Origin of the sequence: Colwellia sp. PAMC 21821 (assembly GCF_002077175.1) — a bacterium.
Lineage (GTDB): Bacteria > Pseudomonadota > Gammaproteobacteria > Enterobacterales > Alteromonadaceae > Cognaticolwellia.
The window spans coordinates 922,741-980,411 of sequence record NZ_CP014943.1; the positions used below are offsets into that span (position 1 = coordinate 922,741).

Annotated in this window: 44 protein-coding genes and 1 CRISPR repeat array (2 of these 45 only partly in view); of the genes, 14 read left to right on the forward strand and 30 right to left on the reverse strand. The window is 37.2% G+C overall.

Annotated elements, in window-relative coordinates; translation table 11 throughout:
* Positions 1-1,763: direct repeats of the CRISPR family, unit length 28 nt; unit sequence TTTCTAAGCTGCCTGTGCGGCAGTGAAC; it begins 3,246 nt to the left of the window's first position.
* Positions 1,764-1,891: 128 nt separating this feature from the next.
* The 18 genes from cas6f to A3Q33_RS20565 form a co-directional block, all read right to left on the reverse strand.
* Complete coding sequence (gene cas6f, locus A3Q33_RS03870; RefSeq protein WP_081178794.1) at positions 1,892-2,545, reverse strand: type I-F CRISPR-associated endoribonuclease Cas6/Csy4; 654 nt, start codon at positions 2,543-2,545, stop codon at positions 1,892-1,894.
* 27 nt (positions 2,546-2,572) lie between these two features.
* Complete coding sequence (gene csy3, locus A3Q33_RS03875; RefSeq protein ID WP_081178795.1) at positions 2,573-3,607, reverse strand: type I-F CRISPR-associated protein Csy3; 1,035 nt, start codon at positions 3,605-3,607, stop codon at positions 2,573-2,575.
* A 25-nt stretch (positions 3,608-3,632) separates the two neighbouring features.
* The gene (csy2, locus tag A3Q33_RS03880; protein WP_081178796.1) at positions 3,633-4,574 is read right to left on the reverse strand and encodes a type I-F CRISPR-associated protein Csy2; all 942 of its coding nucleotides are present in this window, start codon (positions 4,572-4,574) and stop codon (positions 3,633-3,635) included.
* Positions 4,571-5,827, reverse strand: a complete 1,257-nt coding sequence (gene csy1, locus A3Q33_RS03885; protein WP_081178797.1) for a type I-F CRISPR-associated protein Csy1 — start codon at positions 5,825-5,827, stop codon at positions 4,571-4,573. The genes csy2 and csy1 overlap by 4 nt, the downstream gene beginning before the upstream one ends.
* A 228-nt stretch (positions 5,828-6,055) precedes the next feature.
* Entirely contained in the window at positions 6,056-9,448 is a 3,393-nt protein-coding gene (gene cas3f / locus A3Q33_RS03890; protein WP_081178798.1) for a type I-F CRISPR-associated helicase Cas3f, read from the reverse strand.
* 60 nt (positions 9,449-9,508) lie between these two features.
* Entirely contained in the window at positions 9,509-10,495 is a 987-nt protein-coding gene (gene cas1f / locus A3Q33_RS03895) for a type I-F CRISPR-associated endonuclease Cas1f (RefSeq protein ID WP_081178799.1), read from the reverse strand.
* Positions 10,496-10,906: 411 nt separating this feature from the next.
* Complete coding sequence (locus A3Q33_RS03900) at positions 10,907-11,635, reverse strand: hypothetical protein (RefSeq protein ID WP_081178800.1); 729 nt, start codon at positions 11,633-11,635, stop codon at positions 10,907-10,909.
* Between the two features lie 3 nt (positions 11,636-11,638).
* Positions 11,639-12,619 carry a replication initiation factor domain-containing protein gene (locus A3Q33_RS03905; RefSeq protein ID WP_081178801.1) on the reverse strand — a complete coding sequence of 327 codons (981 nt, stop codon included), beginning with the start codon at positions 12,617-12,619 and terminating at the stop codon, positions 11,639-11,641.
* A 104-nt stretch (positions 12,620-12,723) separates the two neighbouring features.
* Entirely contained in the window at positions 12,724-12,903 is a 180-nt protein-coding gene (locus A3Q33_RS03910; RefSeq protein WP_081178802.1) for an AlpA family transcriptional regulator, read from the reverse strand.
* Between the two features lie 897 nt (positions 12,904-13,800).
* Entirely contained in the window at positions 13,801-14,130 is a 330-nt protein-coding gene (locus A3Q33_RS03920) for a hypothetical protein (RefSeq protein WP_081178804.1), read from the reverse strand.
* 245 nt (positions 14,131-14,375) lie between these two features.
* On the reverse strand, positions 14,376-15,005 hold the full coding sequence (locus A3Q33_RS03925) for a hypothetical protein (protein WP_081178805.1): 630 nt from the start codon (positions 15,003-15,005) through the stop codon (positions 14,376-14,378).
* 82 nt (positions 15,006-15,087) lie between these two features.
* Positions 15,088-15,561: a hypothetical protein gene (locus tag A3Q33_RS03930; protein ID WP_081178806.1), complete on the reverse strand. Its 474-nt coding sequence runs from the start codon at positions 15,559-15,561 to the stop codon at positions 15,088-15,090.
* Between the two features lie 667 nt (positions 15,562-16,228).
* Positions 16,229-16,738, reverse strand: a complete 510-nt coding sequence (locus tag A3Q33_RS03935) for a hypothetical protein (RefSeq protein WP_155866692.1) — start codon at positions 16,736-16,738, stop codon at positions 16,229-16,231.
* Between the two features lie 33 nt (positions 16,739-16,771).
* Positions 16,772-17,266 carry a hypothetical protein gene (locus A3Q33_RS03940; RefSeq protein ID WP_081178808.1) on the reverse strand — a complete coding sequence of 165 codons (495 nt, stop codon included), beginning with the start codon at positions 17,264-17,266 and terminating at the stop codon, positions 16,772-16,774.
* A 307-nt stretch (positions 17,267-17,573) separates the two neighbouring features.
* Positions 17,574-18,197: a tyrosine-type recombinase/integrase gene (locus A3Q33_RS03945; protein ID WP_081178809.1), complete on the reverse strand. Its 624-nt coding sequence runs from the start codon at positions 18,195-18,197 to the stop codon at positions 17,574-17,576.
* 227 nt (positions 18,198-18,424) lie between these two features.
* Positions 18,425-18,754: a hypothetical protein gene (locus A3Q33_RS03950; protein WP_081178810.1), complete on the reverse strand. Its 330-nt coding sequence runs from the start codon at positions 18,752-18,754 to the stop codon at positions 18,425-18,427.
* A 66-nt stretch (positions 18,755-18,820) separates the two neighbouring features.
* Positions 18,821-19,747 (reverse strand): abortive infection family protein, encoded by a 927-nt coding sequence (locus A3Q33_RS03955; RefSeq protein ID WP_081178811.1) that lies wholly within the window; start codon positions 19,745-19,747, stop codon positions 18,821-18,823.
* Between the two features lie 1,085 nt (positions 19,748-20,832).
* Positions 20,833-20,979: a hypothetical protein gene (locus A3Q33_RS20565; RefSeq protein ID WP_155866693.1), complete on the reverse strand. Its 147-nt coding sequence runs from the start codon at positions 20,977-20,979 to the stop codon at positions 20,833-20,835.
* Between the two features lie 595 nt (positions 20,980-21,574).
* On the opposite strand from A3Q33_RS20565, the gene A3Q33_RS03960 reads away from it, so the two are divergent.
* The 4 genes from A3Q33_RS03960 to A3Q33_RS03975 all read left to right on the forward strand — a co-directional run bounded on the left by A3Q33_RS03960 (position 21,575) and on the right by A3Q33_RS03975 (position 26,147).
* Complete coding sequence (locus A3Q33_RS03960; protein ID WP_081178812.1) at positions 21,575-22,753, forward strand: acyl-CoA dehydrogenase family protein; 1,179 nt, start codon at positions 21,575-21,577, stop codon at positions 22,751-22,753.
* A complete protein-coding gene (locus A3Q33_RS03965; protein WP_081178813.1) occupies positions 22,750-24,024 on the forward strand; it encodes a CaiB/BaiF CoA transferase family protein in 1,275 nt (424 codons plus the stop codon). Before A3Q33_RS03960 ends, A3Q33_RS03965 begins: the two co-directional genes overlap by 4 nt.
* Positions 24,021-25,106, forward strand: coding sequence for an acyl-CoA dehydrogenase family protein (locus A3Q33_RS03970; RefSeq protein ID WP_081178814.1), 1,086 nt, complete (start codon positions 24,021-24,023; stop codon positions 25,104-25,106). Before A3Q33_RS03965 ends, A3Q33_RS03970 begins: the two co-directional genes overlap by 4 nt.
* Before the next feature lie 69 nt (positions 25,107-25,175).
* Entirely contained in the window at positions 25,176-26,147 is a 972-nt protein-coding gene (locus A3Q33_RS03975) for an NAD(P)H-dependent flavin oxidoreductase (protein WP_081178815.1), read from the forward strand.
* A 10-nt stretch (positions 26,148-26,157) separates the two neighbouring features.
* On the opposite strand, the gene A3Q33_RS03980 is transcribed toward A3Q33_RS03975, so the two are convergent.
* The gene (locus A3Q33_RS03980) at positions 26,158-27,075 is read right to left on the reverse strand and encodes a LysR substrate-binding domain-containing protein (protein WP_081178816.1); all 918 of its coding nucleotides are present in this window, start codon (positions 27,073-27,075) and stop codon (positions 26,158-26,160) included.
* Between the two features lie 293 nt (positions 27,076-27,368).
* On the reverse strand, positions 27,369-28,160 hold the full coding sequence (gene paaG / locus A3Q33_RS03985) for a 2-(1,2-epoxy-1,2-dihydrophenyl)acetyl-CoA isomerase PaaG (RefSeq protein ID WP_081178817.1): 792 nt from the start codon (positions 28,158-28,160) through the stop codon (positions 27,369-27,371).
* A gap of 371 nt (positions 28,161-28,531) precedes the next feature.
* On the opposite strand from paaG, the gene A3Q33_RS03990 reads away from it, so the two are divergent.
* The 5 genes from A3Q33_RS03990 to nhaC all read left to right on the forward strand — a co-directional run bounded on the left by A3Q33_RS03990 (position 28,532) and on the right by nhaC (position 35,942).
* The gene (locus tag A3Q33_RS03990) at positions 28,532-30,190 is read left to right on the forward strand and encodes a thiamine pyrophosphate-binding protein (RefSeq protein WP_081182275.1); all 1,659 of its coding nucleotides are present in this window, start codon (positions 28,532-28,534) and stop codon (positions 30,188-30,190) included.
* Between the two features lie 27 nt (positions 30,191-30,217).
* The gene (locus A3Q33_RS03995; protein ID WP_081178818.1) at positions 30,218-31,420 is read left to right on the forward strand and encodes a pyridoxal phosphate-dependent aminotransferase; all 1,203 of its coding nucleotides are present in this window, start codon (positions 30,218-30,220) and stop codon (positions 31,418-31,420) included.
* Positions 31,421-31,429: 9 nt separating this feature from the next.
* The gene (locus A3Q33_RS04000) at positions 31,430-32,938 is read left to right on the forward strand and encodes an aldehyde dehydrogenase (protein ID WP_081178819.1); all 1,509 of its coding nucleotides are present in this window, start codon (positions 31,430-31,432) and stop codon (positions 32,936-32,938) included.
* 34 nt (positions 32,939-32,972) lie between these two features.
* Positions 32,973-34,313, forward strand: coding sequence for an MmgE/PrpD family protein (locus A3Q33_RS04005; RefSeq protein ID WP_081178820.1), 1,341 nt, complete (start codon positions 32,973-32,975; stop codon positions 34,311-34,313).
* A gap of 117 nt (positions 34,314-34,430) precedes the next feature.
* Positions 34,431-35,942 (forward strand): Na+/H+ antiporter NhaC, encoded by a 1,512-nt coding sequence (gene nhaC, locus A3Q33_RS04010; protein ID WP_081178821.1) that lies wholly within the window; start codon positions 34,431-34,433, stop codon positions 35,940-35,942.
* A gap of 422 nt (positions 35,943-36,364) precedes the next feature.
* Here nhaC and A3Q33_RS04015 read toward each other — a convergent pair whose 3' ends face one another.
* The 7 genes from A3Q33_RS04015 to A3Q33_RS04045 form a co-directional block, all read right to left on the reverse strand.
* On the reverse strand, positions 36,365-37,252 hold the full coding sequence (locus A3Q33_RS04015) for a LysR substrate-binding domain-containing protein (RefSeq protein ID WP_081178822.1): 888 nt from the start codon (positions 37,250-37,252) through the stop codon (positions 36,365-36,367).
* A gap of 39 nt (positions 37,253-37,291) precedes the next feature.
* On the reverse strand, positions 37,292-38,521 hold the full coding sequence (gene pcaF / locus A3Q33_RS04020; RefSeq protein WP_081178823.1) for a 3-oxoadipyl-CoA thiolase: 1,230 nt from the start codon (positions 38,519-38,521) through the stop codon (positions 37,292-37,294).
* Positions 38,521-40,089: a 3-hydroxyacyl-CoA dehydrogenase gene (locus A3Q33_RS04025; RefSeq protein ID WP_081178824.1), complete on the reverse strand. Its 1,569-nt coding sequence runs from the start codon at positions 40,087-40,089 to the stop codon at positions 38,521-38,523. Before A3Q33_RS04025 ends, pcaF begins: the two co-directional genes overlap by 1 nt.
* 13 nt (positions 40,090-40,102) lie before the next feature.
* The gene (gene paaF, locus A3Q33_RS04030) at positions 40,103-40,891 is read right to left on the reverse strand and encodes a 2,3-dehydroadipyl-CoA hydratase PaaF (protein WP_081178825.1); all 789 of its coding nucleotides are present in this window, start codon (positions 40,889-40,891) and stop codon (positions 40,103-40,105) included.
* Positions 40,892-40,902: 11 nt separating this feature from the next.
* The gene (locus tag A3Q33_RS04035; RefSeq protein WP_081178826.1) at positions 40,903-42,597 is read right to left on the reverse strand and encodes an electron transfer flavoprotein-ubiquinone oxidoreductase; all 1,695 of its coding nucleotides are present in this window, start codon (positions 42,595-42,597) and stop codon (positions 40,903-40,905) included.
* A 261-nt stretch (positions 42,598-42,858) separates the two neighbouring features.
* Positions 42,859-43,791, reverse strand: coding sequence for an electron transfer flavoprotein subunit alpha/FixB family protein (locus tag A3Q33_RS04040; protein WP_081178827.1), 933 nt, complete (start codon positions 43,789-43,791; stop codon positions 42,859-42,861).
* Positions 43,788-44,540 (reverse strand): electron transfer flavoprotein subunit beta/FixA family protein, encoded by a 753-nt coding sequence (locus A3Q33_RS04045; protein WP_081178828.1) that lies wholly within the window; start codon positions 44,538-44,540, stop codon positions 43,788-43,790. The genes A3Q33_RS04040 and A3Q33_RS04045 overlap by 4 nt, the downstream gene beginning before the upstream one ends.
* A 454-nt stretch (positions 44,541-44,994) precedes the next feature.
* Between A3Q33_RS04045 and A3Q33_RS04050 the strand changes: the two genes are divergently transcribed.
* Together A3Q33_RS04050 and A3Q33_RS04055 are read left to right on the forward strand one after the other, a co-directional pair.
* Positions 44,995-47,565: a TonB-dependent receptor plug domain-containing protein gene (locus tag A3Q33_RS04050; protein ID WP_196798095.1), complete on the forward strand. Its 2,571-nt coding sequence runs from the start codon at positions 44,995-44,997 to the stop codon at positions 47,563-47,565.
* 89 nt (positions 47,566-47,654) lie between these two features.
* On the forward strand, positions 47,655-48,044 hold the full coding sequence (locus A3Q33_RS04055) for an acyl-CoA thioesterase (RefSeq protein ID WP_081178830.1): 390 nt from the start codon (positions 47,655-47,657) through the stop codon (positions 48,042-48,044).
* 1,220 nt (positions 48,045-49,264) lie between these two features.
* Here the strand turns inward: A3Q33_RS04055 and aroC are convergent.
* Both aroC and prmB read right to left on the reverse strand, forming a co-directional pair.
* Positions 49,265-50,356 carry a chorismate synthase gene (gene aroC, locus A3Q33_RS04060; RefSeq protein ID WP_081178831.1) on the reverse strand — a complete coding sequence of 364 codons (1,092 nt, stop codon included), beginning with the start codon at positions 50,354-50,356 and terminating at the stop codon, positions 49,265-49,267.
* A 102-nt stretch (positions 50,357-50,458) separates the two neighbouring features.
* On the reverse strand, positions 50,459-51,382 hold the full coding sequence (prmB, locus tag A3Q33_RS04065) for a 50S ribosomal protein L3 N(5)-glutamine methyltransferase (protein WP_502687216.1): 924 nt from the start codon (positions 51,380-51,382) through the stop codon (positions 50,459-50,461).
* A gap of 86 nt (positions 51,383-51,468) precedes the next feature.
* On the opposite strand from prmB, the gene smrB reads away from it, so the two are divergent.
* On the forward strand, positions 51,469-52,011 hold the full coding sequence (gene smrB / locus A3Q33_RS04070; RefSeq protein ID WP_081178833.1) for an endonuclease SmrB: 543 nt from the start codon (positions 51,469-51,471) through the stop codon (positions 52,009-52,011).
* A gap of 67 nt (positions 52,012-52,078) precedes the next feature.
* On the opposite strand, the gene sixA is transcribed toward smrB, so the two are convergent.
* The gene (gene sixA, locus A3Q33_RS04075) at positions 52,079-52,558 is read right to left on the reverse strand and encodes a phosphohistidine phosphatase SixA (protein WP_081178834.1); all 480 of its coding nucleotides are present in this window, start codon (positions 52,556-52,558) and stop codon (positions 52,079-52,081) included.
* Between the two features lie 292 nt (positions 52,559-52,850).
* On the opposite strand from sixA, the gene A3Q33_RS04080 reads away from it, so the two are divergent.
* Together A3Q33_RS04080 and A3Q33_RS04085 are read left to right on the forward strand one after the other, a co-directional pair.
* Positions 52,851-55,646: an insulinase family protein gene (locus A3Q33_RS04080; RefSeq protein ID WP_081178835.1), complete on the forward strand. Its 2,796-nt coding sequence runs from the start codon at positions 52,851-52,853 to the stop codon at positions 55,644-55,646.
* Between the two features lie 195 nt (positions 55,647-55,841).
* Positions 55,842-57,671, forward strand: partial view of an EAL domain-containing protein gene (locus tag A3Q33_RS04085; RefSeq protein ID WP_081178836.1) — the 5' portion only. Its footprint extends 2,760 nt past the window's final position; the window shows 1,830 of its 4,590 coding nt (coding positions 1-1,830); the start codon lies at positions 55,842-55,844; its stop codon lies beyond the right edge, outside the window.

Genomic DNA, 57,671 nt, shown 5'->3' on the forward strand with positions numbered 1-57,671 from the left:
AGCTGCCTGTGCGGCAGTGAACGATGATATGCGCTTTCTTAGCACTCTTAAAGTTTTCTAAGCTGCCTGTGCGGCAGTGAACGTTTTTCGCTTTTTGTCTAGCAGGGTATTTATTTTCTAAGCTGCCTGTGCGGCAGTGAACGCTGCAACAATGTTTGGTCGGTCTGTTTTAATTTTCTAAGCTGCCTGTGCGGCAGTGAACGGTGGTTAATGATGATATTTATATATCTAATCTTTCTAAGCTGCCTGTGCGGCAGTGAACAGATCGCGAGGGCTTGCGATCGGTGTTTGGGGTTTCTAAGCTGCCTGTGCGGCAGTGAACATGTTAAGCATCACACTCGTTTTTTTGCTACTTTTCTAAGCTGCCTGTGCGGCAGTGAACTCAAGAAAGAAAGTAGAAAGGTTTATCTAATCTTTCTAAGCTGCCTGTGCGGCAGTGAACCTATGTCTTCGTAAGTTGCTTGATCCTATTATTTTCTAAGCTGCCTGTGCGGCAGTGAACTTGTTTTAATAACGTTGGCGATTTAATTAAGTTTTCTAAGCTGCCTGTGCGGCAGTGAACCACTATGCTTGTCGGCCAAGTGAGTTGCGCATTTTCTAAGCTGCCTGTGCGGCAGTGAACTTACTTGAAGTTGTTGTTGATGCTTGTAATCATTTCTAAGCTGCCTGTGCGGCAGTGAACTATCTCTTGAGTTGGGCGTTGAGCCACCTCACTTTCTAAGCTGCCTGTGCGGCAGTGAACTTTTCTATATAACTATCCCCTGCAATTATTGCTTTCTAAGCTGCCTGTGCGGCAGTGAACATCTTAATAACAAATTGTTTGGTTCGGCCAGTTTTCTAAGCTGCCTGTGCGGCAGTGAACGCGATGCTGCGTTTAATAATGTACTTTCTGGCTTTCTAAGCTGCCTGTGCGGCAGTGAACCTGTGCTCATGAGTGAAAAAGTATATGTGCTATTTCTAAGCTGCCTGTGCGGCAGTGAACGTTTCATATGGAACTAAGTGGTGATGCTGTTTTTTCTAAGCTGCCTGTGCGGCAGTGAACATTACCGGTAATCGTTGCACTGATTACCGGTGTTTCTAAGCTGCCTGTGCGGCAGTGAACTAGTTAAAAAAAACATGAAGAATAAGTTTTTATTTCTAAGCTGCCTGTGCGGCAGTGAACTAAATACATCAAGGTACTTGAGTTGCTTTAATTTTTCTAAGCTGCCTGTGCGGCAGTGAACGATATTAGAAAGACCGAGTTTAATTATTTTAATTTCTAAGCTGCCTGTGCGGCAGTGAACTTTTTCAGTTCGGTCCTATGAATACAGTTAATTTTCTAAGCTGCCTGTGCGGCAGTGAACCATTAAAAAACTTGTTTGACTTTATTGTTCGCTTTCTAAGCTGCCTGTGCGGCAGTGAACTGGTGGCAATTTGCCCTGATGTTTATTGTTCATTTCTAAGCTGCCTGTGCGGCAGTGAACCTACATTGTTAATTGTGCTTAATTTTTTTAGTTTTCTAAGCTGCCTGTGCGGCAGTGAACATTTTACCCTGAAATAAAAGCCTTTTTAATGCTTTCTAAGCTGCCTGTGCGGCAGTGAACCAAGCAACAGAACGATGATAAAAGTGTTGTTTTTTCTAAGCTGCCTGTGCGGCAGTGAACAGTCACCGCTCGCCGTACAAACCCACCCTTGATTTCTAAGCTGCCTGTGCGGCAGTGAACATATTCCTTTTGATGTACTTAAATCAGGTATATTTCTAAGCTGCCTGTGCGGCAGTGAACAATAGAATATCACGCAAAAAACAAGTTACAACAGTGGATTAAGGTAAAATATGAATTTTTACCTTATTTTTATCGCTTGTTGTAACTTGTTGTTTTAGTTTCTTATTTTTAAAGAGCAAAAATAAAGGTTAAAACTGGGGAATACTTACCAGTTTTTCTTTATGGTTATGATTTACACTCAAACCATAACAATTAAACTTTCCAAATTGTTGCTCGGCAACGTCTACCTTTTTGATAAACAGTGGGAATTTTCTACTGCTAGCTAAATCACGTTGTTTCGTTTCTTGGCTTTCTAACCAAATAAAAGGTGAGTTGTTATTCGCTTTAGGTTTGCTTTTTTCAAGCTCGGCTAAACAAATATCAAGCGGTTGTCCAGATTTTTCAGACCAACGCTGCGCTTTGCTAAGCATATCTTTTTCTATACGCGCTTCACCTTTGACTTGCACCCTAACAAAACTCGCGTGTGCCACCTTTTCTGGTACGGGTTTTATTGATTTTATATGCACGTAATCTTCAAAGCGATTAAGCCATTTAGCTATGTTTAATTCAGTTAGTTGCGACTCTGCATTTGCTAGTAACCTTAATTGATTGCCTAACGGAAATGCGTGTCCACCACTTTTTTCAGCACTATAACGAGGAAAACTAACGGCAATAGCCGACTCATTATCTGCTACTTTGTTATCAACTAAGGCAATATGCACTTGTTGGTATACCTTTTGCCAAATGAAACCAAGGGTGATGTCGGCTTCAGGCAGTAAGGTTATATCGAGATAATATTTCATTTTCTTTCTTCCTATAAGAAATAAAGACTACTTGTCGCTTTCCCCAAACACACCGCCACGCACTAAAATAGCCATAACATAATGCTCATCTTCCACTCGTTCTAACTCTGTGCCGCGTGCCCATTTATCAAAAAAGGTGTAGAAATCTTGTTTATCTTTAGGGGTTCTGTACGCTTTCCCTAAATTGGTGACTGCACCATAAGGCTCTATTGCGATAGGGCCTGCTGTTTTTTCTGCATCATCAAATTCTGGATACCAAGTATCGATACTGCGTAATGCATTACCTAGTTTTTGCGAGTGCATGGCGGCAATGTCGTGCACTGAATAAAGGATTTTACTTTTTTTACCTTTACCTTTATCAAGCACTAACTCTTCACTTGGGTAGACTTCTTGCGCCTTGCCTACCTGCACAAAGCAATTAATTTCCAACATTAAAAAATCATCCGCACTTGATAACGCTGCTGCGATACGTTCGCCCAATTCAGCAACTTGTTTGTCATCATGATTAAAATGACGCGTACTAAATTGCGTTGCGTCAAACACCCATGATTGTTTGCTATTTTTATTTAATGCGTTTACTTGTACTTCTATATTTTCAGCACCAACTCGATTACGCCATAAAAAACGTGCATTCGCTAAGTTAAGAGCATAGCGTTTACCTAATTCTTTAAAAGCTTCTTTTTCAACGTAAGCTGATACCGCTTTACTGTAGCTTTCTTTAAATAATGCGTTGTTACAGGCTGAAGGAGTTTGTACGCCGCCTAACACTTTTAAGGTAAAGTGCAGCTTTAAGGTATCTTGCTCTGGTGCAAGTGCACAGCTATCAACTGTTTGTAAGTTAGCTTTTTCTACTTCGGCGTTCAATTTTACAGGATCGCTTTTAATTGCTGCTTTTAAGCGGTTTGAAATAGTACCGCGCACTGACTTTTCAATGAGTTTTAACGAAATTTGGTTACTGTTTTTATTCCGTTCTTCCCATTGTGTGCCATACATATAACCGTCGGATGGTACTAATTTTTTTTCAAATGCCAATACTGATGCGGTGTCTTGATTCTTAGCCATGATAATTTCCTTTTAATAAATTAAGTTATGCGTAATAAGCGTTTTCAATTTCTTCTTCGGTTTGAACAATTTTTTGATTTTGAGTACAAAGATATAAGTTATTGGTTTGATCTGTTTGATAACGCCACAATATTTCGTCGATTGATTTAATTTTATGAGGCATTTTAAACTCCCCTAGCGTTACAACACTTTCAGCAAAACGGTGCGGGGTATTTGAGTCTCGTTGATTTTTGGCTTCACCTAATTCTGTTAAACCGTGAAAACCTGTTGCTATGGGTACAATCCAACCTTTATTTTTTCGCTTGCTCGTCCATTTAAAAGTTTCATCACTTTCAAGTAACGGTTCATCACATTTATGATGAATAACGAGATTATCTAACAGCGCATCCATTGCGTCTTGCCCTGCTTTCATTGCGTCAATCATTAAGTCTCGTCGCTCAATTAAGGCATAACCGGGCATGAGTTTTCGTGTTAACTTACTAAGGTCTGTGGTATTGCCATTTTCAACCTTGAAAAACTGCGGCGCTTTAAAAGTTAAAATATCACCGCCAGCCATTTTCATGTTGCTGTTCAGAAAATGCGTAATTTTTTCTTGTACGACGGCTTCATCATCTTTTTCAATACCGATATATTCAATCACTAATGACACAGTTAAATGACAACGTGCTTCTTCAATGAATGCACTTCTTGCCCCTGTTTTATCTAACGGGTTACCCGTACCAATGATTGAATGTACAAAGTCATCAACACCTTTATGGGTTTGTAAGTCACATTGATGGTTAACTACAGCAACGCTATTAAATTTAATATCATTATAACCTTGCGCATTCAACTTTCGTTGTAACGCATGTACCGCGCCAAGCCATGCGGTCATGGCAGGAAAGCCAATAGAAAACGGGCTAGAAAGCGCATTAGCGTTATGTACTTTTATATGGGGTAATAGCAATAATCGTTTTAACTCGTTCATTTTAAAAACTCCTTATTACGTTCAATCACTTCGGCAAAGTGTAAACGTTCGGCTTCCCCTAATTTGATTGCTTTTTTATCTAATACCTTTTCATAACTACGCGTTAACCATGCAGATATTTCAGTGATGAGTGAATTTAGCCATTGTGCTGATTTTTCTCTTTCATCAGCAAAGTCATCATGTAACCAAGTACGTTGAATACTTGATAGTGAAGACGTTTCAGCGTGGTATTGCGTTTGTGAAACTGCACGAACCGCCCACATTTTCTCAATGAGTAAATCTATGATTTGTTGAAGGTTACGATCTCTCGCATCACGAAGTTTGATATTGTTATAGTCAGTCTGAAATAATTTATGCAGTGCTTTAAAATTATTGGCATATTCATATTTTTTAAATGACTCGGTAAAAAAATCACTTTTAGGAAAGTGAACATTTCGCTTTTCAATACTCGGTGGTGATGACGATAAAAGGTGCGCTTTACCACCATTTTGATTATTTAAAACACTTATATTTTGTGGCTTTGTGCCACCATAACCTATGGTAGTTAAGCCATATATTTCACTATAACCTTGCTCGCTAAATTCGTTTTTACGCTTTTTATCACGAAGTTCTTTAACTTCTTCTGAAAAACGTAATTTATCTAAGCGAGAACGCAATTGATAAACCATGCCCGAATTAGTTAGCAGTGATAGTTGGTGATAATCATCGTCAACGGGAAAATATACTTGTTTTATTTTAGAGCTAGTAATGTTTTCCGTTGCGCTTTCAACCATTGCTAAAAAACCACTTCTCAGCTCTTGATAATTAGCAGATTTAATTGCTAATAATGTTTGTGCTAAGTCCGTTTCTTGTTGAATGTGTGTTAATAAATTATCACCGTTTTGCATGGTTAAGGTTAAGAATTTATAGACATCTAGCGCAGCAGCATTACCTAATGCATCGGTAGCTACTGCAACGTTACCTGTTTTTAAGTAACCATCATCAACGCTGTCTATTTCAGCTAAAACAGAAGAGACATAACCATTTTTGTTTTTTCTGGCACTAGGATGGCTAAAGGTGCAAGGATGAGTAGACATAGATATTTGCCCTGCCCTTTTCGCTGCATTAGGCAACCATTCATTTAATGAAAATTGTTGCTCGCATAATTGCTCTAGTTCTTGTAACTCATGCTCTTGCATAGCTGCTTTAGCATTCTTTTTTAACCATGCTTCTTTTCGTTCAGAAAAGTAATTCTGTATTGCAGGATCTAACATTGTTAACCTCCTTATCTTTTAAACTTGAAAATACAATAAAATAAAAACAAAAAGTTATCAACCTCATAATGATTAAATTAATTAAAGATTAATTTTATTTAATAACGTGATTTTAGCTCTGTATTTTTTTATACTTTGACTACTGCCATAAAGGCAGCTTAGAAATCATATTGATTGATTTATTTGTTCACTGCCACATAGGCAGCCTAAAAGCCTGATTAGTAATAATCAGGTTTTTTTTATTTTAACTAACCCAAACTGGTCGTTATATTCGTACTGTGCATTTTCACGCTCTACCATATTTATTTCCCCGTAACGCAATGAGACTCGCTTTCGTGTTGTTAACCATGGTTCACTGAGGTAATTCGCTAATAACTGTTGGTAATTGCGCTCAAACCATAAGTTTTTTTGCTGTTTTTCTGTTAATTCTATTTGCTTAATATTGTGAATATTTCCTCGATTTATGGCCTGATAATACATATCTAACAAAGGCTTACCCGCATCATCTTTTTCGGTAAAATAACAGTTATCTTCATTCTCGTTATAAAACAAAAATAAATTAATACTCGCTTCACTTTTTCTAAAAGGGGTTAATACTTGTGGTAAAGCTGTTAAGTACCAGGTTTCGGTTAAATACCCTTGTAAAGTGTTTGCGCCAAATGCAGAAAAGTTTGTAAGTTGTTGCGCAGTTACTTGATGTTCCATAAACGCTAATAACTGCTTATCTGCTTGGATAGGTACTTTTATCCTAGGAATGGCATTTAAACTTTTGTTAATACGTACTTCATTCACTAATTTATTAAGATCATGGCTGTGTAGTGTTTGAGCCCAACCATCTTCATAGCCTGGTTTAATGAAATACTTACCATCTTGCTTATCATTAGCTTTAAATGTCTTGAGGTTATATTGCATTACACTAATGTTGGCTGATGCTACTTCTTCCGATCTATGTCGTCGAACGCGCCCGGCAAGTTGTACAATTGAGCGATAAGATGATGGTTCAATAATTGCCCAGTCAAAATCATGATCTCGCCCGACTTCTTCAACAGGCGTTGCCACTAAAATGAACAGTACATTGTTAATATGGCTATTATTTTTAGCGCATGATTTTTTTGCACATAAGTCAAGATGATTGCGGATCACGGGGTTGGAAAATGCTTGCTGAGTCTCTCCTGCTTTTTCTTTTCGTTTTAACACCTCATCAAGGTGTTTTTCTTGTTCATGACGCAGTAACAAAACTTGTTGGCTGTGATATGCCATTACTTTTACTTGGGTATCTTGTGGGTAGTCGGCTTGTAGTAAGTATTTGGTTAATTCTACACAGGGCGAAATATTAGCTACACGAACAACGCCGAATGAAACCTTTATTGCTGTTTTGCTATCAATGCTATGGTGTTGTTGATGTTTGGCTAAAGTAGCTTGTTTTACTGCTGAAAAATAATGAGATTGTTTACTTTCTTCACATCCATTTTCTGTTGTTGTTGCTTCTATCGGTATTAGTGGGCAAGGCAGAATGTCAGCTTTACGTTTAGCTACTTGCTTATTTAGACTGTTAACACGTTTGTCGATAAAGTTATTGTGATTAACCTGATATTGTTCAAGAGCACTATTACCATGTGTTGCGTTGCTTTGTATCACATTGACGCTATGCACGTGTGTGGTAAATTCGTCTATCCATGCGCAGCCTATTTCAGCTTTTGCTTCGTCTCGACTTTTGGTGAAAATTTGCCAGCCTTTTTTGTAGGCATTGAAGTAACCTAGCGCTAAATCTGGCGGAATAGTTGCCGATGAGATCATGACTTTTCTACCTAACATGCCTGCTAAGTGAATAAGTCTGCCAATGGCGATTAAATCATCGCCAGTAAAATCATCTATTTCATCAATAACAAGATCAGAAGACATTAACCGTAAACTCGGCAAAATATAGCGACCACCTCGCTTGGTTTCTGTTGCCGCCATTAAGTGGTCAATGGTGCACGCCAGCACTGGCGCATATAAAAACTGTTTATCTTTAGTACACGTTAATACGGTACTTAGCCCTTCTTCGGGTATTTCGCAGTCATAATCAATAAACTCCTCTAATAAGGTCTCTTGTGATTCTGAGCCTAAAACCTCATCAGTTATTTCATCTTGTTTAATTTCTCGTTGGTTGTGCAGTTCAGCAACCGCCCTTGAGCCAATTAATACCGCAAGGTCTGCATTGGTTAAACCTATTCGGTCACGATATTCATCACCTGTTTGCAAAGTTAATGTACGTAACCCCAGAGCAAGAATATAACGCAGGCTTTTGCCGTCAGCCGATAACGCACGCATAACCTTAGCGTTGGCAAATGTTTTACCACAACCGGTACTTGCCATGTTAACCGCGAAAAAACCTGTTACTTTTTTGTCTTGCTGTGTTTTCCATTCATTAATTTTGGTTACGGCTTTATCTTGCCATTTATATTTAGGGTCTGAACTTACCCGCCTTAACTCTTGAATATCAGTTGCCACTGGTGGCTCTTTTTCAAATGCGGGTAATAAATGTGCGGTGTCTAAGGCGTTTTTTGCCACGCCTACCAAGTGCTCATCAAGCTTTTGCTTTAGCTCGCTAGTATTTCGATCAGTATTAGCGAATAGTCCTGTACTATTTTTCCAGTTTTTCGCGGCATTTTGTGATGAATAAAAGTGATCACCTAACATTAAACACAAACGCGCATGGTGTAATACCAAACGATAACTTCCGTCTTTCATCGCTGATTCAAGCAAAGGCAAATTATTGAGTAGGCTAGTTGACCAACGTTTTATTTTTTGAGTCCACTGTATTGACTCTGATAACAAACCATTGGGAAATTCAAAACAATGCTTTACGCGTTTGTTGTATTCTGCTTCATCTATCTTGTTTTCATAGCCCCATTTTTGGGTTATACGTTTAAGCGTAGTGGCTATATCAGGTGCTTTGTCACAGCGCCAATCTTCTTTCGAATAGGGTAGGCGATGATGCGAAACAATTAACCAAGCTAATAGTTTTGCCGCGTTAGGCAACTTATCTAATGGTGTTGAGTTTTGTGTTTTAATAGTTGCTTTTAACTGTGTTTCAGTAAAACCGTTTTGCGCTAATTCGGTTAACCATGTTTCATCACTTTTACTATTCACTAAGGCATTAAGTAATAAAACAGAAATCCATTCATGCCTTAGCGGATCACCTTTGAATTTATTTTTACTATTAGGGCTTAACTTCTCTTGAAATAAACGAGATGCTTTTCCCCAGTCATGAAGTAACGCTGAAAGCGCTGTAAGTGATTTAATTAACGGTAAGTATTTCCAGTCACTTTCTATTTCACTATTTAACAAATTTTTCTTAGTACTATTCACCGCGACTACACCTGCTGCATTAAACTTGTTTTTATTCCCTACCACCCAAATAAACTGACTTCTTGAACGCGAACGTATCCAATGGCAACTTACCGCGGTGCTTTTGCTGGCGGTTTGACGGAGCATACTTTTTACGGTGACTAAGCCATCTTCGGTGATGATGGTTTGCCAGGTATTATCACCAATACGATTGGCAAAGGCGTCAAGCACGCGGCGTGTTTTTTTCAGCGCATTTTTTTCACACTGGCTAACAAAAGTGACCATCATAATGCGAACAACGCTTTGGTGAGTTTATGTGGTGAATATAGTTGACTCACTAAAAATAAACTAATCATCACGTGGGGCGTTCTCATCTTCGTTAATAAATTCAGCGAGAGCTATTTCTTTAACTTTGTTAAAAATGAAATCGAGAGATTTGTGGTCTGTAAATGCTTGTAATATTTGTTGTCTGAACTCTTGCTCTGTGGCGTTTTCTTTCGCGCAAATAAATGCCCACGGTAACACTAAGGTGTCTTTTATTAAGTCTGCAACGTCAAATACTAATGCCCCTCGCCTGGTTTTTCCATGCATGACTGCAAAACCGTGAGGAATACCTAACACCCATAAGGTGCAAGCGGCTAATCCATAAGCTAAATAATTACCGTGATTTAAAAAGTCATTAGCAAGGTCTGTGGACTGGTGCTGGCGTGTAAAGTTAGCTGTTTTTGTCGCATTAGCGGCAAATTTATAAAGCGTTTTAGTGAGTTGTGCTTCGGTTAACAATAATTCACTTTGTTTAGTCGCTTTTTCAGTGCGTTGCTCAAAGGTTTTAAGCGCACTTTCTATACCTGATATATTAAAGCCGTTTTGCTTTAGGTCTTTATCTCTTTGCCATATACGCATTAAGTATTCAATACGTGCAGCTTGGATCATTTTTGCAGCAGCTAGGCGTTTTTTATCATCGAACCAAAAGCTCACCCAACCTTGCAGATATTCTGTTGGTCTATACTCGCTTTGCGGTGTCATCCATTCGATAGCATGTTCAACATTGTTTGCCATATAGAGTGGAGTACCTCCACCACCACTAAAACCTACTAACACGCCAGCTTGACTTAACATACGCATAGCAGCTTGAGTAATTGAAGTACCATTACCCAATAATAAAACAGTGGTATTGGCGATAGGGATATTGAAGTATTGGTTTTCTTTATTCGCTTCTGTGAGATACAAAACGCGACCATCTTTTTGCATGACCCGACAATATTCTAAGTAATAAATATTGGCACGTTTTGAGTGGAGAATACTTTTGAGATCTGAGGGGCTAAAATCATCCATGACACGCAAGCGCTTTTTAAATCCTTGTTTGCATACACATTGAAGCGATTCTAAATAATTGTCAATACTTTCATATAACTAATCAATAACTGAAGCTTTAATTAAATCACTTCAGTTGATTTACAGCCAATATGTAGTGCTTCCTCGTTTTACAGAGTATTCGCATGTCAATAAGCTTGATATTAAGATAAGTATTGGAATTTGGAACATCTGAAATAAATACAGTAAAAGCTGCTATTGCTAGCAATATAATAATTACTGTATATACCAATACCTCAAACTATTAGTGTTTCTGGTTTATATATAACTCATTAATTTAGCTAGCATTGAAAATGAGCCCTACAGAAATAGCACTGCAGAGCCCATAAATATTAGTATGCGCGTAAGTATTAAACAATTGTGAATCTATAGCTAATTTAGAATGTATTGCTCTAGCTTGAGTGCTTTTACAATAGATTTATAGCTGCGATCATTTTTATGGCTTCGATTGATTTCATAAATAACCTTAGAGTCAGTATGATTTATAACTCCCTCACATTCAGAGTGTAAACTTAAAATAGGGGAACGATTTTTTAGTTTTTTTCTGACATCATATTCAAGTGATGCACACCTTTCGAGCCATGAAGTGAAATGCCGCCCTTCATCAGCTTGCTTATCCATAATTGCCTCCTTAAGACAGCTAAATTCTTCACTTTTTGTTATTGTATTCTCTAAAAAACAAATTAAATCTATATCACCATAGGTATCTTGAATATCTAAATAACTGCCAAACAAAACTACTTTTTTAACTCTGTACAATAAAGTTTTATCATTATTAATAAGATTAACTCTCTGTAAAAACTCTCGAAAACTTTTATCTACTGTAGATTTTTTATACCTTCCTCGCGCGCTTGCTAAAGCTAGCCTAGACCCCTCCTTGGTGACTAACCATTGTTTATATTTGGGAGGACTATTAGGGCTTAATTCAATAAAGCCCTCATCGCTCAGAGCTTCAATAATACTAAGAGCTTTTTTGTAAGATATATCCAACGTTCTAACTATCAGAGACAGATTAATAATTTCATTTTTAATCTTTCGTAATAACGCTCTAGCATCTATAGCGGGCAATGTAGCTATAATTTGATTAGGACTGATATTCATTTGTTAAGCTCCACTATTTGCATAGGTTAACAATTCATCGAATTGCTCTTTCAAAATATCGCGGTTTAATTTATCAGGTATTGTAAAAGTACTTAATTGCCCATCACGACAAATTGTATCTAACGTTTTAGTATCATCATCAATAACCGATCTAATAAGATCGATTGTTCTTCCTCTCACTTTTTTCAAAGTAAGGGTTTTCTGTAGTAAAGTTGTGGAAACCTCCTTAGCAACGATCTTTTCAACATTAAGAGGCTCACAGTTTTTCAGCATTTTACGATGTGCCTTAGGAAATGATGATACAAATATACCATCAGGGTTTATCAAGGCTTCAAGCGGAATTAAAACCTTTCCTTGGTTTTTTAAAACAACTTCATGCCTGGTCCAATTCTTATATTCGGGGTCATTTTTAGCTAACTTAAGTTCCTTACCTTTTTCATAAATTCGGACAAACTTATAAGACAACTTTGAACCTAAATACTTTGTTCTTCCTGAGCTAGAACAATGTGTTTCTGAAGTTAGTTTAGGGCCACTTTTAGAGTTATATTTACTACTAGAGTAGTCTTGCTGTGCTCTCCTTAAGTTATATTTTCCACTTTTATCATCTAGACAAATATCTAGCCTCCTAATGATTCCACAGTATGCTTTTGAAAATTCATAGATAGCTGAGAACCCCTCATCCTCCAGCTGAATATAGGAGCATAAAGAACCATTAAGCTCTAGCTTTACCAAACTATCGTGATAATTTATTTTAATTGATCCAACTGACTTATTATTTTTAGCCATATAATCACAATAAAGAATATTTCCAGCGGTAAATTTATGTGTTAACTGTGGTTTATTAATTCCTACTCTTATTTTAAAGCGTCTCATTAAATACTTAATTTTTAATATAATATGATTCATTTCTAGATTATTTTTTGTTTGAAAACTAATTGCGCAATGATCGATTAATGTCTTATTTTTGGTACACACTGTACTCATTTAAATTGTCCTAAAATGGTGCTGATTCTCTTTATCTCTCTAGCTTTAACAAAGATAAACATCTAACTGAATAGCCGCTTTATTATCAAGGCGGCTATTTAAATTTATAACGATGACTGAATTCGTTCAGCCATCCACTCGTCGATTAATTGGCTAGACCATGCAACAGCTCGTGGTCCAAGCTTTATATTTTTTGGGAATCGATTCTCTGCCATCATTGCGTAAATAGAGCTCTTTCCTAACCCTGTTTTTGCCATAACTGCTGGTAGTTTTATAAAGTACATTTGTGATTCCTTTGGGCGTAAAAACCCCGTCGTTACTGATTTCAGTAATTAAAGTTTGCTATAAAAATATGGAGCTAAATAAAACCTTAAGGCTTTATTTTTTAGGTATTACCTTTAATGGTTAAACCTAAAAAAGTATTTTTTTTGAAAGTGGCCGGACAGGAGATGCATAATCGGTAACGAAGTTTTTATGAGGTGCCGTAATTTGCAGAACATGCTTACTAAAGGTTTTATGGGGGGAGTGTCAAAAATTACTGGTGAAAAACTAAATTTTTGAATTTTATTTACATTCATATACTTTGATATATTACAAATATGCAATCGTGTTACTTGGTTTCCAGCTAAATCGCATTCTTGATCATCTATTAAGGTCATGCTTATACCATTTATCTTGATCACTATGAGTTGAAATATTTTTTCAACTCGATTAGAAGCAAAACAACTTTCAAATATACTTTTATTCATAATTCAATCTACTTAAGGTTATATTTAGTATGCTAAGAGCCAGTAACAACTAGAAACGGTTACTCAAAGCCAACACTGTCCAGAGCCAAGAATGACGCATTAAAACCTGCATGTCATTCAACACCTCTTTTTTAATCCAGCTAGTTCCAATAGGATCTAGCAAGATCCAGCGCGACTAATTTGCCACAACTTTTAGCTAAAATCATTCAGCACCTCTTTTTAATAAAAGAATAAAATACAACATATAAAGCTAATACAATCGATGTGATCAAGTCTGCGAATACATCAATTGATCACATAACCTGATCACAATTACTGATCACAATTACTGATCACAATTACTGATTTAACTTATTGAAAAATTTATAATAAATATTCTTTGATTGTTTGGTTAGATATTTGGTAAATGAATTTTAATATGAATTAGATAAGTTACAGGTATGGGGTAACCGTTTTAAGAGAGGCAGCTAAAGTTTTATAGTATTGTAAACTGCTTGTCATAGATATTTTCTCGTTAATGAAAATAGCGCCATGATATCTCTGTTTGAGTTGGTAGTAGGTAGGCCCTAATGTTATATCCAAAATAACATCTTGAGATTTAACATGTTCTAATTGCTCTAAACAAAGAGCTCTATATTCAAAGCGTGTTAATTTTTTATCTAAAGGTATACCGTACAAAACTTTGGCACGCCCTCCATGCTTTATAGCATTAAAATTACCTTTAGGCGCGCCAGCACCATTTCTTTTACCACCTCTTGGCATATAACCTCCGTCCATATAAAGAAAACAAAAAGGTTATCAAAGGTGCGCAATTATAAAAATGTTACTTTTTTATAATTTTCAAGTTGTAGCAAGGTAGCTAAGTATTTTTTGATGAGCTTTATAAGCTATAAGAGGTCAAAAACGTGTTGTTCTATACTTATCAAGTATTAGCTTCAGTCTAATTTTAAACTGAAATAACGAAACCTGAAAATATACTATATTCGTTATCTGTTATTAAAAATAACCTAGTTATCAATTATATATTGTTTTACTTTTTTCTCTCTATACTTTACATAGCCCCATATTAAAGAATCTAGAATTTTTTCATCTGAAAAGTTATGAGGCGAAAATCTATTCTTAAATTTATTCATGGCGCTTTTAATCTCTTTACAAGCAATCGCTTTCTTTTGTTCTTGAATAAGGTAATAGATTAAGCCATTTGCATTCTTTCGTTTTTTTTCAAAATTATTATCACTACTAATTGGGATGAAATAAAAATCTCGTACTTTAGAATCATATATAGGGAAAGTACCGTTGATCATGTGCATGAGTTTCGATATAAACGAAAATTGAAATGATGAGTATTTACCTGCTTTATCTGTTGTAACTCCATTAAAGTGAGTACAGACTTCATCCAGTGTTACTGACTTTTTGTTCTTATTATTTTCCAAAAATTCGAAATACTTTGTATTAAAATCAGAATCAGGCGATATATATCTCATCACCCAAAAAGTACGATATTTGGTTTGATAATTAATATCTTTTGCAACGTTTATTGAGCTTAGTTCGTTCAAAAGGAACTCGTAGTCTTTGACATGCTCATGACCAATTTCGTCAAGCAGATTGTCAATATTTTTGTTAATACATTGATACACTATAATAAACCTTTAACGATGACGAAAATTATGACGGCGTTCACACTTATTGAGTGTCCCTTGAAAACATGTATACCTGAGTTTAAAACTTGACCTCTATAGGCGGTATTTGTTCCATATCATAAACCACTATACCTGCAGCTTTATACCTATCCCAACCATCTAATTCAGGGTTAGACTTTTCAGCGATTGATAATAGGTTATGTTCATTCACAGTGACAACACACCCCACTACATCTTTTAAGTATTTTTCAATATTTATTGGATCATTTAAGATACGAAGTGATAGTTTTTTTCTTGGAAATACATGTTCATGTTGAACGGACTCGTCACTATCACTCAAAACACCTGCTGTTCGATACTTTGTTGTATATTTACCGTGAGCTTCAGATATTAACCATTGAACTTCAGTTAGTATTTTCTTTTTGTGCTGCTCCATTATATCAATACCAATTACAGCTTTTGCGATTTCGATAGCACTTAACACTTTGTCGTTTGCTTTAGGTGAGCTAATAAAAGCCTGTTTTACTTTTTTTATTTGATTCTTTGTTGGCATAATTTACCTAAACGTAATCAGTTACTATATAAATAATCCAAGAGTATAACGTAATGATAATTTAATAGTTTTGGATAGCTTAGTAAATATTAACACAAGTATATGAGGGGCTCGTTCTGCAAACTCAATGCAAATAAAGTAAGAAGATAAACTAAGACAAAAACGGTCGGCTTTTACTCTTTCGTTAGCCAACTTTTTTGACTTTTAATAATTAGGTCGATAGATATCAGGAGAAAATTTGGCAAGTTTAATTAAAATATTGGGTAATTACATCGGTTATGCCACCCAATTGCATTAGAACTTCCGGTTATTATCATTCACTACTGCCACTAAATAGTATTAACTTTGACCATCTAATATCATTTAGGTTAACCATTAATTTTAATAAATAAATCATTCTAATTTTAGGAAAGCAGTCTTTAAGACTAATTTTATAATGGCAACTGTTCCGACAATATATTCAATTGCTGTTGGTTGTGGCTTAAGGCAGCAGCTAGCCAATAGCGGTCATTAGGTTTTTGTGAATCCATGAACATATTTAGGACAATTTTAGCCAAGACTTTACACTCGACTGTTAGTCGGGCTTAAGTTCATAGTCGTCTGTGGCTTTTCAGCTCAGAACGCTAAAATTTACTAGTTGTCCACCTCAGGGCGTGTTGTTAGCAAGTTACTTCTCAGGTAAGTATTTTTTTAAGCAATAATCACGAAATGGTAAAGCATACTCTTCCGTTTTTTCTGATAACTCTGCGAAAAAAGGCTCTAGTTTCAACACTTCTTTTGTATTCCAAATCATATTTATAGCTTCAACTTCCTTTGGCGTAAGGGAACTACTAACAATAATGCCTCCAATATAATCTAAATAAACTTTACCCTCTTTTGATTGCAAAGAACGAGTTAAATTTTGGAGTTCCGAAATCGAATAGTATTTTTTAAATGTAGGAATTGATTTTTCATAAAACCTATCTAGATCGTTTAGAACACATTTATTCATTGCTGCTCTAAATTCAATCTCATTTTCAGTAGATTTATCGAAACTTAGTGAGCTAAGTTCCTTAGTTATATCAACAACAGGTTTGAAGGCAGCAATAAAGCTTTTTAACTCTGTTAAGTAGGTTTCTTCTGCTACAGCGCTTTGATTAAAGAATAAACATATAATAATTGAAAATATCCGTATCAAGGTAAACTCCATAGTATGCAATGCTTGCTAACGCTAAGCTAAAGGGCCGCTTTGTGGCGAAGCCACGATTTTGGCGGTCCCGTTTGAGCGCCTTGTTAGCCATATGCCTAGTACGTAGTACGAAAAAATTAATAACGGAACTAAAGCTGATACAAAATTATGGAAAATAAGCTTTTCCTCGCTCCATTTTTTTTCAGAGGAATATTTACTTATAAGGGCGCTATTTGATCTCCTGTCGCTCTTAAACTCCTTCCAGCTGCTTTCGCTCTGAAAGTCTGATTGCTTTATTTTATTGATGGTGGCTACCACTTCTTGCCGCAGCTCAAAGTTTTTCTTTAAACCAGTGTAATTAGTATAAGAGAAAACAGCGAACAAAACTGAAAGAAGAACAATCCCCCTAATATCCAAAGACTTTACTGACCCAACAAAAGCAACAATGGCTAATGATACCGTCAAGAAATTTGCCCAAATGCCTAATCCAGAATCTCTCAACGAATTAAGTAACGTTAAATAATCCGATATTTCCATGATTCCCTCGTATAACGCTTAATAGGAGGCAACTTGCCTCTTTTACAGAAAAAAAGTTTCCACCTTATTTATTTTATATATTAATAACAAATCTTTGCAGCCAACACCACTTATTACCTACAGATAAAAACAAAAATTTCGCTTATAGTCGAAATGAGGCAACATGCCTCATTTCTTGACTTGGGTGGAAACAAGTTACAACTGCATTTAAATACTCAGTTATTAAACTAAATTACGAATAGGAAGATGCAGCATCAATGTCCGCTTTAGGCTCAAAAGCGTCCATGCTTTTTTTTAAATACATTGCTTATATATCGGTATGCTCTGATAATTCGAGCGCATCATCAACTTCAACACCAAGGTATTTCACTGTACTTTCTAGCTTGGTATGACCCAATAAAATTTGCACTGCGCGTAGGTTCTTCGTTCGTTTATAAATGAGTGATGCCTTAGTTCTTCTCATGGAATGTGTTCCATATGCAGTAGGATCTAGACCAATACTTGTGATCCAACGTTTTACTATTCTAGAGTATTGTCTTGTAGATAAATGTTCACTGGTTTTTACCCTACTTGGGAAAAGGTAATCACTTGTTTTTAAGTAATTGAATTTGATCCATGACGTAATGGCAACTCTAGTTTTTGGGGTGATTTCAAACTGTACTGGCTTGCCTGTTTTTTGTTGAACAAGTATTGCTCTAGATTGAACTGTTGCCCCATGAGCTATATCTCTAACTTTCAATTTAACAAAGTCGCACGCTCTGAGCTTACAATCTAGAGCTAGATTAAACATAGTCAACTCTCTAAGGTTGTTACTTATGTCCAACCTTGTTCGAATTGACCATATTTCTTCAAGCTTAAGAGGTAGTTTCTGCCCTATGAGCTTACCTTTGTTCCAAGTGGGTTTAGGAGTGTAAGGGATGATTTGATACATAATAGTAATCCTTTTATAAAGGGACTATAAGTATGGTTGGTAATGGTCACTTTCTCCGACATAGCGGACATTAGGTGTTTGTGATGTTATGAACATATTAGGGGTTAATTTTAACTACAAATAACTATATGCTTCAGTGACTGATGTAAGGTCATAGGGCCAGTTTTTTTCATCTCAGAATGCTAATTTCACTTTTTGTCCACCTCAGGGCGTGTTGTTATACGTATTTAATACCTAGAGACAACACTTATGCGCTGCAATAAGTCATAGCCTTTATCATTTATACAGTTTCGCAGTAAATTCTCTACCTTAGAAACTGTTAAATATTCATTATCATTCATAATTTCGTTGTTGCAGGAATCTAAAATCTCCTTAGATTGTTCGGAGTTAAGAGCATTAGAATAGTCAGTTTCACCTTTAGGAACCCAAGCTACTTCCAATATATCGTCACCGACTCTGAATAAATTGGAATATCCAACATCCAAAGCTGTTCTTGAAGAAACACAACCAGTCAGCATAATTAAAAATATTGCGGCTATCGCCAATTTTCGATTCATACCAACGCCCAAATAACAGGCTAAAAATAGTGGGCTAAAATGGAGCGAAGCGAACAGCTCGCTGTTTTAGTCCTTGTTGATTTGCTTGTTAAGTTTTTGTCTCAACCTTCTTAATAAATAGGTACTTGCAGTAGCAGATGCATCATTGATTAACCTTGCATAATGTTCCTGAGGAACATAATCGCCAGGTGAAAAACCATGTGCAGTCCCAAAGTGAGTTCGCATTGTGCCAATTGCTTGAAAAACACCTTTAAGCCCACCAAACAATTTCTTGAGATCTCTATTCGCTTCTGAATTATCAGACAAATCTAATGCATTTACCGCAGAAACTATTAAGTTGGTCATGTCATTTTTATTAGGTAGTGGTACATCCATTTCTTTTAAAACTAAACGACAAACTGACTCTAAGTAGCTAGAAGATCTAGTTATTGAATCTGAGGGGTCTGATTGAATAGAAGATCTTGCTTTGAGCCAAACTCGCAGTAGTTCGTCAGAGTCTGTCTCTTTAAGCGCGTTAGTGGTTTCTTTTGAGATTTCTTCAGATTGTGAATCAAGGGCTTTATTCAGTGAGTCAATTGAACCTATAGTGTTACTTTCAATTGAAACTAAACATTTATCAATACTAGATAATAGGTGATTTATTTGTTTTTCAGAAGAAAGCTTTTCAAGCCATTCAATTGGGCAAGATTTTATACTTTTCGTTTGAAGAGTTTGACGCTCTTCAGGCACACCAGTTATGTTGTCATGATAATCATCCTCTGTTGACCTATATACAACTTTCAAAGCACCTTCACCAAAAGATAAATGTCCATAAATCCAATCATCAGGACCAACCATCTCAAGATTTTCTGTTTTAGAGTAAGCCCATGCATCAATTCCTGATAATGCTTTAGATAGAACATTATCTAGTTCTTCTAATTTTGACACAAAAGTAGTTCTTTGACTTTTAATATTGTCACTACGATTTTTAATCTGTTCAATCAGCGAGGACACTGAACTCTCCTAAAACTTAACGAGACTGTAGAATTTCTCTTTTAGAAAAAACAGCCTTAAAATTTATTAAAAATTAAACCTCAAATTGCGTTACTGCGTGAAATCTGAGGCAATATCTCACTAAAAAATGACTTTTATAGGCTGTATGAACCTAAATATCATCCACGACTTTCTACTTTGGAGAAATTCTACAGCCTCAACGCCCCATTAAGAGGCAAAAAACAGCTTGCTATAATGCCTGAGGAACGAAGGACAGCAAGCTGTTTTTTGTCCTTGTTTAATTTCTTGTTGGGCAGTATTAGGGTGGTGGGGCAATTAAGCCCCACCTATTAGCATTTAGTCCCAAAGAAGCAGGAAAATTCTTAATAATCTAATAACAACTTCTGATGCGTCGATTACTAGCTTTAATACTTCTCGAACTTCTTTCTTTTTTGATCGTAACATAGCAACACTCCATTTTATTTTAGGATAGACGTTAATGGGTGTTTATCTTTTCTAGAGCTAATCATAGATTATCAACACCGTCCTTCCCGTAGGGAGTGACATTCGACTTTAGACCATTACAAATTGTTGAGTTTTACTATTAACGATGAAACTAAATGTTAAATCTCTCCATCAGTTTATGAATTACTGCCTAACAATTTAATAGGAGGCAACTTGCCTCTTTTACAGAAAAAAAGTTTCCACCTTATTTATTTTATATATTAATAACAGTTCTTTGCAGCCAACACCACTACTTACCTACAGATAAAAACAAAAATTTCGTTTATAGACGAAATGAAGCAACATGCCTCATTTCCTGACTTGGGTGGAAACAAGTTATAACTGCATTTAAATACTCAGTTATTAAACTAAATTACGAATAGGAAGATGTAGCATCAATGTCCGCTTTAGGCTCTTTTAAGCCTTTAGCATATGACTAACTAAAGGCAAGAGTTCAGACATTAGTTATTTGTTGTGGTTTACGGCAGCAGCTAGCCAAATAGGACATTAGCTTTTGTAAACGCAGGAACATACTTCTAGCAATATTAGCCAAGATTTTCTGCTCGTCTGTTTGTCGGGTGTAAGCTCATTGATTTGATTTTTTACGTACCTGACCCCGCAGTTACAAAACCTGTTAATTTTTTATCTAAAGGTATACTGTACAAAACTTTGGCACGCCTTCCATGCTTTATAGCATTAAAATTGCCTTTAGGCGCGCCAGCACCATTTCTTTTACCTCCTCTTGGCATATAACCTCCATCCATATAAAGAAAACAAAAAAAGAGTCTCTATGATTTACCGGAATAACAGCTGTAAGAAGTAAACTAATTCAAAGTTACATGCTTAATTAGTTATATTGGTGGCTTATAACCTTATTAACAATGGGTAATAAGTTCGGCTAATCATATTTTTAATTTAAAATTTTTGATAACGTAAAAATATAGCTTTCCGCTTGCAATAGGTGCAAGTTGACATTTAAATTTTAATATTCGATAAAGTTTAACCCTTTTATTTTGCTTAATCTTTTTTAGAAAGCTATCTGTAGCTCGCTAAATAAACCTCTTATTAATTTATTTAGGTTTATCCCTCAACAACAGTATTTTATAAAATAAATTTTAGACAATCAATTTAAACAAATAATACAGAAAATAAATAAGAATATAAAAACAGCAACTTAAACATCAATTGATTACATTTAACACCAAATCAAAATCTATTCACACTCGGCTGAATCCAATTCTCTTGTGCCATTTGTTAAAGCAATTCAACATAGTTTCATGTTTCGATGTAAACAAATTCGAACTTAAACTATTGCTGAATTTTATAACAGCCTCGGAGATTGATATGCGGCTAATACCAACAAATGATGAACTAAATACACTTAGACAAGAGGTGTTAGACTTTTGTGAAAAAGTTATACCTGAAACTACAAAAGGACTTGAAAGACAAGGAACAATGAGTGATGGAGATTCGATTGAATTTTATCGTCAGCTTGGCCAAGCAGGTTGGATTGGCCGACATTGGCCAGAGCAATATGGTGGTAAAAGTTGCAGCCATCTTGAAACTTTCATTATAGATGAAGCACTCGGTTATGCTCGAGCACCTTTAAGTGGCTATTTATTATCGGTAAAAGTATTTGGTAATAGTTTGATGATATTTGGTACCGAAAAACAAAAAGCTAAGTATTTACCAATGATCACGAGTGGACAAGCGATACTCTGTCAAGGGTTCTCAGAGCCTAGTGCTGGTTCTGACTTTGGCTCCTTGCGCACATCGGCTCGTTTAGATGGCGACGAATATGTAATCAATGGTCATAAAATATGGACGTCAAGTGCCGAAGTTGCAACCCACATGTACCTTGCTGCTCGAACAGATCCAGATGCAATAAAGCACCGAGGTATAAGTACTTTTGTACTTGATATGAAAACTGTTGGTGTGACTGTAAATACATTTGAAACATTGGGGGGTGGAGTTATTAATGAAGTTTTCTTCGATAATGCCCGCATACCTGCAGAAAATTTAATTGGTGAATTAAATCGCGGTTTTCATCAATCAATGAAGAGTTTAGATTTAGAACGCTCTGCTATGGATAGAATTGGTGCAGCTAGGCGCGCACTAGATGATTTATCAAAGTATATTCATAAGTTAGGTACCGCGCCAGACGGTGGCTGCTTATCTGATGTCCATGCAGTTCAAGAAAAAATGGCTGAATTATATAGTCAAGCTCAAGTTTCGCGTACTTTCGGATACTTGATTGCACGTCATTTAGACGCCGGCACCGGGGCTAGTAACGAGTTTTCTTACGGTAAGTTATACATTGGCTTATTATCGCAAGCGATAGCTAATGCTGCTGTTGATATGATTGGCACTCGAGCTCTCTTTGAATATGGTTCCGAATTAGCCGTAAATGATGGTTTATTAACCGCACTTTATCGCGCAAGTCCTGCGTTAACACTTGCTGGCGGTAGTAGTGAAATACAAAAGAGCATAATCGCTACACGCGGTTTGGAGTTACCTCGATGAGTGATTCAAGCAATAACCTCCCCTTAAACGGCATTAGAATTATTGATTTTTCTGGCTATGTGGCCGGTCCTTTTTGTTGCATGTTGCTAGGTGATATGGGGGCTGATGTAATTAAAGTCGAATCTCCGACAGGTGAACAATGGCGTCATCAAGACCCTTTTGCACCGGGTGTTAGCCAAAGTTTTATGGCACTAAACCGTAATAAGCGTTCTGTTGTTTTAGATTTAAAAACATCTGAAGGACGTGATAATGCAATAAAATTATTGGAAACTGCCGATGTTATGGTTTCTAACTTTAGACCAGGTGTTGCTGAGCGTTACGGTCTAGATTACAAAAAATTAAAGGATTTATTTCCACGCTTAGTCTACACCACTAATACGGCTTATGGTCCCACTGGAGATCGAAGTATTCAACCAGGATACGATCTAGTTGTTCAAGCTTTTAGTGGATTATTAAGTTCTAACCCTGCACCGGATGGTGGTGTACCTAAACGTTACGCTGGCGTTGCATTAGTAGACTTTACAGCCGGTCATTATATGCTTTACGGTATTATGTGTGCGTTGTTCCAACGTTATCAAACAGGTAAAGGGCAAAAAGTGGAAGCGTCTCTGCTTGAGGCAGCCTTAGGCTTGCAGCGTCAAAAAATGCTCACCGTTGAAGGTGCTATAGATTTACCTGTCAAAGAGGGTAATACCATTGAGCAAATGGCGGCGGTATCAAAACGCTCTAATGCCTTTGGTGCGCGTGAATTGTACTATCGTACTTACCAAACTTTAGATGGCTTTATTACTGTTGGTTGCTTGAATGTGCCTCAACGTCTTATTTTTCTTAAGTTGCTGGAAATGGAAGACCCTTGGCACACGAACCCAGACGGTATTCCTGAAACAGAAGAGATAGATCAAGCACGTAGACAACTATCCTTGAACGCTGAAGAACGTTTTCTTAAACGAAATACGCAAGAGTGGGTAGGACTTTTCGAAGCACAAGGCGTGCCTAATGCTCCCTTGCAAATGCTTGAACAAGTGATGAAAGATCCACAAGTAGTTGATAGTAATTTCCTATATGAGTATGACTATCCCGGCTATGGCAAAGTACAGAGTGTTGGCACAGGTGTTCGCGTTGGGGAGGGAGGAAAAGTACGTAGACCACCACCTCGCTTAGGAGAACATACTGAAGAGATCTTGCAGGAAATAAATAACTCAAACACTAACAAAGCAGCCAAATCTTATGTAGATGCTGAAAAAATTAATTTAGTTGGAGGAAGACGATGAATATATCTAACCATTTACAAAACTATGATGAAAATGCATCGATGACGGACCTTGAAGCTGAAATGGTTCGAAGTGCTGCGCAAAGCTTTGCTGTCACTGAAAGTCCGTTAACTGTAGTTCGTTCTGCAGAAGCTGGTGATTGGACATTAGCTAACAAAAGCTGGGCGAAACTTGCCCAGTTAGGTTGGTTAGAAATGCTTCAATATGTTGAAACAGAAAGTGAAGGGTTGATCTCAGCTTGTATTATCGCAGAAGAGCTTGGGCGCGCTGCTTACCCACTACCTTTTGCTGAAGTCGCTGTTTTGGCTCTGCCTTTATTAGCCCAATATGCAGAAGATAAAGTGGATGTAGAAAGCTTTAGTACTGGCACTAAAAGAGTCTCCTTTGCTATTCCTTCAAATGGATTACCAACTAAGCTTGAGCGACTACCTGAATTTAATTCAACGAGTGTATGGATCGCTAACCAATTAGAAAGTGCAGAGTTATTAGTTGTTCCTGCGCTCCAAAACGGACAGCCTGTACTTGCACTTATCAATAAGCCGACTTCTGGTTGGAGCTCTACCTCAATGCCTGACTTAGCGAATAATGCGTATAGCAAAGTTTCACCTAACGATTTAGTTAACGCTGAATATATACCCGTGCAATGGGAATCACTAGCTAAAGCATTTGATCATTTCCGTCTAGTTACCTGTGCTTACATTGTAGGCCTCTCATCTCAGGCCACTGATATTGCGGTTGAGTATGCTAAGGAACGCATTGCGTTCGACAAACCAATTGGAAGTTTTCAAGCAGTTCAACATCGTTTAGCAGAGTCTGCGTTAGAACTATCAGCTGCACACTTATTAGTAAGAGAAGCTTCGGTAACAGGGGATAGAAACCAAGTCGCGATTGCCTGTATTCAAACATGTGAAGCAGGTAAAAAATCAACATTTACTGCTCAGCAAATATGGGCAGGTATGGGGTATACCATGGAAGTGGATGTTCAATTATTTTTCCGTCGAGCTCGAGCATATCAACTATTACTGGGTGCTCCATGGGAGTTACGTGAAAGAGTTTGGGCCGAAGTTGTTCCACATCACTAGCAATGAAGTTAATAAATAATAAGTAACAAAAACAATTTCCTTGCTTAACCATATTTTGGAGAAAAAATAATGTTTAAAACACGTTTAACAGAGTTATTAAATATCAAACACCCTATTATTTGTGGTGGGATGTTCCGCCTAGGGCGAGCTGAACTAGCAGCAGCTGTGTCAAATGCTGGTGGTTTAGGTATTATTACCGCTGCCACTTTTCCTGATGAAGAAAGTTTCCGTAATGAACTGCACTTATTGAAATCACTAACAAATAAACCTTTTGGTGTGAATATCAACTTATTCCCTACTGCACGAAATTTTCAAGCACAAGATTATATTGCTATGTGTATAGAAGAAGAAGTACAGGTCATAGAAACGTCAGGGCGAAACCCAGAAGAGTATATGAATCAACTCAAAGCAGCTAATATGAAAGTTATTCATAAAGTACCGGGAGCTCAATATGCCCTAACTTGTGAGCGAATTGGTTGTGATGCTGTAAGTGTTGTTGGTAACGAAACTGGGGGTCATCCAGGGATGTCTGAAGTTGGTACTATGGTTATGATTCGAAAAGCTGTAGAAAATGTTAGCATCCCTATTGTCGCGGGCGGCGGAATAGTTGATGGTTCAGGTTTAATGGCTGCATTAAGTATGGGGGCAGAAGGGATTATTATGGGTACACGCTTTGTTGCGACTCAAGAATGTCCTGCTCATAGTGCAGTAAAAGACTGGATGAAAGGTGCAAGTGAAGACGATACAGTTATAGTACAAAAAACTATTAAGTCTCCTACCAGGGTTGCAAAAAATGGTATGGCCCTACGAGTACTAGAGCTCGAAAAAAGTGGCGCGAGTTTAGATGAGCTGATGCCTTTGATTACTGGAACAAGAAATCCATCAGTATATTCTGAAGGTAATCTCGATGATGCAATATGGTCTTGCGGACAGGCTGTAGGTTTAGTGGAAGATATTCCAACCTGTCAGGAACTAATAGATCGAATTATGTATGAGGCAAGCACATCTTTAGCAAGAGTAAATTCGTTATATTACAAATAATTTATACTTATTAATTAGTCTTAATTGAATGTTCAGCTTGATCTTTTGGCTGACATTCTTCTAAGAGCCATTCACGTAAATGTACTACATTTTCAAACTTAGCATGATGCTCTGGATAGACTAAATAATAACCTTTCCCTGTTTTAGCACGAACAGAGTAAGGCTCGATTAATCGTCCATTTTTTAAATATTCAACCACGTAGGGCATTCTTCCAATAGCAATACCCAAGCCTGAGGATGCGGCTTCTAAAACTAAGCCTCTACTGTCTAAATCTAACCAGTTTTCACTACTAAAGTGTTCATTGCCTGTTTCTTTTATCCAATCTTTCCATTCTTCTGGTGCTAAACTACATTGTATTAATGTCTGTTGCTCTAGTTGTTTTAAATTATCTATGCTTGGCAACTCATCAATAAGATCAGGACTACAGACTAAAAGTAACTCGTCTTCCATTAAAAAGTCACTTTGTAAACCGAGCCAATTTCCATCGCCGTATCTTATAGCTGCATCAATATCTCCGCTGCTAAATTCAACAGGAGTAGTAGCGCTAAGCAACTTTATATCAAGATTTGGACAGCGCACTTTCAGTTTTGGTAATAATAATAACAGCCAACAAGAAGCTAGAGAATGTAGCAACTGCAAGGTTAATGAAGAACGTTTACCTCGCTTTAACGTTGAATTAGTTGCATTTTCTAGACGATCGAACACATCTTGGATTTGTTCTAAATATTCAGTACCTATGTTGGTTAATATTGGTTTACCTTTTTCTCTGTGAAAAAGTTGAACACCCAAAAACTCTTCTAACGATCGCACTTGATGACTAACTGCTGATGCTGATAGACATAAATCTTCGGCTGCTAGTTTAAAATTATTATACCGTGCTGCAGCTTCAAAAGAGCGCAAAGCTGCGAACGGAGGGAATCTACGCATTTAGTTTAACTCCAAATAATAAAGCACACCAATAAGCGTACGTGCTCTTTTCTTGTTTGATTTTAATGATTATTTTTCATTAGTTCAATGTATTATAAGTAATGTATTGTATGATTCATCGTAGGAGTGCAATTGCTGCGAAGTATTGAGTCTAAATAAGTATGTTTAATAACTCAGTAAGTTATGAAATTTATTTTTGATTACTAAACTAGGAAACTTGTTAATCAAAATCATGACACACTTATGCTAACTCGATGAATGTTCAAATCTAGTTAGCATCTATAATGTTATTGTCATTTACCCGTAAAGTTTGGTCGACGTTTTTCTATAAAAGCAGTGACACCTTCTTTGTAATCGTCACTTTGTCCGGCTAATCTTTGTAAGTCACGCTCTAAATCAAGCTGTTGATCCAAAGTGTTGTGGGGTGAGCACTGTATTGCTTTTTTTATTAGCGCCAGACCTGAAGTAGGTTGTACGGATAAATCAATTGCCATTTTTAGTGCTTTATCATAAAGCTCATTTGGTGGATAAGTCTTCCATATCATCCCCCAACGTTCTGCTTGTTCAGCGGTTATTTTTTCACCCAAAAGTGATAACGCCATTGCTCTAGGAATGCCAACCGCATGTGGGAGTGTCCATGTTCCACCTGAGTCTGGCACAAGACCAATTCTACTGAAAGCTTGTATGAAACTTGCCTCGGTAGAGGCTAAAACAATATCACAGGATAATGCTAAATTGGCGCCCGCACCTGCTGCAACACCATTTACCGCACAAATAACAGGTAGTTTAAGTGAACGAATTAGTCGAATCATAGGATTGTAGTTTTTTTCTATTGATTCACCAAGGTCAATTGGTGCTGCGTCTGGATCAAACTTCCGTTCATCTAAATCTTGCCCAGCACAGAAACCTCGACCATTCGCTGTGATTAACAGACATCGAATATTATCCTCAATGTTTACTTTTTTGAGAACTTCACGTATTTCTTTGTGCATTAATTGATTGAAGCTATTTAATTTATCAGGACGATTCAATATTAAAATAGCCACGCCTTTATTGATCGAAAACTCAATATGTTTATATGACATTAAAAATACTCGTTAGTAATATTATTTAGAGCATATTGGCTTTTTTAAAAATAATCACAAATGAAACAATTTCAGCATGATATGAATTTTTTAAAGTGCTCTGTCTTACTGTAGTGTGTGTCTTTATATTCAAGAAGAATATTATTCACTTACCAGCAAAATTAATTCGTTTGCAGGATTCTTTTACATTGGACTAAAGTGTTGATACATCCTTAATACGGTTTGATAAATAATTTGCTAAGAAGCTTTTATCCAAATGTGAGTTAGCAAAAAAGTAATAAAATAGTGTGTATCAACAACAAGACTTTTTTGTAAAAATTAATTAGTTAATGTTAATACATAAAATAAATTTATGAATGAGTGAACGTGTAATGACAAAACGTACTGGCGGTAGTGTATTAATAGAAGCATTAGCAATAAATGGAGTTGATAAAGTATTTGGTGTACCAGGCGAGAGTTATCTTTCCGCATTAGACGCTTTGTATCAACACGAAACGGGTATGGAGTATATTACTTGCAGACAAGAAGGTGGTTCAGCTTTTATGGCTACATCTTATGCTCGTTTAACGGGAAAAGTTGGGATTTGCTTTGTAACACGAGGACCTGGTGCAACAAATGCTTCGATTGGAGTTCATACTGCATATCAAGACTCAACCCCTATGATTTTACTTATTGGTCAAGTGCCGCGAAAAAATATTGAACGTGAAGCGTTTCAAGAGATAGATTACCGCCGTATGTTTGGTCAAATGTCAAAGTGGACTGCACAAATTGACGATCCTGCTAGAATCCCTGAATTTATCAATCGCGCGTTTCAGGTGGCACAATCTGGTCGCCCGGGTCCTGTAGTGCTTGCATTACCTGAAGATATGTTACGAGAATTTACTGAAGTTGCTGATTTATCTCCAGCTGTACCTGTGCGAACCTGTCCTGGAACTGCTGAACTTGCTCAAATGCAAACGATGCTTTTAGCATCAAAGAAACCTTTAGTTATCATCGAAGCTGCTTGCTGGGAAGATGAACCTCGTTTAGCTTTCGAAGCTTTTTGTCTCCGCAATAATATTCCGGTAGCAGCAGCTTCTCGACGACAGAGTTTGTTTGATAACCGCCATGACTGTTACGTTGGTGATGTCGCTTGGGGAAACATTGCTAGTTTAACAAAAGCTATTGATGAATGTGACTTATTAATAGCTTTTGGCGCACGTTTAGATGAAGGTACAACGTGTAAATATACCGTGCTTACCCCACCAGTTTTAAAACAAAAATTTATTCATATTTACCCTCAAGCTGAAGAGTTAGGACGTGTATTTAAAGCTGACTTGATGATCAATGCAGGTATAAGTGAAATGGCGTTAGCACTAACTGATATTGACTTAACCACTAGTAATGAATTAGCTGAATGGCGTGAAGTACTTCGAGAAGGGTATTTGCAGTCTTTGATTGCTGAACCGCAGCCGGGTGATTTAGATATGGGACTGGTTATGACTCACTTACGTGGAGTATTACCACGAGATGCAATTGTCACAACTGGTGCTGGTAACTGTTCTGATTGGCCTAATAAAATTTATCAATATAGTGGAAAAGGCACAAATTTATCATCCGTAAGTGGTGCTATGGGTTACGGTGTTCCCGCGGCTGTTATGGCAAGCCTTGTACATAGAGAACGCACTGTCGTTTGCTTTTCTGGCGATGGTGACTTTTTAATGAATGGCCAAGAATTAGCTACTGCGATTCAGTACGGAGGCAAGCCCATTATTTTAGTTATTAATAACGGTTTATACGGCACTATTCGTATGCACCAACAACGACGTCACCCTGGCAGAGTAAGCGGTACTGAATTGGTTAATCCTGACTTTGCTGCTTTTGCAAAATCTTTTGGTGCATATGGCGAAACAGTAACTCGTACTGAAGACTTTGCTGATGCCTTTAAGCGCGCTCAAAATTCAGGGGTTGCAGCTGTTTTAGAATTGCAAATAGATCCTGAATCAATTTGTTATAACTGCCCACCTTTAAGTGAGCTACCAACTCTTTAGTTATTAATTTAAATGGAACGAGACATAATGCCAGAATTTAATAAGCAGCTTGAACGTTTTCAGCCCTCGGCAATAAATACAGTATTCTCCCTTGCAAGCAGACTTAAAGCAGAAGGAAAAGATATTATTGACCTGAGTATTGGTGAGCCAGATTTTGATACGCCAAAGCATATTAAGCAAGCAGCGATTGAAGCTATTGAAGCTGACCAAACTAAGTATACGCCATCTGATGGCGCTAACGATTTAAAGCAAGCAGTTATTAATAAGTTACAGCGAGATAATAATTTAAGCTACAACATAAATCAGATCGCAATTGATAGCGGAGTTAAGCCTTTGTTATTCCACGTAATGAAAACAATATTAGACGAGGGAAACGAAGTTATTGTGCCAACTCCATGTTGGACATCATACCCAGGAATGGTGATGCTGGCTGGTGGTGAACCTGTTTTTGTAGCTTGTCCTCAAGAAAAAGGTTTTAAGTTACAAGCAGCTGATCTTGAAGCGGCGATTAATGAAAATACACGTTTAGTAATTCTTAACTCACCAAGTAATCCAACGGGGGCTGCCTATAGTCTTGAAGAAATGAAAGCATTGACAGATGTTTTGCTTAAATATCCTCATGTATGGGTAATAGCTGATGATATTTATGAGCATATTGTTTTTGACGGTTTTGTTAATTCAAATCCAGCAGCGGTTGAACCTAAGCTATTAGATAGAACGATAGTGCTTAATGGTGTTTCAAAGGCTTATTGTATGACAGGCTGGCGTATTGGTTATGCGGCTAGTTCAGAGAAATTTATGCAAATGTTACTTAAAGTGCTTTCTCAAGCTACGGGCTGCCCCTGCTCTGTTAGCCAAGCAGCAGCAATAGCAGCACTTGATGGGCCACAACAATATTTGCAAGACTGGGCTAAAACTTATCAAGAAAGACGAGATTATTTAGTTAACCGCTTGGACGCTATTGAAGGTATTGAATGTAACTCTCCTGAAGGAGCTTTTTACTTATATCCAGGTTTTAAGGGCCTTTTAGGTAAAATAACACCTCAAGGAAACACGATTAAAAACAGCATAGACTTCGTTTCTTACTTATTAGAACAAGCACTTGTTGCTGTTGTTCCAGGTAGTGCTTTTGAATACGACAACCATTTTCGTTTGTCTTATGCTACGTCCTTGTCTGAGCTTGAAAAAGCGTGTGATCGAATTGAATTAGCAGTCGAAGCATTAAGTTAGGAGATAGTTATGTTGAAACATTTACTTGAGAAAAATCATGCCTTTTGGCAAGCAGAGGCGAAAAACGTACGGATTGAAACCGGCTTGTATATAGATGGTGTATACAGAGATGGTGCAGATCGCCATACACTTGAAACTGTTAATCCTGTCAGTGGTGAAGTCATTGGTGAATTAGCTATTGCCACAAAAAAAGATGTTAATGAAGCTGTTGCTTCTGCTAAACAAGCATTCAAAACAGGAGTTTGGTCACATATTTCACCACGTAAACGAATGGAAGTGCTATTCAAATTTGCTGATTTGGTAGAAAAAAATGCGGCTAAGTTAACTGTACTTGAAAGTTTAGATATGGGTAAACCCGTTACTAGAGTACTCACAGCCGACCTACCCGAAGTTATCAGTACTATTCGTTATTTTGCTGAATGTATTGATAAAACTGAAGGGGCAGTAACAAATACTGATAGTAGTGCCTTTCATTATATTTTACGTGAACCATTGGGTGTCGTAGCTGCAATAAGCCCATGGAACTTCCCCATGATGCTAGCTATGTGGAAGGTTATCCCTGCGTTAGCAGCGGGCAATACTGTTGTACTTAAACCAGCGGAACAGTCACCATTGAGCTGTTTATTTCTAGCTGAATTATTTACTGAAGCCGGGGCTCCTGATGGCGTTTTTAATGTGATCAATGGGCCAGGTGAAATTTCAGGTAAAGCGCTAGCTCTTCATATGGATGTAGCTAAAATATGCTTTACCGGATCGACAGAGGTGGGTCGGTTAATGATGGTCTATGCAGGACAGTCAAACCTGAAAAAAGTATCTCTAGAGTGTGGTGGTAAAAGTCCACAGATTATTTTAGCCGATTTACCAGATTTAGATGAAGCTGTTGATGCAGCTATCGCGGGTATTTATGCGAACTCAGGTCAAGTTTGCAGTGCAGGATCAAGATTGCTGGTTGAGCGTTCAATTCATAGTGAATTTGTAAAACGTTTTACTGAAAAAGCTAGAACTGCATTTATACCAGGTGATCCACTGGACCCTAAAACAACTATGGGCCCCTTAGTTAGTCAAAGTCATTTCAATACGGTCATGAGTTATATCGAAAAGGGAAAAAATGAAGGTGCGACCTTGTTATTTGGTGGTGACAAGCCAGAAGGCTTTAATGGAGGTGCTTACATCCAGCCAACCCTTTTTGACAATGTCACCTCAGATATGACTATAGCTCGTGAAGAAATATTTGGTCCTGTCGCCGCGATTATTCCCGTCAATGACGCCGACGAAGCGATACGTGTTGCAAATGATAGTATCTACGGTTTAGGTGCATCGGTTTGGACACGAGACTTGAGGAAAGCACATAAAATGGTAAAAGAAATTGAAGCTGGAACTGTTTGGGTAAATTGTTATGGTGATGGTGATGCAACGCAGCCTTTTGGTGGTTACAAGCAATCAGGACATGGGCGTGATCGCGGGATGGGCTGCTTACTGTCTTATACCCAAACTAAGTCAGTTTGGCTTAAATTATAAATAGTCACTATTTACGAAAATAATGAGGATTACCATGGCTCTTACAGTTTCAAAATTTATTCAAACGTTACGCTATCAAGATATACCAGAAAATGTCTTAGCTGTTATGCGTCGTAGTTTATTAGATACCATCGGTGTTGCTGCCATTGGTACAACGACCAAAATTTCAGGCATTGTTAAAGAGTTTGCTCGAACCCAAATGCCAGCGGGGGTTGATAGCGCAGCATCTCGATTATTATTTTCAGGTTTAACAATTAGTCCTGTAGGCGCAGCTATGGCTGGAGCATTCACCATTGACTCCATCGATGCTCACGATGGCTACTCTAAAGTTAAGGGGCATGCGGGTTCTGGTATATTTCCCGCAGTTATCGCCGTTATCGATGATTTAACTCGTCAAGGAAAAGAAGTTAATAGCCAAGATTTATTTGTTGCTTTGACTATTGGTTATGAAGTCGGGTATCGCTCAGGGTTGTGTATGCATGGTACTGTTCCTGATTATCATACATCTGGCGCTTGGACTGCTGTGGGTGCTGCTGCTGCCGCCGCATATTTACTAAAGCTTGATGAAGAACAGATACGTCATGCTATTGGTATCGCTGAGTATCATGGGCCTCGTAGCCAAATGATGCGCTGTATTGATCATCCGACAATGTTGAGAGACGGCGTAGGCTGGGGAGCACCATCAGGTGTGTCGGCTGCCTATATGGCACAATTGGGTTTCACTGGCGCCCCAGCTATTACTGCCGAAGGCGAAGATGCTAAGCCTTATTGGGATGATTTAGGTGAAAGATGGGAAGTTAACAACACACATTATAAAGCCTACCCTGTTTGTCGGTGGGCGCACCCAGCAATTGATGCAGTACATGACTTAATGATTAACAATAGACTTGTTAGTGATGATATTGAGCGAGCGCGAATTAAAACGTTTCATTATGCTACTCGCCTAGCTGGGCATGCCCCTAAAACAATGGATGAGCTAACTTATGCATTGGCCTATCCATTTGCCATTATGGCTGTCCATGGTGAAATAGGACCTAAACAATTACAAGAAAGTATTTTACAAGATAAAGAGGTTCAACGAATTAGTTTAGCCACGGAACTTGTTGATGATGAACATTATACTGCGATCAGTATCGATAAACGTTGGGCGGATGTAACTTTATATTTAAAGGATGGTAGAGAGTTACAATCCGATGCACGCACCCCAAGAGGTGACCCAGACAATCCTTTAACTGATAAAGAAATTAGTGATAAATTTCACTTGCTTGCTGATGATATTATTGGTGTAAAGCGAGCAAACAAAATTGAACAGCTAATTGAAGAGGTTAATTTTGATTTAACTCAACTATTAATACTTATCACTGATAAATGTTAATTGAACTGATACTTTTGAATAAGCGCTCATTTTTGACTTTATTATATTTGAGCGCGTTTTTTTATTTTTAGGGGATTCATTTATTCCTACTATACTTAATTTATAAGGAACTTAAAAATGCAAAGTCCCCAAAAAAAACCATCTCTTCTGATTTCGTCTTGTCCTGTCATTGTATTAATACTGTTAATGTTTTTGAATTTTTTACTTGAAGATAATGCAATACCTACCCTGTATATACTCGTGATTAGTTCGTTTTTTGCAGGTGGCATATCATTGTTACATTTAAAAATCCCTTATAATGAAATAGAGCTAGGTATGCGTAAAGCTATTGATTCCGCAATGCCCGCTATATTAATTATTTTTATTGTAGGTTCATTAATTGCTGCATGGATTATGTCGGGCATAGTGCCAATGTTTATTTATTATGGTTTGCAACTTATCAATCCAAGTTACTTTTTATTTGTGGCTTGTTTGCTTTGTTGCATCATATCACTGGCGATAGGATCAAGTTGGTCGACTGCCGGTACTATAGGCATAGCATTAATGGGTATTGGTGAGTCTTTAAATATTCCTTTAGGGATGACTGCTGGCGCGGTTATTTCAGGTGCTTATTTCGGAGATAAAATGTCACCGATGTCTGATACTACAAACCTTGCGCCTGCTATGGTTAGTACTGATGTAATAACCCATATTAAGCATATGATTTATAGCTCAGGTCCCGCTATTATTATTTCATTGATAATTTATTTATTGCTCGGTTTTTATTACACAAATGGCATTATTGATAATTCAGCATTAGAAGAGGTTAGAAAAACTATTACTGAACACTTTAATATAACGCCTTTATTATTATTTGTCCCTTTTGTAGTGCTGTATTTAGTCATAAAAGGAATATCGTCTATGCCAGCACTAATTACTGGGTTACTTTTAGCTGTGATTGCTATTCCTATTTTTCAGTGGCAATTACTGGTTAATATACTTGGCGGAGAAGTGACCTGGATGAGTGCTTATTCTTTAATATTCTCGACGCTTTCTAACGGTTTTAGTATAGAGACAGGCAACTCTATGATTGACCGATTATTTTCTCGTGGCGGTATGATTAGTATGACGCAAGTTAATCTATTGGCGATAGTCGCAATGGTTTTTGGTGGGATAATGGAAGTTAGCGGTATGTTAACTCGACTTACCAATACTATTTTAAAATCGGTTAATAGTGTTGGTAGTTTGGTTAGTGCAACTATCGCAACATGTATTTTTACAAATATTACTGCAGCCAACCAAACAATGGCAATAGTACTTCCTGCCAGAATGTTTATTGACTCATATAAAAGCTTTAAATTACACCCTAAGAATCTTTCTCGTTGTATTGAAGATGGAGGAACCGTAACAGCACCACTTGTTCCATGGAATACAAATGCTGTCTATATGGCAGGTGTTCTAGGGATTAGTACAGGTGAATATTTATTTTTCGCTTTCTTTTGCTTATTAAGCCCAATTATTTCAGTCATTTTAGGATTTACCAATTTAACTATGACTAAGTTACCACTTAATGAAAACTTAAAAGTTGAAAAGGAACAAAACATTGAAAAAGAATCACTTAAAAAGCAAAAAAATATATTAACGTATTAAGTATTATAGAGGTATTGGTAATAAATTCACATTTAGTCAACGTCAAAAATCCTTTCAAATACCAAGTAAATTATTTACTCGGTATTTAATTGTAAAGTTATTACTAAAATTAAATAAACTCTAATTTTACTGAGCCGTAATTTAGTTGAAGCGAAATAAGCTTTAATATGGAGTTTTTAGCTAATTAACATTAGCTATCATTTAATAAAGAATTTTCGCAACATGCTATTTGAGATTGGATTAACTCTATATAAATTTTTCTCTACGATGGGATGTTTCTATATTAATAAAACAATAAGTAAAAAATCTAGTATTCAACTAGCGTTGAAAAAAAGAGACATATCTAAAACTCCAAATATAAATACTTTGGTCTTATAGTTTATTACGTTTATTACGTTTATTACGTTTATTCTCTTAGAAAATCATGGGGTTTTACATTCTTCAAGTAACCACTGCCTTAAATTTACTACATTAACGAAGTTTGCATGATGTTCAGGGTAAACCAGATAATAACCCTTACCTGTTTTCACTCTAATGGAATAAGGTTCGACTAAACGGCCATTTTTGAGGTATTCAGCCACATACGGCATTCTACCTATTGCAAGGCCTAAGCCAGAGGATGCTGCTTCTAATACTAACCCCCTACTATCCAGGTCTAGCCAATGTGAGCTGTTAAATGAGTTATTCCCTGCCGCTTGTAACCAGTTTTTCCACTCATCATCGGCTAAGCTGCAATGAATTAAGGTTTGCTGCGCCAGTTCTTCAATCTTTTCTATAGTCGGAAGTGATTTTGCTATTTCAGGACTACACACTAATAGTAATTCATCTTCCATTAAAAAATCGCTTTTTAACCCTAGCCAATTACCATCGCCGTAGCGTATAGCGGCGTCAATATCATCACTACTAAACTCTACAGTACCTGTAGCGCTAAGTAACTTTATATCGAGTTCAGGATGCCTGATTTTAAGTTTAGGTAGTAAGAACAATAACCAACAAGAAGCAAGTGAATGTAGTAAGTTTAACGTTAAAGATGACCGCTGACTTCGTTTAGTTACAGCATTGGTTGCCCTCTCTAAATGGTCAAAAATTTCTTTAATACTTTCTAAATAAACAGCGCCAACACTGGTGAGTATTGGCTTTCCTTTTTCGCGATGAAATAGCTGTATACCTAAATATTCTTCTAAAGATCTTACTTGGTGACTCACTGCTGAAGCTGATAAACAAACGTCTTCTGCAGCGAGTTTAAAATTATTATGCCGCGCTGCCGCTTCAAAAGAACGCAGTGCGGCAAAGGGAGGTAAACGTCGCATTATTAAATTACTCTACACACGAGTTTAATTTCGTCCTTGTTACTTCTCATGGTCATTAACTTGAACACGTTCAATGATCATAGCGATCCCTTGGCCTACACCTATGCACATACTACACAAGGCATATCGCTGTTCTGTGCGTTCAAGCTGGTACATGGCTGTCATAACAAGTCTTGCCCCACTTGCCCCTAACGGGTGACCTAAAGCGATAGCACCACCATTTGGGTTTACTTTTATTGAATCATCAGCTAAACCTAGTTCGCGCATCACTGCTAAACTTTGAGAGGCGAATGCTTCATTTAGCTCTATAACTGCCATCTGATCTAAAGTTAATCCTGTTTGCTTAAGTAATTTTTTGATTGCTAATGCTGGACCGAAACCCATTATCCTTGGTTCTATTCCGGCAGTTGCCATACCAATAATACGAGCTTTAGGTGTTAACCCATACTGAATAGCTGCTTCTTTAGATGCAATAAGTAGGGCGCAAGCTCCATCATTAACGCCAGAAGAGTTGCCTGCAGTTACCGAACCATTTTCTCTGAAAGGAGTTTGTAGTTTATTTAAAGCGGCTAAAGTGGTATCCGAACGAGGATGTTCATCCGTATCGATTATTAACGGTTCACTTTTTCGCTGTTGGATACTAACAGGGGTTATTTCTTGTGAAAATACGCCATTTTTTATTGCTGAAACGGCTTTTTTTTGACTATTAAAAGCAAATAAATCTTGATCAGCACGAGATATTCTAAAATCTTCAGCAACGTTTTCAGCCGTTTCAGGCATGCTATCAACGCCATACTCTTCTTTCATTTTTTTGTTAATGAATCGCCAACCGATAGTTGTATCAAAAGGACCATTGGTCACTCGGCTAAAGGCCGATTCAGCTTTACCCATTACAAATGGTGCTCGAGACATCGATTCACAACCACCAGCAATAATTAGCTGAGCTTCGTTCGATTTGATTGCACGTGCGGCAATACCTATAGCGTCCATGCCCGAGCCACAGAGCCGATTAATAGTATTACCTGAAACACATACTGGCATGCCTGCTAATAAAGAAGACATACGAGCGACATTTCGGTTATCTTCACCTGCTTGATTTGCGTTACCGTAGATTACATCATCAATTTGAGACCAATCTACTTGTGGGTTACGCTGTATTAATGCTTTTATTGGTATGGCACCTAAGTCATCTGCTCGAACTGAAGAGAGGCTTCCTGCATAACGACCAAACGGTGTACGAATTGCATCACAAATATAAGCGTTTTTCATCAACTTTTCCCTATTGTTGTATGGTTCTTGATGGATTGTAATTGTTGCTCTGCAACTTTACGTATTAATAGTGGTGAGGCACGGAAACGATCTTCACCATAAGTTTCAGCTAAGTTTTTCAAAATTTCTAACGTATAATTTAAGCCTATTTCATTAGCCCATTCGATAGGACCACATGGGTAGTTCATGCCAGCTTTCATAGCTATATCAATGGCACTTTCATCACAAACTTGTTGGTTAACTGCGTCAAAGCCTTCATTAGCTAACATACAAATGGTCCGCGCCAGCACCATGCCAGGAATATCGTCAATAATAATGACCGTTTTTTCTATTTTTTGAAAAAGTGCTATGGCAAAATTTAAAGTCTGTTGGGATATATTATTACAAGTTGAAATTGCAATAGATGTTGACTGTTGATAATTAAGGCTTAAATCAAAATGAATTAAGTTAGGGCACTTTATTCGAGTGGCACGTTCCACTGTGAATTGGCCGTTAGTTAGCATTAACGTGGCATCCCCAATTAGTATCTTCCCTGCTGTTTCAAGCGAGTCTTCCGATACGGAAACTCTGTCTATTGTCAGGCCATGCTGTTGGAATAGTGGTATAATACTTTCTGCGACACCTAAACTTCCAACAATAGTAATTGACGTGATATCGAGGTCGATAGAGCTTTGTTGACTATTTATTACTGGTTGTTTGTCAATATTATATTGATAAAAACCTCGACCGGACTTTCGTCCTAAGTGGCCGGCATCGAGCAGTTCCTTTTGTAACAAGGAAGGTAAAAATCGTTGATCGTGGTAAAATGCATCAAAAACTGAGCAGGTTACCGCATAATTTACGTCGTGCCCTATCATATCCATGAGCTCGAATGGGCCCATTTTGAATCCACCACAGTCTCTAAATAACCAATCAATAGTTGCAATGTCGGCAGCCCCTTCTTGATGTATCCGTAAACTTTCGGCGTAGAATGGGCGGGCAACACGATTTGCTATAAAGCCGGGGGTAGACTTTGCGTGAACCGCTAGTTTCCCCCAACTTATTGCTAATTCAAAAACATTATCGGCCACCTGTTTATCAGTATCTAAACCGCTGATAACTTCTACAAGTTTCATAATGGGGGCAGGATTAAAAAAATGCATCCCAATTAAGTTTTGTGGCCTTAATAGCTTTGAACCAATTGCAGTAATCGAAATAGAGGATGTATTGGAAGCTATAACAGTATTAACATCACAAATAGTTTCCAATTGACAAAATAAATTTTGCTTCAGATCAAGGTTTTCAACAATAGCTTCAATAACTAAATCTGCTGATGATAATTGATTAATATCAGAAGTTGGTATAATACGTGACACAAGTGCATCAACTTCTAACGTAGTGATACGATTACGTTGCACTAATTTATCTAGCCCTTTACGGATATTTTGAATCCCTTTTTGAGCTGCACCTTCTGCTACATCAAATAGTAATACTTGATGGTTAGCTTTTGCTGCCACTTGCGCTATTCCTGCCCCCATAGTACCTGCACCTATGACGGCTATAATAGAATCTGAGGTAAATTTATTCATATTATAATGACTCCTATTGGCCTTTAAATATTGGCTGACGTTTTTCAATGAAAGCAGTTATACCTTCGGTTCTATCATCTGTTGCAGCAAGTAGTATGAAAGCCTTTCTTTCAGCTGCAAGCCCTGCCGCTAGTGTGCTCTCATATGCGTATAGTAATGACTCTTTTGCTAGACGAACGGCTATCGGTGATTTATTAGCGATAACTTTCGCTAACTTTAGAGCTCGATGGTAACTTAGCTCCGGTAGTGTTATTTCACTAACTAATCCAAAGTTTTTAGCTTGCTCGGCATTAATAAACTCACCTGACAATACCATCTGCATTGCCATTGACTTCCCTACAGTTCTCAACAACCTTTGGGTGCCTCCAGCACCAGGAATAATACCTAAATTTATTTCTGGCTGACCTATTTGAGCGTTATCTCCTGCGATGACAATGTCACAGTGCATCATTAATTCACAACCAGCACCAAGAGCAAAGCCGTTTACCACTGCGATAATAGGTTTAGAGCAATTAGCTATTTTATTCCAAAATACTGGACGGTTATCATTGAGTAAACCAACAACATTCAATTGATTCATTTCTTTAATGTCTGCTCCTGCAGCGAAGACTTTCTCGCCGCCAGTGATGATAATAACTTTTATATTGTTATCTTTTTCAGCACTTGTTAGTACGTCAGCTATTTCTTTTAAAGCATTATTTCTTAGGGCATTGTAAAATTTCGGCCTATTCAGTGTAATAGTAAGAACACCTGTGTCTATTTGAGAAACCAAAATATCTTCGTGGTTATTATCATTTATCATATTATTTCTTCTTACATATTTGGGTAGTTAGGACCACCCGTTCCTTCTGGCGTTACCCACGTAATATTTTGTGCGGGGTCTTTGATATCACAGGCTTTACAATGTAGACAGTTCTGGCCGTTGATTTGAAAACGAGCCGAATCATTGTCAACAACGACTTCGTATACTCCCGCAGGACAATAGCGCAGAGCAGGCTCTCCATATTTTGGTAGATTACTATTTATTGGTATTTCGGTATCTTTTAACTGGAGATGGCAAGGCTGATCCTCACCATGATTGGTATTTGATAAAAATACAGATGAGAGCTTATCAAAGCTCAATTTTCCATCAGGTTTGGAGTAATGAATAGGATGAAATTTACTAGCCAGTTTTAGTTGGGCATGATCGGGGGTATTATCACGTAAAGTGAAAGGCAATTTACCCTGAAAAATATTTTGATCAATAAAATTAAAACTACCACCTAAAATAGCGCCAAACTTGTGCATCGAGGGGCCAAAATTACGACTGCGATATAGTTCATCATAAAGCCAAGATGCTTTAAAAGTTTTTTTAAAATTGAATAATTCCTTTTCCGGCTTAATTCCACTTGCACGAGCAAACTCAAGTGCAGAAAAAACCTCTTCAGCAGCCAACATACCTGACTTCATTGCTGTGTGGCTGCCTTTTATTTTTGCAAAGTTTAAAGTCCCAGCCTCGCATCCTATTATTATTCCACCTGGGAATGTCATCTTAGGTAAGGCATTAAAGCCACCTTTAGCAATAGTTCTTGCACCATAGGAGACTCGCTTACCTCCTTCCAAGTATTCTTTTAATACAGGATGATGCTTCAACCGTTGAAATTCATCATATGGACTCAAATACGGGTTTTCATAATTAAGATCGACAATCAGGCCTACAGCTACTTGATAGTTTTCAGTGTGATATAGAAAAAACCCACCACCAGTATTATCACTTTTAGGTAATCCGAAGCCATGCAACGGCCAACCAGAGCCATGAATTACTAGCCCTTCTTGATGCTTCTCTGCTGGAATGTCCCAAAGCTCTTTTAAACCGAGTGCGTAATGTTGCTCATTAGTATTTTCATCTAAATTAAATTTAGCATAAAGCTCTTTGCCTAAATGCCCACGACAACCTTCGCTGAATAATGTGTATTGAGCATGAAGTTCAATACCTGCCATATAGCTACTTTTTCGCTCACCATTTTCACTGACCCCCATTTCACCTGTAGCAATACCTTTTACACTGCCATCATTGTGAAATAGAATTTCTGAGGCAGCAAAGCCTGGAAAAATTTCTACACCTAACCCTTCAGCTTGTTCTGCCAACCATCGACAAACATTACCTAAGCTCACAATGTAGTTGCTATCCTCACTATTAAAGGTGTTATGCATGGTTTTTGGTATAAAATGGTTAGAAAGCTTGATTGATTTACTTTCATTAGTTAAAAGATATAGTTGATCTTCCTTTACTGGAATATGTAAAGGCGCCCCTCTTTCTTTCCAATCTGGGAATAGCTCGTTCAATGCTCTAGGTTCCAGTATTGCACCAGAAAGGATATGTGCACCTACTTCTGAGCCTTTCTCAACCACACAAACAGTTAACTCTTGCTTAGCAGCTTGAGCCTGTTGCATCAAACGACAAGCAGCAGACAACCCTGCGGGGCCTGCTCCAACAATAACAACGTCAAATTTCATTGACTCACGCATTGTTCTACCTCTTATAAAAAATCCCAATCGTAAGTTGTCTACTAAATTAGAACGAAAGGGACAAAGGGTTAGGTTTTGCTGCTAAGACAAGCAAAACGTTAAATAAATTAGTAACTAAGCTATGGTCTGCTACTTTGAACATCAATGCATCTTTATCTTTGTCCTTGGCAACGGTAAATGAACAACGCCTTGGATTGACACATTGGTATATTTTAAATAAAAAACCATTTATGCTTTTTTAAACTACTAAAAAATAAGAGATTAAAGCTTCGCTGCTAACTCAGGTAATATCTCAAATAAATCGGCAACCAAGCCATAGTCTGCTACTTGAAAAATAGGTGCTTCTTCGTCTTTATTAATAGCAACAATTATTTTTGAATCTTTCATGCCTGCAAGATGTTGAATAGCACCAGATATACCTACAGCAATATAGAGGTCTGGCGCGACTATTTTTCCGGTTTGACCAACTTGCATGTCATTTGCAACATAGCCTGCATCCACTGCAGCACGAGATGCTCCAACAGCACCATTTAGCTTATCAGCTACAGCTTCAAGTAAAGAGAAGTTATCTCCATTAGCCATACCTCGACCACCTGAGACAATAACTTTGGCATCTGTTAACTCTGGTCGATCACTTTCGCATAATTGTTCGGAAACAAAAGTTGAGTATTCATTAGATATAATCACGTCAATGGCTTCAATATCTGCAACACCGTCATCAACCTCCTTTGCGGCATCAAAAGCAGTAGTTCGAACGGTGATGACTTTTATGGGATCCAAAGATTTTACTTTTGCAATGGCATTACCAGCATAAACAGGACGAGAAAATATATCAGCACTGTCTATATGTGTAATATCAGAAATTTGAGCGACATCGAGCAAAGCTGCGATTCTCGGCATGAAGTTTTTACCTGACGAAGTTGCACACGTCATAATATGGCTATAACCATGTGCTATATTCACGACTAATTGACTCAAATTTTCTGCCAATTGATGTCCATAGCTAGAATGGTCCGCCAATAACACTTTACTAACATTTGTTACAGCTGCAACTTTATTGGCGACTGCTTCACAATTCAAACCTGCAACAAGTACATGGATGTCGTTACTAATTTCTGATGCTGCAGTAATGGTATTTAACGTAGCACTCTTTAATGTTTTGTTATCGTGTTCTGCAATGACTAGGATTTTCATGAAATCACCTTAGCTTCAAACTTCAGCTTTTCTAATAAATCATCAACATTATTAACTTTAATACCTGCTTTTCGCTCTATTGGAGGCAGCATAGATAAAAGCTGAATATGCGATTTCATAACAACACCAAGCTCATCTGGAGTCGTTACTTCAAGAGGTTTACGCTTGGCTTTCATAATATTAGGAAGAGAAGCGTAGCGAGGCTCATTTAAACGTAAGTCAGTGGTAATAACAGCAGGAAGACTTAATCGTAATGTTTGCAAACCACCATCTACTTCTCGGGTAACTTCTATACCGTCTTCTTTTACGTTAACTTCTGAAGCAAATGTAGCTTGTGGCATGTTGTTTAAAGCCGCTAACATTTGCCCTGTTTGATTATTGTCAGCATCAATTGATTGCTTACCTAAAATAGTTAGGCTAATTTGCTCTCTAATGATTATTTTACTCAGCAGCTTTGCAACATTTAATGGCTCCGTAGAATCTGCAGTCTCAATTAGTATACCGTTATCTGCACCTAGGGCTAAGGCTGTTCTTATTTGCTCCTGACAAGCTTTACTTCCAATACTGACTACAGTAATTTTTGTGGCTATACCACGCTCTTTTAATCTAATTGCTTCTTCAACTGCAATTTCACAAAAGGGATTAATTGCCATTTTAATGTTATTTAAGTCGATGTCGGATCTATCAGGTTTTACTTTTGCTTTGATATTTGCATCGATAGTTCGCTTTACTGCGACTAATATATTCATAAAAAAATCTACCGTTTATTTTTTGTTAGTGCTTATTTGTTAATTCATGCTGAGGTATATATTAAAAAGCAGCAAACGAAACGATTTCAACATCGCGTGAATTATTTTAAATAAAATTATAAGTAAGAATAACAATGGTATTCGTGCAGTTTTATGGGAACTTTTTGCAGAAGGAAATTAATTCACTCAAAGGTAAAATTTTTTCGTTTGTGGTGCTATTTTGTTCTGTTCTAGAGTGCATGTGTCATTTACATAATAGTTTTGTAAATGTGTAAGCATTTTTCTTTAAATGTGAAGACATCTTTAAAAGTATAAAAATAGACTTATTCCATTTTTTGCATAATCGACTAATCAAAAATATAAATGTAAGTAAATAGAACAAATATATATTTTTAATTGAGTAGTTTTGACAAAAAATCAGCATGAAATTAGCATGGGAAGACACAATATGTATATCAAATTACGAGTTAGCACGCTGGCATTTTCAATAGCTGCCGCGTTAGGTTCAACAAGTACAAGCGCAGAAGAAACTGGCACGCCGGCTGAACAAAAGACAGAAAAAATAGAGCAAATAGTAGTTGTTGGATCTAGAGCTGCCCCTCGTTCAGTTGCAGACTCTCCGGTTCCTGTAGATTTGATCGGCGGAGATGAACTTAGCAAATCAGGATCAAGCGATATGCTTGATCAGTTAGTAAGTGTTGTTCCTTCATTTAATGTTCGTAGCCAACCTATTAGCGATGCAGCAACCTTTATTCGGCCAGTTAACTTAAGAGGGTTACCATCAGATAGCACATTGATTTTAGTGAATGGTAAGCGTCGCCATCGAGCTGCTGTTATTTCTTTCACAGGTGGTGGTATTAATGATGGCTCTCAAGGACCTGATATTTCAGTTATACCTAGCATTGCATTAAAACAGGTAGAAGTTTTACGTGATGGAGCAGCGGCACAATATGGTTCAGATGCGATTGCTGGCGTTATGAATTTCGTTCTTAAAGATGACTCATCAGGTGGCTCGATTGAAGCTAAATATGGAGAATATTATGAGGGTGATGGTGGAGCAACAACAGTTGCTGGTAATGTTGGTATGCCATTAACTAATGACGGTTTTGTTAATCTAAGTTTTCAAATCAAAAACGTTGATGATACTAGCCGAAGTGTACAATCTCAGGATGGTTTAGATGCTATTGCGACTGGTAATACTCATGTTCAACAACCAGCAACTATTATTTGGGGTAACCCTGAGATTAAAGATGACATTACTCTTTTCGGAAACGTGGGTTTAGACTTAGGTAATGGTAAAGAATTTTATATGTTTGGTAACTATTCTGATCGTGCAGTTAATGGTGGCTATTATTATCGTAGTCCGATCAATAAGGATGGCGTATTTACGAATGGTAATGATGAACTACTTATTGCTGATTTAACTTCTGATATGAGTGGTAATTGCCCTGTAGTACCTCTCCCTAGTAGCGGGAATGTATTAGAAACACCTGCTTATTTGCAAGTAGCATCGAATCCTAACTGTTTCTCTTTTCATGAAATTTATCCGGGGGGGTATACGCCAACATTAGGTGGTGATATTAATGATACGTCTTTAGTTATTGGAACTAAAGGGGAAATCAAAGGTGGTTTTTTTGATGAAGCTTTCTATGATATCAGTGGTTCTTATGGCCGCAGTAAAGCAAACTTTATGTTGTCAAATGCTATTAATCCATCACTTGGGCCAGATACTCCGACATCATTTAATGTCGGTTCATACACACAATTAGAAAAAGCTTTTAATGCCGATTTAGTTCAATTGGTTGACATTGGTTTAGAAGAGGAAATGAATCTCGCTTTCGGTGTTGAATGGCGGGAAGATAGCTTCGAAATCACACCAGGCCAAAAGGAGTCATGGCAATCAGGTTCTTTGGCTAGTCAAGGCTTTGGGATCACTACAGCTCCAAGTGGATTTGCTGGATTCTCTCCAGAAAGCCAAGGTATATTTTCTCGTCGTAGCATTGCCCTTTTTGTTGATACAGAAGTGTATTTAACTGATGATTTTATGCTTGGCGCAGCAGTGCGTTATGAAGATTATTCCACTTTTGGAAGTACAACTAATTTTAAGCTATCAGGACTATATTCACTTTCTGACGAACTATCATTACGCGGATCGATGAGCACAGGTTTTAGAGCGCCAACGGTAGGGCAAGCTAATGTTATTAATACGACCACAACTACAGATTCTAGTGGTAATTTGACTTCAGCAGGTTTATTCCCAGCATCAAATCCATTATCTAAATACTTTGGCGCTAAAGAATTAGTACCAGAAGATTCACAAAGTTATGCCTTCGGTCTTGTGTATGTAAGTGGTGATTTTTTCTTAACAGCTGATTATTACAACATTGAAGTAACTGATAGAGTAACTCAATCAAGCTCATTTACAGTTGACACTGATGATTACGACGCACTAAGAGATTTAGGTGTAAATAATCCAGAGCAGTATTCACAGGTAAGATATTTTAGTAATGATTTTGATACTACCACTCAAGGTATCGATTTAGTCGCAAACTATAGCTTAGAATTTTTAGAAGGTGATACTAAGTTTAGTCTCGCTTATAATTGGAATGACACTAAAGTAGATAAATTCAACTCTGACACAACAAATGAGTTGAAAATTAGACGACTTGAAGACGAGATGCCACACCATAAAGGTACATTTACTGTAGCCCAAACCTGGGATAAAGTTAGCATGTTTGTTCGAGCAAACGTGTACGGTTCTTTCTATGCGGTTCATGCAGATGGCTGGGGTGGTAGACGAGAAGCTGATGCTTCGGTAACTCTTGATGCAGAATTAAGCTACTTTGTTACTGATGCGTTATCACTTAGTATTGGCGCAAGTAATCTATTTGATAATGAGCCTGAAAAAGTTGATGGTAATTTTGAAGATTACTGGTGGAAAAACTACGGTGGTAAGTACTTTGAAAATAGCCCGTTCGATTTTAATGGCGGTTATTACTATGTAAAAGCAAGTTATAACTTTTAACCATTTAGTAATGAAAATAAGCACTTTGGGGTTGTCTCATCGTGCTTTTTTAATAATTAAAATTTACCCCAAGTTAAAAGGACGGTGCTTTGAAGTTGCCTTCAGTGAAAACTCATATTCAAATCAGATATGCTGATTTAGATCCTCTAGAGCATGTATCAAATAATGTATATGGGCAATATTTTGAATTGGGACGCATTGCTTGGTATGAAGCGATACTAAATAAATGTCCAGATACAAAAATACCAACTACAGTAGTCGTTAATGTCAATATTGATTTTATTTTAGAGGTAAGACTTGATGATGTGGTGTATGTTACAACTACATGCACTAAGAAAGGTAATAAGAGCTTTCAATTAACCCAGGACTTATTCGCCAATGGAAGACTTGCCACTCATTCTACTATTGTAATGGTTGGTTTTAATAAAGTAACGCGTGAAACTTGCATCCCTCTGAGTAATTGGCAGCCATCTAAGTGAGAAAAATCTGTAGATGTAAAAATATAACCTTTACCCATGTAAGTTTATTTATTGAAATCACAACATTAAATATATTGAGCTAAATTCGATGAGTTTAATTTATTGTAACACCAGAAGTAACACTAAGGGTTCGATATTGAAAATAAAGACAATAAAAACATACAGGTAAGATGCAAAGCTGAGTCAGGGAGGGGCCACCATTTCAACGATTAAAGACGTCCTATGACGTCTTTTTTTATGCCTAAAATCCTATAATTCTGCATATTTACAAAAACTCTATTTTAGATCTTAATAAAAATAAAGACGATGCATAAAGGTCAGCTCACATATCAAAGCGTCCCTTCACAGTTTCAATAACCTAACTAGATTAATACTGATTAATAATCGCAACAAAAGATGAGGTACAAGTTTATGCGTGTCTGTCACATTACTTCGGGCAGCCTGTTAAGCTGATGTTATTATTAAAGAGATACATTAACTTATTATTAACTTTCTAAACGGCATGCTTTTAAAGAAATGAAAAAAAACTAAAAATAATTGTTAATTTATTTCTATTATTTACAAAAATAATAAAGGCAAAGATAAAATAAATTATTTAACTTAAAATACAGAAACATACAGTTACAAAAAAGTTAGCTACAGCACAGATTTAGATATTTAAGGTGCATAATCACGTCTTTATTTTGTCTAAAAAACGGTCAAATATGCAAGCTAAATAAATTAAATGACTTTGTCGTTTGCATTATAAATATTATCTTCTAGTATTGTTGATGTTGGCAACAACACGAAGCAGGATGCTTGGTTATGGACGCTTCAGGATGAAGTAAGGTGGCTCGGAGCTACCACAAGGACGAATATAAAACAGGGAGTGTTGATCATGGATGATTTCCTCTGTTTTTCCCTCTTGCTTTACGCTAATTTTAGCTGGAAAAGTTATCGAGTCCATAGTGGCTTATATAAACTTTTTAAACTTCTATTAGGGTAATATAATTACTATAAAAATATTATCTGAGGCATATTTAAGATTTTGCCTCGGTGATAACCGCTAATACTTCACCAATTTAAAGCTAAATAACAGCTCTGGCATCAAGAAATACAGATAAAAAGGTACTATTAATCCCAAAGTAACAAATCAACAAAGTACTAGAACTCGTTTGTCGACAGACCAACGAATTGCTTTGAAGCTAGTGTTTATTACTCCAAAGCAATGAAAAGCTAAGTTAGCCTTCGATATCTGGCGTTTGACAAACTACATCCATATTCTGCGCACGATGTCTTAAGTAATGATCCATTAAGGTTAAGGCTAACATGGCTTCGGCAATAGGCACGGCACGAATACCAACACAAGGGTCATGGCGACCTTTGGTCACTATATCGGCAGACTTACCCGCAAGATCAACGGTTTTGCCACTCACACCAATACTAGAAGTCGGCTTTAATGCAATTGACGCAACAATGGGTTGTCCTGAAGATATCCCCCCTAAAACACCACCAGCATGATTAGACGCAAAACCTTCTGGTGTTAACTCGTCTCTGTGCTGTGAGCCTTTTTGATTAACCACGCCAAAGCCATCTCCAACTTCTACCGCTTTTACCGCATTAATTCCCATTAACGCATGTGCAATATCAGCATCTAGGCGATCAAAAATAGGCTCACCTAAACCAACCGGCACATTATTCGCTACTACCATCAATTTAGCGCCGATGGAGTCTTTTTGGCGCATAATTCCACGTAATAACTCGTCTAACTGTTCAAGCTTATTAGCATCAGGAAAGAAAAATGGGTTCTCTTCAACAATGTTCCAATCTATATTTTCAGCACACACTTCACCAATTTGTGTCACGCAGGCTTGAATAGTGATACCAAATTTTTGTTTTAAATATTTTTTTGCTACCGCGCCTGCAGCAACGCGCATCGCGGTTTCACGAGCCGAAGAACGACCGCCACCACGATAATCGCGAATGCCATACTTTTGCCAATATGTATAATCGGCATGACCTGGGCGAAATGTTTTCGCGATATCACCATAGTCTTGTGAACGTTGGTCCGTATTTTCAATTAATAAACCAATCGGTGTACCCGTAGTTTTACCTTCAAAAACACCTGACATTATTTTGACTTCGTCGGCTTCACGGCGCGCAGTAGTAAAACGAGAAGTGCCAGGTCGACGGCGATCAAGGTCATGCTGCAAGTCAGCCTCACAAAGTTCAAGGCCCGGAGGGCAACCATCAATTATGGCGCCTAAGCCTAAACCGTGGCTTTCGCCGAATGAAGTAACTGTAAATAACTTACCGAAAGTATTACCTGACATAATGAATATTACCCGTTAAAAATGATGCTATATCAATTATATAATTAATATTGATACCAGAGTACCCAACAGAAAACTTATCAGTCTGAAGGGTATTAATTATTATTGCTCGAAATCTTGCTGATGATTTTCTAATTGTGCTTTCGTTAAACGAAACACACCATGGCCGCCTCGTTCAAACTCCAACCACTGAAATGGTACATTTGGAAAAGCAGCCGTTAAATGGATTTGTGAATTACCTACTTCGCAAATCAATACCCCATTATCGCTAAGATGCTTCGCCGCTTGTGCCAAAATTTGTCGTACTATATCTAGGCCATCAAAACCGCTACCTAAGCCCATTACTGGCTCATGTAAATATTCTTGCGGCAATGAATCAACATCTTCTTGATCGACATAAGGTGGATTTGTCACTATTAAATCATAGCATTGCCCTGCTACCCCAGAGAAAACGTCAGATTGAATTGGAATAACTTGTGCTGATAAACCATGGCCATCGATATTGATTTGCGCCACATTAAGTGCATCAATTGAAAGATCAACAGCATCAACGTCTGCTTCAGGAAAAGCTACAGCGCAGGCTATGGCAATACAGCCACTACCTGTACATAAATCTAAAATCCGATTTGGCGCATTATCGATTAAACCAGCAAAGCTTTGCTCGATTAATTCCCCTATTGGCGATCGAGGCACTAATACGCGTTCATCAACATAAAAAGGTAAACCACAAAACATGGCTTGATTGGTTAAATATGACGCAGGCAGCCCTTCAACAATTCGGCGCTCAAATAACTGTAAAATTGCCACTCGCTCTTCTGCCAGCAACCGACATTGCATTAAGTCATTGGCTATTTCTTGAGGTAGAGCAAGTTGATGCATAACTAAAGTAAGTGCTTCATGCCAAGCGTTATTTGTACCGTGGCCAAAATACAACTCGGCCTGATTAAATTGACTAGCACCAAAACGCACGTAATCATTAACGGTATGCAATTGTTCGCTTACTTCTACAATATTTATTATTTCCACGCTTTCCTCAGGTTTTTTTATCATAACTCTTGTTTTTTATTATACTTTCACTTGTTATTGTTCGTCGATGTTTTTAGACTTCGCAAATGAAATTTAAAGACGCACTAAATGCGGAAGAAAAAAAGTTATTTAAAGATGCCATAGGTAAGGTAAAACCTATGGTGCAGGACAGAGTACACCCGGAAAAAAGAACCATCAAGCAGAAAACGACATTAGCAAAGCAAAAAGATAAAAAAGCCCTAGCCGAGTTTCACTTCTCTGATGAATTTGAACCTGACTTAAATAGTCATGGACCGGTTAAGTATGTTCGTGAAGGTGTTGATAGTTTTGAAGCCAAAAATTTACGACGAGGCCAATATACCCCTGATTTAATATTAGATTTACATGGCCTTGATCAACAGCAGTCGAAACGTGAAATTGCCGCCTTATTGGCCGCTTGCGACAAAGAACATGCCCAATGTGTTTGTATCGTTCATGGTTTAGGTGGCCGTGTATTGAAAAATAAAGTGCCACATTGGTTAGTGCAACACCCCGATGTAATGGCCTTTCATCAAGCGCCATTAGAATGGGGTGGCAATGGTGCGATATTGGTTTTAGTTGAATTGAAAGACAAATTTATTCGTGATTAAGCTTTAATTAAAATAGTTAAAACCATTAAAATATTCAAAATCTTCAAAAATAACAATAATGTTGAAGTTACAGCGCGATATCATTTGGTGAAACTAAAGTAATAAGCTCACCCTGCATCTTGTCAATATCATATTCAATTTGCGCTACTGAGGCAGTTTGAAATATTGGCATTGCGTGATCACTTGTCAGCTCAGCAACTAAATAACTCACTAAAGGCATGTGTGACACCAGTAAAATATTTTGATATTGCTCAGCGCCGCAAATTGCATCTAAATAATCATGCACATCCTTAGCACTATCTTCTGGCGTGATAATTTTTAAGGTTTGTCTATTAGCTACATCACTTAATTGGCTTATTAGGGCATCTGCCGTTTGTTGGGCTCGTGTGTATGGGCTAACAAAAATACAATCAAACGCCTGACTGTTTTTTTGTAACCATTGCCCCATAAGCTTTGCTTCTTCAACGCCATTTTCAGTCAACGGCCTGAGCGCATCGGCAGGAGCAACCATTTCAGCTTGTCCGTGACGCATAACAAAAATTTGCATAAATACCTTAATTCAACACCATATAATAGCTCACTCAAGTGAAGTGAACATGCTTTTTCAATCAATTAGACTAAAACACCCATCATATTAAAGCACTAACCACTTAGTGTTAATAACTCATTAGGTATATATCTTAGGAAATGCCGCTATAGTAAAGTAATTGTTTACCTTTTTATAACTTCGGTTAAGAATAAAATGGACTCACCTTATTCCTTAAGGTAATTTAGAACGATAAAAAATATCAATAAACTATAGCAATGCCCTGCTTTGGGTAAATTGTGCGGGAGCGACAGTGAAAAAAAGCCCGAATGACGCTAAAAAATATAAAACCATTACGCTAGACAACGGCTTAAGAGCTTTATTGGTTCATAATCCTGAATCAATTAAATCTGCCGCCGCATTAGCAGTCAACGTAGGTCACTTCGATGACCCTACTCATCGGCAAGGGCTTGCCCATTTTCTCGAACATATGTTATTTCTCGGCACAAAAAACTTCCCTGACGGCAGCGAATATCAACAATTTATTAATCAGCATGGCGGCAGTAATAACGCATGGACAGCAACTGAACATACCTGTTTTTTCTTTGATATTGCACACCAATACTTTAGCTCTGCCATTGAACGTTTTGGCGAGTTTTTCACCGCGCCGCTGTTGTCTGAAGAATTTGTAAATAAAGAGCGTAAGAATATTGACGCCGAATTTAAACTCAAACTTAAAGATGATATTCGACGGTTATACGATGTTCATAAAGAAACGATAAACCAAGCTCACCCTTTCGCTAAATTTTCTGTTGGTAGCAGTGAAACCTTAGCAGACAAAGATGGTTACAATTTACGCGAAGAATTGTGTGATTTTTTTCAAAAAAACTATCAAGCAAATTTTATGACCCTGGTGTTAGAAGGGCCGCAACCTCTCACTGAACTAGAAAACTTAGCCAAAAGCCATTTTTCCAATATTAAATCTAAGGGCGTTGCAAAAGCTAAAATTAGCCAACCACTTTACCTTCCAAAACATCAACAAAAATGGATATCTGTCCAACCAGTTAAAAACGATCAACAACTGATCATCAGTTTCGCTATGCCGAGTATTGACAAATATTATCGTCAAAAACCTGAGTCTATTCTCGCTTACTTAATTGGCCATGAAGGTCCTGGTAGTATTTTGTCATTGTTAAAGAGTAAACAATGGGCTTTAGCTTTAACCGCAGGTTCAGGTATCAATGGCTCTAACTTTAAAGATTTCAATATTAGCATTTCGCTTTCAGAACTAGGTGCTAAAAATATAACGGCCATTGTCAGCACAGTATTCTCTTATCTAAATCTGCTGAGAAAAGCCCCACTCAATGAGCAATATTATCAAGAGAAAAAATCACTCGCTGAATTATCTTTTGCTTACCAAGAAAAATTATCACCACTCGACTCTGTCAGCCAACTCGTAATTAACATGCAGCATTACCCTGAGCAAGATTACATATTTGGCGATTACGTGATGGAAGGACAAAACACAGCAACACTAACTGCCTTACTTGAGTTTATGGTGGCTTCCAATATGCGTATCATTTCTATCGATAAAGATGGACCTGATCAGCCACATAGCAACACCAGTAAATGGTATCAAGTGCCCTACACGGTCAACGATATTGAGCAACAGCAAATTGAGCAATGGCAACAGGCGGCTTATTTACCTGAACTATCATTACCAAACAAAAATCCTTATATCGTAGCTAGGCCGGCGCTATTAAAAGATGATAATGAGAACAATAGCAACCTGACTCCGCCGGCAGTTATATATCAACAAAATGGTCTAAATGTTTGGTTTAAGCATGACACCAGTTTTAATACGCCAAAAGGCTATATCTATCTATCCATAGATTCTCCAGCAGTGATAGAAAGTGCAAGCACAATTGCAATGACCCGGTTATTTATAGATTTATATAGCGACGCTGTTATTGAAGAACATTACGATGCCGAGTTAGCGGGCATTCACTATCGTTTGTATTCTCATCAAAGTGGGCTAACTCTGCAGCTATCTGGTATAAGTACCAAGCAAGAACAACTATTACCCTTACTTCTAGACAGCTTGATGCAAGGAAAATTTTGCCAAAATAAATTCGAATTATTTAAACAACAGCTACTTAGTCATTGGCATAACGCAGAAAACAGCAAATCAATATCACAACTATTTGCCAACCTTAGCGCAACAATGCAACCGAAAAGTCCAAGTAGCCAAACGTTAATTAACGCTCTTGAAAAAATAGAATTCCACGAATTTAAAAGTTTTTTACCTCGAATATTTGAAAAAACCGCGGTAGATGTGCTAATTCATGGTAATTGGTTAAAGCAATCTGCTGACAAAATAATTACAGATATAAAGCAGGTGTTCGCTGGTAAGTTATCAGAAAACAATCAAGTACAAACTCCTTGTATCGATATTCAAGGTCTAGGTTCGTTGACATTCCCTATTGAGTTGCCAGAGCATGACCATGCCGCCGTACTCTATTACCCCATGCCGCAAAAAGATTTGCGTACCGTCGCATTAACCATGTTAACTAACCAATTATTGTCCCCCATATTCTTCCAAGAAATGCGCACAGAAAAACAATATGGTTATTTAGTTGGTGTCGGTTTTATCCCTATTAATCGTTACCCTGGTATCGCTTTTTATATTCAATCACCGCATACCGACTCTGTCACCTTAACGAAAGCAATGGACGAATTTATTGCTCGTTCAAATAATTACATTACAAATTTATCTGCTGAACACTGGCAACACTTACAATTTGGTCTTGCGAGTCAATTACAAGAAAAAGACTCAAATTTAAGAATTAAAAGTCAGCGTTATTGGGCTGCTATTTGTAATAAAGAAGCATCATTTAGTCAAAAGCAAAAACTAATTTCAATCATTGAGCGTTTATCAATAAACGATGTTGCTGAATTTCTCCAACAATATTTTCATGGCGATGAAAGTAAAGATCGATTGTCATTATTAAGCTATGAAAATAACGCAGAATTAGAAAAAATGGCGAAAAGCGTATCGATAAATGACAATATCGAAACTTTATTAAAAAAATGTCAAAGAAAATATTAATTTAGCCGATACATAGATAAATGTGATTATAACGGGAATAGAGCCTTATTACCCCAACACAAAATTGCCAATTATTGACTTAGTCACTCACATCATTTTTAATGGGCCGTGGCATCCAAAAATAATAATAATATATGGCATACCTAATAAGTTAAATTATTAAGGTATGGGTTTCACTACCAAAAGGTTGTATCTGTGTTTTTGCTTCTTTTCAAAAATAAATTAATTTCTCAATTTCATGCGATGCTTGCTGTCTTAGCTATGCTGGTTTTACTATTCCCTGTTAGTAAAGTTATAGCCTCAGAAAACAACATAAATCAAAACCCTCTGAAATTTGAACGCATCTCTATCGCCGAAGGCCTGTCCCAAAGCTATGTTTACGATATTATTCAAGACCATAATGGCTTTATATGGATAGCCACCCAAGATGGATTAAATCGTTATGATGGTAAAAACTTTGTTTATTATCGTCACGACAGCACCGATAAAAAATCAATTGCTGATAACTTTATCCGAAAAGTCTTTATAGATAACAATGACGTTCTTTGGGTTGGTACAAATGAAGGATTAAGTCGATATAACGAATCATTAGATAATTTTGATAATTTCCTCCATCAAGCTAACGATAGTAACTCACTAAAAGACAACGAAATTTGGGATATATATCAAGATCCAAAAAATAACATTTGGGTTTCCACCAAAGAAGGTCTACATAAATTTGATCCAGAGAATAAAAATTTTTCGCGAATAAGAATTCGTGGTTTTGATACCGCTTTAAAAGAAATTAAAACCATTTTTCAAGATAAAAAAGGTAATTATTGGCTTGGTACTTATGATAAAGGTATATATTTAGCCAATAGTACACTGACTTTTGCAATTTCTTTAAGTGATGAAAACAAATGGAATTTAAAAATTAATGCTAATGCTCTTTACGATATAAGGATCATCGACAATCAGTATTGGTTAGCAACAGATAATGGTTTATTTGTTATTTCACAAGAATATAAGATAAAAAAACATTACACAACTAACTCAGAAAATGTGAAGGATAGGCTACTATCTAACAACGTTAGAACCATCGAATTATTAAATGGCTCTATGGTTTGGCTTGGGACATTAAATGGCTTAAATATTATTAACCTGTTATCTGGTGACATAGATGAATATCAGTCTGTACAGCACAAAAATGCTATATCCAACAATTACATATTAAAGTTATTCAAAGATACAGCAGATAATATTTGGCTGGGAACTAACGGAAAGGGTATAAACACATTTAATAGCTTACAGTTAAATATCAGACATGGCTTGTTCAGTTATAACAATAGTCCAAGCGCTGTTTATACTTTAGCGGAATCTAGGGATGGTAGGGTTTGGTTTGCAACCAGTGATGGGAAATTAAGCTATTTGAATTCTGATGAGAAAATTGTGCAACTAGAAATTGGAAATAAATCTCCTATTTCACACCTGATGGTGGACAAGCTAGATAACTTTTGGCTGAGAACGGACGCAGAAAGCTCAAATAGACCAGGAAAACTGTATTATTTTGATACTAAAACATTAACACTCACTGAAAACAAATTTTGGAGAAACAATTCTTTTCACTCCAACTTAAGCCTAATGTTTTTAATAAACAATAAAATTTGGTTTATTGATAGCTCCTCTCAATTAGCTTCATTTGAGATTGAAACGAATCAATTTGAAACTTATGAACTAGAGAATGGGAGTACCTTTACTTCGTTAAAATATGATAATGATAATACTATATGGCTTTCCACAGATAAAGGTGAAGCTTTAAGCTTCAACGTTTCTAAATTGGAATTTTCAAAAAAAACCTATTTACTTTCAAATAGAATCAAATTTGGTGAAATTTCTACTATTTCGGTGTCAAATGAATGGATTTGGTTAGGCTCTCACCGAAACGGTTTAGCTTTAATAAATAAAAGCAATAGTAAGAATTTATTTTTTAACGAAAAAAATGGACTTAGCAATAATTTTATTGCTGATATTGTTATTGACTCTTCA

Bases quoted from the DNA above. Each gene is read 5' to 3' on its own strand.
- nhaC (WP_081178821.1), top strand. From the start codon at position 34,431: ATGCAAAGTCCCCAAAAAAAACCATCTCTTCTGATTTCGTCTTGTCCT.
- A3Q33_RS03940 (WP_081178808.1), bottom strand. From the start codon at position 17,266: ATGGAAATATCGGATTATTTAACGTTACTTAATTCGTTGAGAGATTCT.
- cas6f (WP_081178794.1), bottom strand. From the start codon at position 2,545: ATGAAATATTATCTCGATATAACCTTACTGCCTGAAGCCGACATCACC.
- A3Q33_RS03970 (WP_081178814.1), top strand. From the start codon at position 24,021: ATGAATATATCTAACCATTTACAAAACTATGATGAAAATGCATCGATG.
- A3Q33_RS04015 (WP_081178822.1), bottom strand. From the start codon at position 37,252: ATGCGACGTTTACCTCCCTTTGCCGCACTGCGTTCTTTTGAAGCGGCA.
- A3Q33_RS20565 (WP_155866693.1), bottom strand. From the start codon at position 20,979: ATGCCAAGAGGAGGTAAAAGAAATGGTGCTGGCGCGCCTAAAGGCAAT.
- A3Q33_RS04040 (WP_081178827.1), bottom strand. From the start codon at position 43,791: ATGAAAATCCTAGTCATTGCAGAACACGATAACAAAACATTAAAGAGT.
- A3Q33_RS04025 (WP_081178824.1), bottom strand. From the start codon at position 40,089: ATGAATAAATTTACCTCAGATTCTATTATAGCCGTCATAGGTGCAGGT.
- A3Q33_RS04035 (WP_081178826.1), bottom strand. From the start codon at position 42,597: ATGCGTGAGTCAATGAAATTTGACGTTGTTATTGTTGGAGCAGGCCCC.
- A3Q33_RS04000 (WP_081178819.1), top strand. From the start codon at position 31,430: ATGTTGAAACATTTACTTGAGAAAAATCATGCCTTTTGGCAAGCAGAG.
- smrB (WP_081178833.1), top strand. From the start codon at position 51,469: ATGAAATTTAAAGACGCACTAAATGCGGAAGAAAAAAAGTTATTTAAA.
- A3Q33_RS03900 (WP_081178800.1), bottom strand. From the start codon at position 11,635: ATGAATATCAGTCCTAATCAAATTATAGCTACATTGCCCGCTATAGAT.
- A3Q33_RS03910 (WP_081178802.1), bottom strand. From the start codon at position 12,903: ATGTACTTTATAAAACTACCAGCAGTTATGGCAAAAACAGGGTTAGGA.
- A3Q33_RS03905 (WP_081178801.1), bottom strand. From the start codon at position 12,619: ATGAGTACAGTGTGTACCAAAAATAAGACATTAATCGATCATTGCGCA.
- csy1 (WP_081178797.1), bottom strand. From the start codon at position 5,827: ATGTTAGATCCTGCAATACAGAATTACTTTTCTGAACGAAAAGAAGCA.
- A3Q33_RS03975 (WP_081178815.1), top strand. From the start codon at position 25,176: ATGTTTAAAACACGTTTAACAGAGTTATTAAATATCAAACACCCTATT.
- A3Q33_RS03980 (WP_081178816.1), bottom strand. From the start codon at position 27,075: ATGCGTAGATTCCCTCCGTTCGCAGCTTTGCGCTCTTTTGAAGCTGCA.
- sixA (WP_081178834.1), bottom strand. From the start codon at position 52,558: ATGCAAATTTTTGTTATGCGTCACGGACAAGCTGAAATGGTTGCTCCT.
- A3Q33_RS03920 (WP_081178804.1), bottom strand. From the start codon at position 14,130: ATGCCAAGAGGTGGTAAAAGAAATGGTGCTGGCGCGCCTAAAGGTAAT.
- A3Q33_RS04045 (WP_081178828.1), bottom strand. From the start codon at position 44,540: ATGAATATATTAGTCGCAGTAAAGCGAACTATCGATGCAAATATCAAA.
- cas3f (WP_081178798.1), bottom strand. From the start codon at position 9,448: ATGATGGTCACTTTTGTTAGCCAGTGTGAAAAAAATGCGCTGAAAAAA.
- csy2 (WP_081178796.1), bottom strand. From the start codon at position 4,574: ATGAACGAGTTAAAACGATTATTGCTATTACCCCATATAAAAGTACAT.
- aroC (WP_081178831.1), bottom strand. From the start codon at position 50,356: ATGTCAGGTAATACTTTCGGTAAGTTATTTACAGTTACTTCATTCGGC.
- A3Q33_RS03930 (WP_081178806.1), bottom strand. From the start codon at position 15,561: ATGCCAACAAAGAATCAAATAAAAAAAGTAAAACAGGCTTTTATTAGC.
- A3Q33_RS03990 (WP_081182275.1), top strand. From the start codon at position 28,532: ATGACAAAACGTACTGGCGGTAGTGTATTAATAGAAGCATTAGCAATA.
- paaF (WP_081178825.1), bottom strand. From the start codon at position 40,891: ATGATAAATGATAATAACCACGAAGATATTTTGGTTTCTCAAATAGAC.
- A3Q33_RS03965 (WP_081178813.1), top strand. From the start codon at position 22,750: ATGAGTGATTCAAGCAATAACCTCCCCTTAAACGGCATTAGAATTATT.
- A3Q33_RS03945 (WP_081178809.1), bottom strand. From the start codon at position 18,197: ATGTATCAAATCATCCCTTACACTCCTAAACCCACTTGGAACAAAGGT.
- paaG (WP_081178817.1), bottom strand. From the start codon at position 28,160: ATGTCATATAAACATATTGAGTTTTCGATCAATAAAGGCGTGGCTATT.
- cas1f (WP_081178799.1), bottom strand. From the start codon at position 10,495: ATGGATGATTTTAGCCCCTCAGATCTCAAAAGTATTCTCCACTCAAAA.
- A3Q33_RS03950 (WP_081178810.1), bottom strand. From the start codon at position 18,754: ATGAATCGAAAATTGGCGATAGCCGCAATATTTTTAATTATGCTGACT.
- A3Q33_RS03995 (WP_081178818.1), top strand. From the start codon at position 30,218: ATGCCAGAATTTAATAAGCAGCTTGAACGTTTTCAGCCCTCGGCAATA.
- A3Q33_RS04005 (WP_081178820.1), top strand. From the start codon at position 32,973: ATGGCTCTTACAGTTTCAAAATTTATTCAAACGTTACGCTATCAAGAT.
- csy3 (WP_081178795.1), bottom strand. From the start codon at position 3,607: ATGGCTAAGAATCAAGACACCGCATCAGTATTGGCATTTGAAAAAAAA.
- pcaF (WP_081178823.1), bottom strand. From the start codon at position 38,521: ATGAAAAACGCTTATATTTGTGATGCAATTCGTACACCGTTTGGTCGT.
- A3Q33_RS03960 (WP_081178812.1), top strand. From the start codon at position 21,575: ATGCGGCTAATACCAACAAATGATGAACTAAATACACTTAGACAAGAG.